The 56494-nt window shown below is 73.1% G+C and carries 50 protein-coding genes and 1 pseudogene (2 of these 51 cut by a window edge); 30 read left to right on the top strand and 21 right to left on the bottom strand.

Features of this window, described 5'->3' with window-relative positions:
* The 5 genes from OHA72_RS50525 to OHA72_RS50545 form a co-directional block, all read left to right on the top strand.
* On the top strand, positions 1-2008 hold the 3' portion of the coding sequence (locus OHA72_RS50525; RefSeq protein WP_327003239.1) for a beta-galactosidase. The gene continues 11 nt to the left of window position 1, outside the view; 2008 of the gene's 2019 nt are visible here — the last part of the coding sequence; its start codon lies off the left edge, out of view; the stop codon is at positions 2006-2008.
* Positions 2009-2012: 4 nt separating this feature from the next.
* Positions 2013-2423: a DeoR family transcriptional regulator gene (locus OHA72_RS50530; RefSeq protein WP_327003240.1), complete on the top strand. Its 411-nt coding sequence runs from the start codon at positions 2013-2015 to the stop codon at positions 2421-2423.
* A 23-nt stretch (positions 2424-2446) separates the two neighbouring features.
* The gene (locus OHA72_RS50535) at positions 2447-3157 is read left to right on the top strand and encodes a sugar phosphate isomerase/epimerase family protein (RefSeq protein ID WP_327003241.1); all 711 of its coding nucleotides are present in this window, start codon (positions 2447-2449) and stop codon (positions 3155-3157) included.
* 77 nt (positions 3158-3234) lie between these two features.
* The gene (locus tag OHA72_RS50540; protein WP_327003242.1) at positions 3235-4935 is read left to right on the top strand and encodes a heparinase II/III domain-containing protein; all 1701 of its coding nucleotides are present in this window, start codon (positions 3235-3237) and stop codon (positions 4933-4935) included.
* The gene (locus tag OHA72_RS50545) at positions 4925-6748 is read left to right on the top strand and encodes a DUF2264 domain-containing protein (protein ID WP_327003243.1); all 1824 of its coding nucleotides are present in this window, start codon (positions 4925-4927) and stop codon (positions 6746-6748) included. The genes OHA72_RS50540 and OHA72_RS50545 overlap by 11 nt, the downstream gene beginning before the upstream one ends.
* On the opposite strand, the gene OHA72_RS50550 is transcribed toward OHA72_RS50545, so the two are convergent.
* The gene (locus OHA72_RS50550) at positions 6711-7808 is read right to left on the bottom strand and encodes a substrate-binding domain-containing protein (protein ID WP_327003244.1); all 1098 of its coding nucleotides are present in this window, start codon (positions 7806-7808) and stop codon (positions 6711-6713) included. The two genes, OHA72_RS50545 and OHA72_RS50550, sit on opposite strands and share 38 nt — an antisense overlap.
* 135 nt (positions 7809-7943) lie before the next feature.
* Between OHA72_RS50550 and OHA72_RS50555 the strand changes: the two genes are divergently transcribed.
* The 6 genes from OHA72_RS50555 to OHA72_RS50580 are packed head-to-tail and all read left to right on the top strand — an operon-like array spanning position 7944 to position 13516.
* A complete protein-coding gene (locus tag OHA72_RS50555) occupies positions 7944-8954 on the top strand; it encodes a hydroxyacid dehydrogenase (RefSeq protein WP_327003245.1) in 1011 nt (336 codons plus the stop codon).
* 37 nt (positions 8955-8991) lie between these two features.
* Positions 8992-10245, top strand: a complete 1254-nt coding sequence (locus OHA72_RS50560; RefSeq protein WP_327003246.1) for an ABC transporter substrate-binding protein — start codon at positions 8992-8994, stop codon at positions 10243-10245.
* A gap of 2 nt (positions 10246-10247) precedes the next feature.
* On the top strand, positions 10248-11135 hold the full coding sequence (locus tag OHA72_RS50565) for a carbohydrate ABC transporter permease (RefSeq protein ID WP_327003247.1): 888 nt from the start codon (positions 10248-10250) through the stop codon (positions 11133-11135).
* Complete coding sequence (locus OHA72_RS50570) at positions 11132-12019, top strand: carbohydrate ABC transporter permease (protein WP_327003248.1); 888 nt, start codon at positions 11132-11134, stop codon at positions 12017-12019. Before OHA72_RS50565 ends, OHA72_RS50570 begins: the two co-directional genes overlap by 4 nt.
* Positions 12019-12633 (top strand): hypothetical protein, encoded by a 615-nt coding sequence (locus OHA72_RS50575; RefSeq protein WP_327003249.1) that lies wholly within the window; start codon positions 12019-12021, stop codon positions 12631-12633. The genes OHA72_RS50570 and OHA72_RS50575 overlap by 1 nt, the downstream gene beginning before the upstream one ends.
* A gap of 22 nt (positions 12634-12655) precedes the next feature.
* The gene (locus OHA72_RS50580; protein WP_327003250.1) at positions 12656-13516 is read left to right on the top strand and encodes a glycoside hydrolase family protein; all 861 of its coding nucleotides are present in this window, start codon (positions 12656-12658) and stop codon (positions 13514-13516) included.
* 365 nt (positions 13517-13881) lie between these two features.
* Here OHA72_RS50580 and OHA72_RS50585 read toward each other — a convergent pair whose 3' ends face one another.
* Genes OHA72_RS50585 through OHA72_RS50595 form a run of 3 tightly spaced genes read right to left on the bottom strand, consistent with a single transcriptional unit; the run spans position 13882 to position 15840 of the window.
* Positions 13882-14220, bottom strand: a complete 339-nt coding sequence (locus OHA72_RS50585; RefSeq protein ID WP_327003251.1) for a hypothetical protein — start codon at positions 14218-14220, stop codon at positions 13882-13884.
* The gene (locus OHA72_RS50590) at positions 14193-15332 is read right to left on the bottom strand and encodes a serine hydrolase domain-containing protein (RefSeq protein WP_327003252.1); all 1140 of its coding nucleotides are present in this window, start codon (positions 15330-15332) and stop codon (positions 14193-14195) included. The genes OHA72_RS50585 and OHA72_RS50590 overlap by 28 nt, the downstream gene beginning before the upstream one ends.
* A 19-nt stretch (positions 15333-15351) precedes the next feature.
* The gene (locus tag OHA72_RS50595) at positions 15352-15840 is read right to left on the bottom strand and encodes an ArsR/SmtB family transcription factor (protein ID WP_327003253.1); all 489 of its coding nucleotides are present in this window, start codon (positions 15838-15840) and stop codon (positions 15352-15354) included.
* 103 nt (positions 15841-15943) lie between these two features.
* On the opposite strand from OHA72_RS50595, the gene OHA72_RS50600 reads away from it, so the two are divergent.
* Entirely contained in the window at positions 15944-16726 is a 783-nt protein-coding gene (locus tag OHA72_RS50600; protein WP_327003254.1) for a hypothetical protein, read from the top strand.
* Here OHA72_RS50600 and OHA72_RS50605 read toward each other — a convergent pair.
* Entirely contained in the window at positions 16656-17090 is a 435-nt protein-coding gene (locus OHA72_RS50605) for a winged helix-turn-helix transcriptional regulator (protein WP_327003255.1), read from the bottom strand. The two genes, OHA72_RS50600 and OHA72_RS50605, sit on opposite strands and share 71 nt — an antisense overlap.
* Before the next feature lie 80 nt (positions 17091-17170).
* Here OHA72_RS50605 and OHA72_RS50610 point away from each other — a divergent pair, with 80 nt between their 5' ends.
* On the top strand, positions 17171-17836 hold the full coding sequence (locus OHA72_RS50610; RefSeq protein ID WP_327003256.1) for an NAD(P)-dependent oxidoreductase: 666 nt from the start codon (positions 17171-17173) through the stop codon (positions 17834-17836).
* On the opposite strand, the gene OHA72_RS50615 is transcribed toward OHA72_RS50610, so the two are convergent.
* Positions 17822-18568, bottom strand: coding sequence for a DinB family protein (locus OHA72_RS50615; RefSeq protein ID WP_327003257.1), 747 nt, complete (start codon positions 18566-18568; stop codon positions 17822-17824). The two genes, OHA72_RS50610 and OHA72_RS50615, sit on opposite strands and share 15 nt — an antisense overlap.
* 111 nt (positions 18569-18679) lie before the next feature.
* Here OHA72_RS50615 and OHA72_RS50620 point away from each other — a divergent pair, with 111 nt between their 5' ends.
* The 4 genes and pseudogenes from OHA72_RS50620 to OHA72_RS50635 all read left to right on the top strand — a co-directional run bounded on the left by OHA72_RS50620 (position 18680) and on the right by OHA72_RS50635 (position 22759).
* Positions 18680-19939, top strand: a complete 1260-nt coding sequence (locus OHA72_RS50620; protein WP_327003258.1) for a lipase/acyltransferase domain-containing protein — start codon at positions 18680-18682, stop codon at positions 19937-19939.
* A gap of 37 nt (positions 19940-19976) precedes the next feature.
* Positions 19977-20915, top strand: a pseudogene (locus OHA72_RS50625) (ADP-ribosylglycohydrolase family protein).
* A gap of 72 nt (positions 20916-20987) precedes the next feature.
* Positions 20988-21455: a DUF4303 domain-containing protein gene (locus tag OHA72_RS50630; protein WP_327003259.1), complete on the top strand. Its 468-nt coding sequence runs from the start codon at positions 20988-20990 to the stop codon at positions 21453-21455.
* Between the two features lie 122 nt (positions 21456-21577).
* Positions 21578-22759: a sensor histidine kinase gene (locus OHA72_RS50635; protein ID WP_327003260.1), complete on the top strand. Its 1182-nt coding sequence runs from the start codon at positions 21578-21580 to the stop codon at positions 22757-22759.
* Here the strand turns inward: OHA72_RS50635 and OHA72_RS50640 are convergent.
* From OHA72_RS50640 to OHA72_RS50655, 4 genes are all read right to left on the bottom strand, one after another.
* Entirely contained in the window at positions 22744-23826 is a 1083-nt protein-coding gene (locus OHA72_RS50640) for a sensor histidine kinase (protein WP_327003261.1), read from the bottom strand. The two genes, OHA72_RS50635 and OHA72_RS50640, sit on opposite strands and share 16 nt — an antisense overlap.
* Entirely contained in the window at positions 23778-25379 is a 1602-nt protein-coding gene (locus OHA72_RS50645) for a CHASE domain-containing protein (RefSeq protein WP_327003262.1), read from the bottom strand. The genes OHA72_RS50640 and OHA72_RS50645 overlap by 49 nt, the downstream gene beginning before the upstream one ends.
* 105 nt (positions 25380-25484) lie before the next feature.
* Positions 25485-26447: a TIGR03885 family FMN-dependent LLM class oxidoreductase gene (locus OHA72_RS50650; protein ID WP_327011819.1), complete on the bottom strand. Its 963-nt coding sequence runs from the start codon at positions 26445-26447 to the stop codon at positions 25485-25487.
* Between the two features lie 45 nt (positions 26448-26492).
* Positions 26493-27527, bottom strand: a complete 1035-nt coding sequence (locus tag OHA72_RS50655; protein ID WP_327003263.1) for an aldo/keto reductase — start codon at positions 27525-27527, stop codon at positions 26493-26495.
* 86 nt (positions 27528-27613) lie between these two features.
* Between OHA72_RS50655 and OHA72_RS50660 the strand changes: the two genes are divergently transcribed.
* The gene (locus OHA72_RS50660; protein WP_327003264.1) at positions 27614-28216 is read left to right on the top strand and encodes a TetR/AcrR family transcriptional regulator; all 603 of its coding nucleotides are present in this window, start codon (positions 27614-27616) and stop codon (positions 28214-28216) included.
* Positions 28217-28313: 97 nt separating this feature from the next.
* On the opposite strand, the gene OHA72_RS50665 is transcribed toward OHA72_RS50660, so the two are convergent.
* Positions 28314-29588: an NAD(P)/FAD-dependent oxidoreductase gene (locus OHA72_RS50665; protein ID WP_327003265.1), complete on the bottom strand. Its 1275-nt coding sequence runs from the start codon at positions 29586-29588 to the stop codon at positions 28314-28316.
* A gap of 126 nt (positions 29589-29714) precedes the next feature.
* On the opposite strand from OHA72_RS50665, the gene OHA72_RS50670 reads away from it, so the two are divergent.
* The 3 genes from OHA72_RS50670 to OHA72_RS50680 all read left to right on the top strand — a co-directional run bounded on the left by OHA72_RS50670 (position 29715) and on the right by OHA72_RS50680 (position 34357).
* Complete coding sequence (locus tag OHA72_RS50670; RefSeq protein WP_327003266.1) at positions 29715-31688, top strand: ATP-binding protein; 1974 nt, start codon at positions 29715-29717, stop codon at positions 31686-31688.
* 187 nt (positions 31689-31875) lie between these two features.
* A complete protein-coding gene (locus OHA72_RS50675; protein WP_327003267.1) occupies positions 31876-32067 on the top strand; it encodes a hypothetical protein in 192 nt (63 codons plus the stop codon).
* 142 nt (positions 32068-32209) lie between these two features.
* On the top strand, positions 32210-34357 hold the full coding sequence (locus tag OHA72_RS50680) for a transglycosylase domain-containing protein (protein ID WP_327003268.1): 2148 nt from the start codon (positions 32210-32212) through the stop codon (positions 34355-34357).
* A 279-nt stretch (positions 34358-34636) separates the two neighbouring features.
* On the opposite strand, the gene OHA72_RS50685 is transcribed toward OHA72_RS50680, so the two are convergent.
* Both OHA72_RS50685 and OHA72_RS50690 read right to left on the bottom strand, forming a co-directional pair.
* Positions 34637-35302: a response regulator gene (locus tag OHA72_RS50685; RefSeq protein WP_327003269.1), complete on the bottom strand. Its 666-nt coding sequence runs from the start codon at positions 35300-35302 to the stop codon at positions 34637-34639.
* Positions 35299-36438, bottom strand: coding sequence for a sensor histidine kinase (locus OHA72_RS50690; protein WP_327003270.1), 1140 nt, complete (start codon positions 36436-36438; stop codon positions 35299-35301). Before OHA72_RS50690 ends, OHA72_RS50685 begins: the two co-directional genes overlap by 4 nt.
* Positions 36439-36682: 244 nt before the next feature.
* On the opposite strand from OHA72_RS50690, the gene OHA72_RS50695 reads away from it, so the two are divergent.
* Entirely contained in the window at positions 36683-37411 is a 729-nt protein-coding gene (locus OHA72_RS50695; RefSeq protein ID WP_327003271.1) for a DUF4386 domain-containing protein, read from the top strand.
* Here the strand turns inward: OHA72_RS50695 and OHA72_RS50700 are convergent.
* From OHA72_RS50700 to OHA72_RS50720, 5 genes are all read right to left on the bottom strand, one after another.
* Complete coding sequence (locus tag OHA72_RS50700; RefSeq protein WP_327003272.1) at positions 37366-38964, bottom strand: sensor histidine kinase; 1599 nt, start codon at positions 38962-38964, stop codon at positions 37366-37368. The genes OHA72_RS50695 and OHA72_RS50700 overlap by 46 nt on opposite strands.
* Positions 38965-39014: 50 nt before the next feature.
* A complete protein-coding gene (locus OHA72_RS50705; protein ID WP_327003273.1) occupies positions 39015-39878 on the bottom strand; it encodes a DnaJ C-terminal domain-containing protein in 864 nt (287 codons plus the stop codon).
* Entirely contained in the window at positions 39871-40365 is a 495-nt protein-coding gene (locus OHA72_RS50710) for a nucleotide exchange factor GrpE (RefSeq protein ID WP_327003274.1), read from the bottom strand. Before OHA72_RS50710 ends, OHA72_RS50705 begins: the two co-directional genes overlap by 8 nt.
* Positions 40366-40369: 4 nt before the next feature.
* On the bottom strand, positions 40370-42232 hold the full coding sequence (gene dnaK / locus OHA72_RS50715; RefSeq protein ID WP_327003275.1) for a molecular chaperone DnaK: 1863 nt from the start codon (positions 42230-42232) through the stop codon (positions 40370-40372).
* 128 nt (positions 42233-42360) lie between these two features.
* Positions 42361-44178 carry a right-handed parallel beta-helix repeat-containing protein gene (locus OHA72_RS50720; RefSeq protein ID WP_327003276.1) on the bottom strand — a complete coding sequence of 606 codons (1818 nt, stop codon included), beginning with the start codon at positions 44176-44178 and terminating at the stop codon, positions 42361-42363.
* A gap of 228 nt (positions 44179-44406) precedes the next feature.
* On the opposite strand from OHA72_RS50720, the gene OHA72_RS50725 reads away from it, so the two are divergent.
* Complete coding sequence (locus OHA72_RS50725) at positions 44407-47607, top strand: BTAD domain-containing putative transcriptional regulator (protein ID WP_327003277.1); 3201 nt, start codon at positions 44407-44409, stop codon at positions 47605-47607.
* Between the two features lie 104 nt (positions 47608-47711).
* Entirely contained in the window at positions 47712-48215 is a 504-nt protein-coding gene (locus OHA72_RS50730; RefSeq protein ID WP_327003278.1) for a monooxygenase family protein, read from the top strand.
* Here OHA72_RS50730 and OHA72_RS50735 read toward each other — a convergent pair.
* Positions 48193-49134, bottom strand: a complete 942-nt coding sequence (locus OHA72_RS50735) for an acetamidase/formamidase family protein (protein WP_327003279.1) — start codon at positions 49132-49134, stop codon at positions 48193-48195. The two genes, OHA72_RS50730 and OHA72_RS50735, sit on opposite strands and share 23 nt — an antisense overlap.
* A 23-nt stretch (positions 49135-49157) precedes the next feature.
* Complete coding sequence (locus tag OHA72_RS50740; RefSeq protein WP_327003280.1) at positions 49158-50363, bottom strand: serine hydrolase domain-containing protein; 1206 nt, start codon at positions 50361-50363, stop codon at positions 49158-49160.
* Positions 50364-50497: 134 nt separating this feature from the next.
* On the opposite strand from OHA72_RS50740, the gene OHA72_RS50745 reads away from it, so the two are divergent.
* From OHA72_RS50745 to OHA72_RS50760, 4 genes are all read left to right on the top strand, one after another.
* Complete coding sequence (locus OHA72_RS50745) at positions 50498-51619, top strand: sensor histidine kinase (RefSeq protein WP_327003281.1); 1122 nt, start codon at positions 50498-50500, stop codon at positions 51617-51619.
* A 29-nt stretch (positions 51620-51648) separates the two neighbouring features.
* The gene (locus OHA72_RS50750; RefSeq protein ID WP_327003282.1) at positions 51649-52356 is read left to right on the top strand and encodes a response regulator; all 708 of its coding nucleotides are present in this window, start codon (positions 51649-51651) and stop codon (positions 52354-52356) included.
* An 83-nt stretch (positions 52357-52439) separates the two neighbouring features.
* On the top strand, positions 52440-52772 hold the full coding sequence (locus OHA72_RS50755; protein WP_327003283.1) for an STAS domain-containing protein: 333 nt from the start codon (positions 52440-52442) through the stop codon (positions 52770-52772).
* Positions 52769-53149 (top strand): ATP-binding protein, encoded by a 381-nt coding sequence (locus OHA72_RS50760; RefSeq protein ID WP_327003284.1) that lies wholly within the window; start codon positions 52769-52771, stop codon positions 53147-53149. The genes OHA72_RS50755 and OHA72_RS50760 overlap by 4 nt, the downstream gene beginning before the upstream one ends.
* A 71-nt stretch (positions 53150-53220) precedes the next feature.
* Here OHA72_RS50760 and OHA72_RS50765 read toward each other — a convergent pair whose 3' ends face one another.
* A complete protein-coding gene (locus OHA72_RS50765; protein ID WP_327003285.1) occupies positions 53221-54780 on the bottom strand; it encodes a PP2C family protein-serine/threonine phosphatase in 1560 nt (519 codons plus the stop codon).
* Between the two features lie 154 nt (positions 54781-54934).
* Here OHA72_RS50765 and OHA72_RS50770 point away from each other — a divergent pair, with 154 nt between their 5' ends.
* Both OHA72_RS50770 and OHA72_RS50775 read left to right on the top strand, forming a co-directional pair.
* Positions 54935-55879, top strand: coding sequence for a DUF1861 family protein (locus OHA72_RS50770; RefSeq protein ID WP_327003286.1), 945 nt, complete (start codon positions 54935-54937; stop codon positions 55877-55879).
* A gap of 99 nt (positions 55880-55978) precedes the next feature.
* Positions 55979-56494, top strand: partial view of a protein-tyrosine phosphatase family protein gene (locus OHA72_RS50775; protein WP_327003287.1) — the 5' portion only. Its footprint extends 18 nt past the window's final position; 516 of the gene's 534 nt are visible here — the first part of the coding sequence; it begins with the start codon at positions 55979-55981; its stop codon lies off the right edge, out of view.

Below are 56494 nucleotides of genomic sequence, written 5' to 3' on the forward strand. Positions count from 1 at the left end.
TCACGGTCACCGATGGCTGCGCTGGCCCTCGGATCCCACTCGGGCACGCCTCGGGTTCGGTGCCGACTACAACCCCGAGCAGTGGCCCCGCCACGTGTGGGACGAGGACATGCGGGCGATGCGGGCCGCCGGGGCGAACATCGTGTCCCTCGCCATCTTCTCCTGGGCGCGGATCCAGCCGAGCGAGGACGTCTGGGACTTCACCTGGCTCGACGAGGTCATGGACCTGTTGCACGGCAACGGCATCGCGGTGGACCTCGCCACGGCGACCGCGTCGCCGCCGCCGTGGCTGACCACCCTGCACCCGCAGATCCTGCCCGTGGACCACGACGGGCGCACCGTCTGGCACGGCGCACGGCAGCACTGGCGGCCGACCTCGCCGGTGTTCCGTGAGCACGCACTGCGCCTGACCCGCGCGCTCGCCGAGCGCTACGCCGGGCACCCCGCCCTCGCCGCGTGGCACGTCAACAACGAGCTCGGCTGCCACAACGTCTACGACTACTCCGACGACGCCGCGGCCGCGTTCCGGGTGTGGCTGCGCGAGCGGTACCGCACCCTGGAGGCGCTCAACGAGGCCTGGGCGACCACGTTCTGGTCCCAGGGCTACAGCGACTGGGGGCAGATCATCCCGCCGCGGATCGTGACATCGCACCCGAACCCCACCCAGCAGCTGGACTTCAAACGGTTCTCCTCCGACGCGCTCAAGGAGCACCTGCGAGCCGAACGGGACGTGCTGCGCGAGGTGACCCCGGGCATCCCGGTCACCACGAACTTCATGGTCATGGGCGAGACCAAGGGCATGAACTACGCCGACTGGGCCGCCGAGATCGACTTCGTCGCCAACGACCACTACGTCCTGCCCGGGCCGCAGTCCCGCGAGGAGCTGTCGTTCTCCGCCAACCTCACCGGCAACCTGGCCGGCGGGCGGCCGTGGTACCTCATGGAACACTCCACCAGCGCGGTCAACTGGCAACCGGTCAACGTGGCGAAGGCCTCCGGCGAGCTGGCCCGCGACTCACTCACCCACGTGGCGCACGGCGCCGACGCCGTGTGCTTCTTCCAGTGGCGGCAGTCCGCGGCCGGCGCGGAGAAGTACCACTCGGCGATGGTGCCGCACGCCGGCGAGGACAGCGCCGTCTTCCGCGCCGTCGTCGACCTCGGCGCGAGGCTGCGGGCGCTGGACGGGGTCGCCGGCACCAGCCGCACCCCGGCCCGCGCGGCCGTCGTCTTCGACTGGGAGTCCTGGTGGACGGCCGAGCTCGACTCGCACCCCACTGACCGCCTGCGGTACCGGCAGGAGGCGCTGGACTGGTACACGGCGCTGCTGAACCTGGGCATCCGCGCCGACGTGGTGCCCACGAGCGCGCCGCTGGAACGCTACGACCTGCTCGTCGCGCCGATCCTGCACGTGATGCCCGGCGCGCTCGCCGAACGGCTGCGCGGCTACGTCGCCGGCGGCGGGCACCTCGTCACCACCTACTTCTCCGGCATCGTCGACGAGCACGACCGGGTCTGGCTCGGCGGCTACCCCGGCGCGCTGCGGGACCTGCTCGGCATCCGCATCGAGGAGTTCGCGCCGCTGCTGGACGGCCAGAGCGTCGAGCTGGACAACGGCACGACGGGCACGCTGTGGACCGACCGGATCGACCTGACCGACCCCGCGACGGAGGTCCTCGCCTGGTACAAGACCGGCGAGCAGACGGGCCGCGCGGCGATCACCCGCCGGCAGGCGGGCGCGGGCTCGGCCGCCTACGTGTCCACCCGGCTCGGCGCCGCCGGCCTGACCACCGTCCTGGCCGACCTCGCCGCCCACGCGGGCGTCACCGGCGAACTGCCGGAACCGTTGCGCGGCCACGTCGAACTGGCCGTGCGCGGCGACTACTGGTTCCTCATCAACCGCACCGGCACGCCGCTGGACACCACCGCCGTCACGGGCGAGCGCGTCGGCACGGCACATCAACCGCTGGAGCCGCACGGCGTCCAGATCGTGTACAGGGGGGCGGGATGAGCACATGACCACGGCCACAGCCGGACCGGTGCTGCCTGCGGTGCGGCACCGGCAGATCCTGGCGCTGCTCGCGGAGCGGGAATTCATCGCGCTCACCGAGGTGCAGGAGGCGACCGGCACGTCGGCCGCCACCGCGCACCGGGACCTGTCGCTGCTTGCCGCCGCGGGCGCGCTGACCCGCATCCGCGGCAGGGCGACGCGGGCGGCGCCGCCACCAGCGGCGCCGCCCGGCGAGGAGGGTCCTGGCCGCCTGCCTGGCACAGGCCAGGCAGGCGGCCGACCGGCGCGACCTGACGGCGCTCGAGGGCGCCCTGGAGCAGGCGCTCACCACCTGCCGGCGGCTGCGACACCACCACCCCCACTGACCTATGGTGTCTGTGTGAGCGATCACATCGGAGAGGACCTACGGTGCTGAGACCTGGCATGTGTTCGGTAACATTGCGACAGCTGGATGCGACCGGGGTGCTCGAAGTGGCCGCGGCGGCCGGGCTGGCGTGCGTCGAGTGGGGCGCGGACCGGCACGTCCCGCCGGGCGACCCGCGGACCGCCGCCGACGTCCGGCGGCGCGGGCTCGACCTCGGTGTCGCCGTCGCGTCCTACGGCTCGTACTTCCGCGCCGGACCCGACGACCCCGCCGACTTCGGCGCGGTGCTCGCCGCCGCGGTCGCGCTCGGCGCGCCCCGGATCCGGATCTGGGCGGGCGTCACCGGATCCGCCGGCGCCACCGCCGATCAGCGCGGGTCCGTGGTCGCCGGTGCGCGGTCCGCCGTCGCGCGGGCCGCGGACGCCGGGGTCCAGGTCGCGTTCGAGTTCCACGGCGGCACGCTCACCGACGCCGTCCCCTCGACCCTCGACCTGCTCGACGAGAGCGGCGCCGCCACCTACTGGCAGCCACCCGTCGGCATGCCGGACGACCTGGCGCTCGCCGGGCTGGCGCAGATCCTGGACCGGGTCGCGGCCGTGCACGCCTTCTCCTGGTGGCCACGGCAGGAACGCCGCCCGCTGCTGGCGCGGGAGGCCCTGTGGCGTGGCGCCTTCAGCCTGCTGCGCAGCCACGACATCGACTGCCTGCTGGAGTTCGTCCCCGGCGACGACCCCGCCGCGGTCGCCGGCGAGGCCGCGGCACTGCGCCGGCTGGCCGCCGCATGAGCCTTCGCGGGCGGTGGGCGGGGTTACCGGACGACGTTCGCGCCGAGGCGGTGCACCGGGCCCGGGAGCGCGTGCCGGTGCCACACATCGACCAGCGGGAGGCGTGGGCCGGCGTGCCCGCCACGCCCGTCGACGACACGCCCTGGCCGCAGCCGCTGCTGTCGGACTACGCGCGGTACTGGCGCGACGGCAACCGCACCGCCTACGAGGACCCCGCCGCCCGCCTGCGCCACCGCACCGCCGCCGCGGTCCTTTCCGCCGCGGTCACCGGCGACGTCGACGCCGCGGCCGACGGGCTGTACCTGCTGTGCGAGCAGAGCACCTGGTGCTGGGCCGCACACGAGTCGTTCGCCACCGAACTCGGCCGGGTCGTGCCGGACCCGGACCGGCCGTACCTCGACCTGGGCGCCGCCGAGACCGCCGGCCTGCTCGCCTGGGCCGACCTGGTGCTCGCCCCGGCGCTCGACCGCCGGGTCCCCGGCCTGCGGGAACGGATCCGGCGCGAGGTGCGCCGGCGCGTCCTGGATCCGTTCCGCGGCGACCGGCGCTGGCACTGGCTCGGCCTCGACGGGCACCTGCACAACTGGAACCCGTGGATCCACGGCCACGTCCTGGCCGCGACGCTGTTCCTGGCACCCGACCCCGCCGTGGTCGACCTGGTCGTCGACGGCCTCGACCGGTACCTGGCCGCCCAACCGGCCGACGGCGGCTGCGACGAGGGGTACGCCTACTGGTGGAACGGCCCGGCCCGGCTCGCCGAGGCGTTGCAGCTGCTCGACTGGGCCACGGACGGCCGGCTGCGACCCTGGGACCTGCCGCCGCTGGCACAGCTGGCCCGGTATCCGCAGCGCGTCGACCTCGGTGGCGGCTGGGCGGTCAACGTCGGTGACTGCCCCGCCCGCCCCGACCCCGCGCAGCCGTGGGACGTGCTGCACCGGTGGGGCCGTGCCTGCGGCGCGGACGACGTGGCCGCCTACGCGGCCTCCCACGAGCGTCTCCCCGGCCCCGGGCTCGGCCGCACCCTCGTCGCGCTGCACGACCCTGAGTGGCGCAACGTCCCGCACCGGCGGGCGGATCTGCCGCAACGGTCGTGGCTGCCGGACGTGCAGCTGCTGGTCTGCCGGGAGCCGGGCGGGATGGCCGTCGCCGTCAAGGGCGGCCACAACGACGAGAACCACAACCACAACGACGTCGGCTCCTACCTCGTCGCCGTCGACGGTGTCCCCGCCGTCATCGACCTGGGCCAGCCGACGTACACCGCCATCTCCTTCACCGCCCGCCGCTACGAGCAGTGGGTGACCCGCAGCGAGTGGCACAACCTGCCGGTCATCGGCGGCCTTGGGCAGTCCCCCGGCCGCGCGTTTCGCGCCACCGCCGTCGAGGCCGACGGCGACGCGATGCGGCTCGATCTCAGCGGCGCGTACCCAGCCGAGGCCGGCTGCCGGTGGTGGCGGCGCGAGGTGCGGCTCGACCGGGACCGCGGCGCCGTCGTGGTGTCGGACCGCTGGGAACTCGACGACCCGGCGACCCAGGTGCGGCTGCACCACGTCCTGGCCGGCGAGCCCGCCGAGCACCGGCCGGGGTCGCTGGTCATGCGGTTCCACACCCCGGTGCGGCTGTCGTGGGACCCTGCCGCCGGCGCGGGCGTCCTGGAACGGCACCCGGTCGACGACCCCCTGCTGAGCCGCGTGTGGGGCGGCACCGTCCACCGGCTGGTGATCCCGGCGACCGGCACGTTCGAACTGACCGTCACCCATGGAGGCCACGATGGAGCCTGACGAGCGCTCCCCGTACACCGGATACACCCGCGAACACTGGGCGGCCGCCGCCGACCGGATGCTCGCCGCGGTGCGGCCGTTCGCATCGCCGGACCACGCCCGCATCGACCTGCCGGGCCGCGGCAGCGCCTACGGCCGCGACAGCGACGCCCTCGAAGGGTTCGCCCGCACGTTCCTGCTCGCCGCGATCCGGTTGCGGGGCGAGGACGGCGCCGACCCGCACGGCCTCGCCGGCTTCTACGCCGCCGGCCTGCGCGCCGGCCCGGATGTGTGGCCGCGCCCGGACCGGCTCGACCAGGCCAAGGTCGAGGCGAGCTCGATCGCGCTCGGCCTGCACCTGAGCCGGCCGTGGATCTGGGACCGGCTCGACGGCGCCGACCGGGACCGGCTCGCCGGCTGGCTCGGCACCGTCGTCGGGCAGCACTACCCGCCGATCAACTGGGTCTGGTTCCAGCTCACCGTCGAGGCGTTCCTGCGCGGGGTCGGCGGCGACTGGTCCGAGACGGACATCCACAGTGGGCTGGCGGTGCACGAGTCGCTGTACCGCGGCGACGGCTGGTACGCCGACGGCCCCGAGCGCTCCTACGACCACTACAACGGCTGGGCGCTGCACACCTATCCCCTGCTGTGGGCGGAGCTGGCCGGCGACCTGTGCCCCGGCGGGCTGCGCCAGGCGTGGCACGACCGGCTCCGGCGGTTCCTCGCCGACGCCGTGCACCTCGTCGGTGCCGACGGCGCGCCGCTGCTGCAGGGCCGCAGCCTGATCTACCGGTTCGGGGCCGCCGCGCCGTTCTGGATGGGAGCGGTCACCGGCGCGACGCCGCTGAGCCCCGGCACCACGCGGCGGGCGTGCAGCGGCATCCTGCGGCACTTCCACGAGCACGGCGTGCCGGACCGGCGCGGGCTGCTGACCCTCGGCTGGCACCGCGAGTGGCCGGCGATGGCGCAGTCGTATTCGGGGCCGGGTTCACCGTACTGGGCGGTCAAGGGCATGCTCGGCCTGCTGCTGCCCGCCGGGCACCCGGTGTGGACGGCCGTCGAGGAGCCGCTGCCCGTGGAGCGGTCCGACTTCACCCGCGCGATCGCAGCGCCGGGCTGGCTCGCCGCCGGCACCCGCGCCGACGGCGTCGTCCGCGTCGCCAACCACGGCACCGACCACGCCGTCGAGGGCGACGACGGCACCGACGCGCCCCTGTACGCGCAGCTGGGCTACTCGACGGCGACCTTCCCCGTCGGCCCCGGCAACGCCGTGGCGCTGCTCCGCAACGGGGAACCCAGCCACCGCAGCGGTTTCCGCACCCTGCAGTGCACTGTGGACGGTGCGGTCAGCGCCGCCCGGCTGCACTGGGTCGACGCACCCGACGACACCGCACCGGACCACGGCTCCGGCCGCACCGGCACCGTCACCCGGGGCCCGCTCGTGACGATGGCGTCGCTCGTCCGCGGCGCCGTGGAGGTGCGGGTCGCCCGCCTCGAGGAGCCCGCCGCGGACACGGTGCTGGAGTTCAGCGGCTGGCCGATCACGCCGGGGCTCACGTCGCTGCTCGTGCCGCTGCACGGGTTCGACGGCGCGGCGCTGTCCGAACGTACCGTCGCATCGCCGCTCGGCGACGACGTGCGGGTGCCGGCGTTGCGGACCGAAGCGGCACCCCGCGCCGGGCAGGTCTACGCCGTCGCCGTGCGGCTGAGCCGGGCCCCGTCGGGCGCGCTGCCCACCGTCACCGTCGCCGCGGAAACGATCGGTGTGCACTGGCCGGACGGGACCACCGCCCGGCTCAGCCTCCCGGCCTCGGCACCGACGAGTCCCGGATGACCAGCTCCGGGGTGATGAGCACGCGCTGCACCGGCCGGCGCGTGCCCTCCGTCAGCCGGGCCACCATCAGCTCGACCGCGACCCGGCCGACGTACCCCTTCGGCGGCCGCACCGCCGTCATCGCCGGCTCGGTCAGGTGCGCCACCTCATCGTCGTAGGACACCAGCGCGAGGTCGTCGGGAATGGACACCCCCAGCTCGATGCAGTACTGCGCGATCGAGATCGCGTCCGGGTCGCCGTGCACGATCAGGGCCGTCGTGCCCGACTCGCGGCAGCGGCGCATGATCCCGGCGATGATGTCGCGGTGGCCCGGCACGTCCAGGCCCACCGACTCGCGCACCACCAGGTCGTCGGGGATGCCGAGGTCCGCGCAGGCCAGTCCCCAGCCGATCGCGAGGTGCGCCGACGTCGGCGACGCCCGCGACAGCACCAGGCCGATGCGGCGGTGGCCGTGCTGATGCAGGTGCCGCACCGCCATCTCCAGGCCCAGCGAGTGGTCGCTGCGGACCCACTCCAGCTGCCGCCGGGTCGGCGTCCAGCGCGGCGCCTGCCGCTCGACCAGGATCGTCGGCACCGGCAGCCCGGTGATCCAGTCGACCAGCTCGGCGACCCCGTCGCCCTCCAGGCTCGGCGCCAGCAGCAGGCCCTGCACCTGCTCGGCCTCGATCAGCCGGCCGATCTGGCGGCGGTCCTCCTGCAGGTCGTAGCTGGAGCCGCGCAGCTGGATGTGCACGCCCAGCGCGGCCGCGGCGGCGCGGGCACCGGTGACGATCGACGGCCAGTAGTAGTCCAGCGACGGCACCACCATGCCGACCGTGAACCGGGTCTGCGGCGGGCGCGCCCGGCGCGGCGCCGCCAGCAGTTGCGTCGGCAGCGTGGCCCCGCCGTGGACCTTGGTCAGCAGGTTGCGCTCGGCGAGGGACGCGATGTCGCGGCGCACCGTGAGCTCGCTGACGCCGAGCACCGCCGCGAGGTCCTTGACCCGCACGGCTCCGAGACGCCGCAGCTCCTCCATGAGCCGCTCCTGGCGCTGGAGGTTGAACATCCGCTCCGCAGTCATCCGACCCTATCCGTGTTCGATTCTGAACGTTTCCGACCGAACGAGATCGCACTCTTCCGTACATGTTCGAGCACGGTTATCCATGTTCCTACACGAAATGCAACGGACACACCAGGTACACATCGGGGAGCTGCGTTGTCGAAGCCGAAGGCGTTGGTGGTGATGAACCCGGAGTCGTTCCGGGCCCACTTCGACGACGCGAGAACCGCCCGCCTCGCCGGGCTCGCCGACCTCGGCGACCCGGTGTGCCTGCACGAGATCGACTCGCCGAGGTCCCGCCGGCGGCTCCAGGACGTCGACGTGCTGCTGACGTCGTGGGGCGCCCCGGCGCTCACCGCCGAGCGGCTGCGGGACGCGCCGGCGCTGCGGGCGGTCTTCCACGGCGCGGGCAGCGTCCGGCCGCTCGTCACCGGCGAGGTGTGGCGGCGCGGCATCCGGATGACCAGCGCCGCGGACGCCAACGCGATCCCCGTGGCGGAGTACACCCTCGCGGCGATCATCTTCGCCGGCAAGAAGGCGCCGTTCATCGCCGCCGACCCCGAGGCGGCCTACCGCGGCTGGAGCAACCTGTCCGGCTACGGCAACCTGTCCAACTACCGGCGCACCGTCGGCGTCGTCGGGTTCTCCCGGACCGGGCGGCGGGTCGTCGGCCTGCTCGACCGGCTCGACTCCACGGTGTGCCTGGTGGCCGACCCGCACGCCGACGCCGCCGAGGTCGCCGCCGCCGGCGGTGTCCTGGTCGACCTGCCCGAGCTCCTCGCGCGCAGCGAGACCCTGACCCTGCACGCGCCGGCACTGCCCAGCACCCACCACATGATCGGCGCCGCCGAGCTCGCGCTGCTGCCGGACCACGCGACGGTCATCAACACCGCGCGGGGCAGCCTCATCGACTCCGGCGCACTCGCCGCCGAGTGCCGCTCGGGCCGGCTCTTCGCGATCCTCGACGTCACCGAGCCCGAGCCGCTCCCCCGCGACGACCCGCTCCGCTCTGCACCGAACGTCATGATCACCCCGCACCTCGCCGGCTCGCTCGGCACGGAGATCCTCCGGCTGACCGACCACGCCCTCGACGAGCTCGCCCGCTGGATCACCGGCGAGCCGCTCCGCGCCGAGATCACCCCCCAGGCGTTCGCCCTCAACGCCTGACCCACACCCCCAACAAACACCCCTGAAGGAGACCGCAATGCACCGCACCCGGCTCGTCATGGCCGCCGCGCTCGCATTCGCACTGACGCTCACCGGCTGCAGCTCCGGCGACGACCCCGGCACCAGCGGCGGCAAGACCGTGCTGACCGTGTCGCTCTGGAACTACGCCGCCACCCCGGAGTTCAAGGCCCTCATCGAAGGCTTCGAAGCCACCCACCCGGACATCGACGTGCAGCCGGTCGACATCCTCGCCGACGACTACGCCAAGAAGGTCACCACCATGCTGGCCGGCGGCGACACCACCGACGTCATCACCATGAAGAACGTCACCGACTACGCCCGCTACGGCACCCGCGGCCAGCTCGCCCCGCTCACCGACGAGGTGAACAAGCTCGACAAGAACGCCTACCTGGGCCTCGACCCGTTCAACCTGGACGGCAAGTACTTCGCGCTGCCCTATCGGTCGGACTTCTGGGTCCTCTACTACAACAAGAAGCTGGTGAAGGACGCCGACCTGAGCAACCTCACCTGGCAGGACTACGCACAGCTTGCGAAGGCGTCCACCACCGGCAGCGGCACCGACAAGGTCTACGGCACCTACCAGCACGTGTGGCGCTCGGTCGTGCAGGCGATCGCGGCCGCGCAGACCGGCGGCAACCTCCTCGGCGGCGACTACGCGTTCATGAACGCCCAGTACACGATGGCCCTCGACCTGGAGAAGGCCGGCGCGACCCTGCCGTGGGGCACCGCCTCGACGCAGAAGGTCTCCTACAACACGATGTTCTCCACCGGCAAGGCCGCCATGCTGCCGATGGGCACCTGGTACGCCGCCGCCCTGCTGCAGGCCAAGGCCGACGGCAAGACCAACGTCGACTGGGGCATCGCGCCGCTGCCGCAGGTCACCAAGGACGGCAAGGTGACCACCTTCGGCTCGCCGACGGCCTTTGCCGTCAACAAGAAGGCCAAGCACGCCGACGCGGCGAAGCAGTTCGTGCTGTGGGCGTCCGGCGAGCAGGGCGCGACCACGATCGCGAAGATCGGCGTCACCCCCGCCTACCACAGCACCGCGATCACCGACGCGTACTTCGCGGTCGCCGGCATGCCGAACGACACCCTGGCGAAGAAGACCTTCCAGCCCGACAAGGTCGTCCTGGAGATGCCGGTCAGCGAGAAGTCCTCCGACATCGACACCATCCTCACCGAGGAGCACCAGCTGATCATGACCGGCAGCAAGACGGTGACCGCCGGCATCGCCGAGATGGGCAAGCGGGTCAAGTCCGAGGTCGGCTGAGCATGGCGACGCAGGCCCTTTCCCGGCGCCGCAGGCGGACCCTGGTCGGCTGGGCGTTCATCCTGCCCAACTTCCTGGGGTTCGCCACGCTGACCCTGGTCCCGGTCGTCATCGCGCTGGCGCTGTCGTTCATGAAGTGGGACTCCTACTCCGACCCGGAATGGGTCGGGCTGGCGAACTTCCGCCGCATGGTCGGCAGCGACACGTTCTGGACCGCACTGACGAACACGACGTACTACGCGGCCGGCCACATCCCGCTCACCCTGCTCGCGTCACTGGGGTTCGCGGTCCTGCTCAACCGGAAGCTGCGCGGGGTGCGGTTCTTCCGCACCGCGCTCTTCTTCCCGTACATCACGTCGCTGGTCGCCGTGGCGGTCGTCTGGAACATGCTGTTCAGCCCCGAGTTCGGGCCGGTGAACCAGCTGCTGCGGGCGGTCGGGGTCGACAGCCCGCCCGGCTGGACGACATCCACCACCTGGGCAATGCCCGCGGTGATCCTGACCAGCGTGTGGCGGGACATGGGCTACTACATGATCATCTACCTGGCCGGCTTGCAGGGTATCCCGGCGTACCTGTACGAGGCGGCCGAGATGGACGGCGCCGGCCCGTGGCAGCGCTTCCGCCACATCACGGTGCCGGCGCTACGCCCGACCACGTTCTTCGTGGTCATCATGCTCACCATCTCCAGCTTCAAGGTCTTCGACCTGGTGCAGATCATGACCGAGGGCGGCCCCGGCCGCTCCACCCTCGTGCTGTCGCAGGTCATCTTCCGCGAGGGAATCACCGAGGGCAGGTTCGGCTACTCCTCGGCGATCGCGATGGTGCTGTTCGTCGTCGTGCTGGTCGTCACCGTCGTGCAGTTCCGGTTCCAGCGAAGGAGCGAACGATGAGCCTCACGCTGCCGGCGCCGGTGCGGTCGCCGCGGCTGTCCGCTCCCCCGCCCGCCCGGGGGCGCCGGGGCGGGCCGCTGCGGCGCGTCGCGCTGTACACGCTGCTGGTCGGGCTGGGCGCCGCCGTGCTGATCCCGTTCCTGTGGATGCTCGTGTCGTCGCTGAAGCGGGACAACGAGGTGTTCACCGTCCCCATCCAGTGGATCCCCGAGGAGTTCCAGTGGGGCAACTACAGCCGCATCTGGCAGGAGATCCCACTCGGCACCTACCTGAGCAACTCGCTGATCCTCGCGGTCAGCATCACCTTGCTGCAGGTGCTGACCGGCAGCTTCGCCGCCTACGGCTTCGCCAAGGTGCGCTTCCCCGGCCGGGACGCACTGTTCCTGGCCTACGTCGCCACCATCGCGGTGCCGTGGCAGGCATACATGGTGCCGCAGTACATCCTCATGGAGAAGGCGGGACTGGTGAACACCCGCACCTCGCTGATCCTGCTGCAGGCGTTCGGGGCGTTCGGCGTCTTCCTGATGCGCCAGTTCTACCTGAGCATCCCCGACGAGCTGATCGAGGCGGCACGGATCGACGGGCTCAACGAGTTCGGCATCTGGGCCAGGATCGCGCTACCGCTGTCCAAACCGGCCCTGGCGAGCCTCGCCCTGCTCACGTTCGTCAACACCTGGAACGACTACATGGGTCCGTTCATCTACCTGACCAGCAACGAGCTGTGGACCGTGCAGATCGGCCTGCGCTCCTTCGTCGGGGTCTACGACTCGGAGTACGCCATGATCATGACGGGATCCGTCATCTCCGTGCTGCCCATCCTCGCCGTGTTCCTGCTCGGCCAGCGGTACTTCGTGCAAGGCGTCGCCACCACCGGGATGAAGTGATGCTCACCCGGCTGACCGCACCCGCGGACACCTGGGAGCTGATCTGGACGTGGGTCGGCCGGGTCCTGGTGGTGAACCTGGGCCTGGCCGTCACCAACCTGCCGCTGCTGCTCGCACTGTCCATCGTGGACCGCCCGTGGCGCTACCCGCTCTTCTTCGGCGTCCTGTGCCTCGGGCTCGGCCCGTCCGTCGCCGCCGCGTTCGCCCACCTGCACGGCGACTCGTTCGTCCGGGCGTACCGGCGGCACTTCGGCCGGGCGGCGCTGCGCTGGTCGGTCGTCGTCGGCGGGGTCGGCGTCGTGGCCGTGGACGTCGTCGCGCTGCACGACGCCGACCCGGGCGCGCTGCTCGTGCCGATGCTGGTCGTCCTGGCCGTGCTGCTGCTCGCCGCCGGCACCCTGTGGCTGGCGATGCTGCCGCTGGAGCACGGCGGCGGCGTCCGCGAGGCGCTGTGGACCGCCCTGCGCCGGTGGCCGCTCAGCCTGCTCAGCCTGACCGTCCTCGTCGCCGCCGCGGCCGCGGTCAACCAGGCACCCGTGCTCGGCCTGGCAACGGTGCCCGGCTGCGCGCTGTTCGTCGTCTGGCACAACAGCCGGGCCGCCGTCACGGCCTGACCCCTGAGCTTTGGAGGAACCCATGAACCGTAAGCTCGCGGCACTCATTGCCACCTTCGCGGTGCTCCTCGGGGTGCTTGCCGCCCCGATGCCCGCGTCCGCCGCGACCGCCCTCATCTACGCGACGTTCAAGGGCGACGCGGTCGCCGACGAGGAGCTGTGGATCTACCAGTCCACCAACGGCGGCACCAGCTACAGCGTCCTGGCCGACACCAACTTCCGCGGTCCGAGCGGCGTGCTGCGCGACCCGGGCATCCTGAAGTACAACGGCCGCTACTACATCGCCTACACCGTGCAGTCGTGGACGACCAACTCGACCTACTTCAACATCGCCAGCAGCACCAACCTGACGAGCTGGACGAACGTCGCCAGCGTCAACTCCGGCATCGCCAACACGAAGTTCACCTGGGCACCCGAGTTCTTCGTCGACGGCAGCACCGTGAAGATCATCGCCAGTGTCGCGGCCACCACCTGTTCGGCGTGTTTCCGCCCGTACGTGTACACCGCGCAGAACACCGCGCTGACCTCCTGGAGCGGGCCGGCGCAGATGTGGGGCCTCGGCACGAACCACATCGACACGTTCGTCGTGAAGTCGGGCAGCACCTGGCACGCGTTCACGAAGAACGAGACGACGAAGTACATCGAACACTGGACCACCACGGCGAACCTCACCGAGGGCTGGGTCAACCGGGGCACCCTGTGGAGCTCCGGCTACGAGGGCCCGTCGCTGGTCCGGCTCGACAACGGCAGCTGGCGCATCTACGTCGACAAGTACACCAACGGCGGGCTGTGGACGGCGACGAGCTCCGACCTGAACACCTGGACCGGCCTGAGCGCCGTCGGCTGCTCCGGCTGCCGCCACGGCACGGCGATCCCCAGGTGACCGCGGACCGGCCGGCCGCCGGCCGGCAGTGGACCCGTCGCGTGGCGGCGTAAGGGTTCACCGGGGCCTGGCCATGCCGTCGTGTGGCGCGGCGGCACGGCCACGGCCGGGTCGCCACCAGCACCGCCGCGCGCGCCGGGCACCCGGAACGGCGGCGCGCGGCGGTGCCCGGCACCGCACCGACGCCCGCCCGGTCAGCTCACCAGCGGCACGTCCGCGGGCACCGCGACAGCACCGTCAGACCACCGGCAGCCCCGCCACACGCGCCGCCGCGGCATCGTCAGACCACCAGCGGCATCACTGCGGGCACCGCGACGGCACCGTCAGACCACCGGCAGCACCGCCACACGCGCCGCGCGGCATCGTCAGGTCACCAGCAGCACCGCTGCGAGCGCCGCGGCTGCGGAGAATGCGGCAGCGGTCCAGCGCCACCACCGGCGGCCGGCGGTCAGGGGCAGGTCGCGCCAGTGCGGCGCGGCGAGGCAGAGCGCCGCGGCGGTCGCGGCCACGCCGAGCGCCCAGACGGCGCCGGGGACCGCGAGCCAGTCGCCGGCCCGGTAGGCGAGCAGCAGCATCACCACCGACCACAGCGCCGAGGACGCCAGCCGGACCCGGTCCGTGCGGCCACGGGCGGCCAGCCACACCGTCGTGAACAGCCCGGCCGCGCCCAGGAGGCTCAGCCCCACCGCCAGCAGCACCGCCACGGCCGGCGCGGCGGCGCCGACGGACCGGCCGGGGTGACGCCCAGCAGCCGCCGGCCGATGGCGTCGACGTCGCGGTCCGTGTTGCCCAGCACCACGACACCGCGGCCGGTGGCCCGGTCCACGGCCAGGTAGGAGCGGAACCCACCCGTGCCCCCGTTGTGCCAGGTGAGCGTGGCGTTGTCGAAGCGGGTCGTGAACCAGCCGTAGCCGACCCGCTCCGTGCCGCCCGCGTCGAAGCGCGGCTCCAGCGCGTCCAGGCCCGGCGCCGTGCCTGCGTGCACGGCGCTCACCAGGCGGGCCAGGTCGGCGGCGGTGGACCACATGCCGATGCCGGCGGGCATCCAGCCCGCGCCCCGCCACGGCGAGACCCGGCGGCCGGCCGCGGTCGACCCGGTGGCGTGGCCCGCCGGCAGCGCGCCGCCGTCGGGGCTGACCGAGGTGGCCGCCATCCCGACCGGGTCGAGCAGCCGGCGGTGCAGCAGCTCCTGATAGGGGACGCCGGCCCGCTCCGCCAGGGCCTGACCGAGCACGGCGGCGCCGAAGTTCGAGTAGTGCACGGTGCCACGGCCACCGCCGGGTCGTTGCGTGGCGGCCGTGCGCAGCAACCAGTCGCGGTCCTGCCCGGTGTACGGGTCGGCGCCACGCAGCGTGGCGAAGTACAGCCGCAGCGCCTGACCGGCCGACACGACCGGGACGCTGCGCAGCCCCGAACGGTGGCTGGCCAGCTCCGCGACCGTGACGTCGCCGGACGGCCCGCCGATCGACGGCACCAGCGTCCGCAGCGGCGTGTCCGGCGCGACGGCGAGATCGGCCAGGAGCATGCCGGTGAACGCCTTGCCGATCGAGCCGATCTCGAACGGGGTGTCCGCGGTCACCGGGCGGCCGTCCCCGCGGTCGCCGACGCCGGCGGTCCGCACCCCGCCGGGACCGACGAGCGCGACGGCCAGGCCGCGGTAGCCGTCGGCGTCCCCGGCGGCCGACCGCAGCGCGGCGGCGAGTGCAGCATCCCCGGTGACGGGGCCGGCCAGGCGTGGTGGTCCCGGTGCGGTCAGGAGTGCCGCGACCCCGGCGAGCAGGACGATCACGGCGGTCACGACGATGCGGTTGCGCATGGTGGGACTCCTTCCGGACTCAGCGGCGGGCGGCCGCCAGGATCACCAGGAGCGGCACGACCCGCTCCGGGGGCACGCCGTACTGCCCGCGGGCGCCCGTGCGCAGCCAGCCGGCGGCGGTCAGCTGGCGCAGGTGGTGGTAGAGCTGGCCGCTGGTGCCGAGCCCCTCGACGCCGGCGAGGTCGTTGGCCGCGTGCCGGCCGCCGAGGATCTCCCGCAGCAGCCGCAGGCGCATGGGGTGGGCGAGCGCGGCGAGGGTCGCACCGAGGTCCGACCAGTCCTCGTCGAGCAGCCGCTCGACCGGCGTGCCGAGCTGCCACTCGTAGTGCTCGGCGGTCGGCAGGTCGACGGTGCCGGTGAAGAGCACCGCGCCGGGGCTCGGCGCCAGCTCCCGCAGCCGCTCCAGCGCCCAGAACACCGACGCCGGCCCGGCCGCCGACCGCTCCGGCGCCGCCTCCGCGAACACCCGGGCCTCCAGGGCCGCCAGCCGCTCCTCGACACTCGCCATGACTACGATAGTACGTAATTACGTATCAGCGTTCAACCGGTGATCCTTTTCTGCCCGAACGGGCCGATGTGGCGCCGGGTGGCCGGCCGTAGCGTGGCGTGCCATGACCGTGGATGTCGTACGTCCCCCGCGCCCGGCTCAGGTGACCGTGGCGTTCTGGCTGCAGCTCGCCGCAGTCGCGCTGCTGGTGGCGATCCTCGGCGTGGCCGTCGCGCACGCCGTGTATTACGACGGGGAGATCTCACGGGTTGCCGCGCTGGTGGGCGGCGTTGACCCCGGCGAGGTGCGGGACGAGCGCGCGAGCAACATCATGGCGACGCTGTTCATCGGCGTGCCGGCGCTGGTGCTGGCCGTCTGGTTCGGCGTGACCGCGCGGCCGGTGCTGCGCGGCAGCAACCTCGCGCGGATCTTCGTCTTCGTCGCCGGGGGCGGGCAGCTGCTGCTGGCCACCGGGCAGACCTGCGGCGGGTTCCTGCTGGCGCCACTGGCGTTCAGCGCGATGGACGCCGGCGCCGACGACGTCATGGATGACGGCGTGTCGTGGGAGAACTCGGAGTTCACCGACACCCTGTACTCCAGCACCGAGGTCTTCTCCGGGGTCCTCTTCCTCGGCGCGCTGCTGGTCGCGGTCCTCGTGCTGGCCATCACGGTGGCGGTCGTGCTGCTGCTGGCGCTGCCGCCCGCGCACCACTACTTCACCCCGAGGGCCCCGAAGCCCCCGGCGGTCTGGCCGCCGCACCCCGCCCTCGGGCCCATGCCCTACTACATCTGCCCGGACCCGTCGGCCCACCTCCCGGCCGCGCCACCGGCCACCGTCACCGCCGGACCGCCGGCCGCGGCACAGCCGGCCGCACCGGCGCAGGCACCGGACCAGCCGCAGGAGTGACCCCCGCGGCGGCGTCGTGGGCCTGCCGGGCGGCGAGCAGCCTCGGAAGGTGCTCGCCGCTCCAGGCCCGCACCGCCGCGATCAGGGTCAGCAGGCTGCGGCCCAGCTCCGTCAGCTCGTACTCGACGCGCGGCGGATGCTCCGGGTACACCGTGCGCACCACCAGGCCGTCGCGCTCCATCGCGCGCAGCGTCTCGGTCAGCACCTTCGGCGTGACGGCGCGCAGCGGCACCCGCAGCTCGGTGAACCTCCGCGGGCCGTCCTGCAGGCACAGCACGACCATCGCCGTCCACTTGTCGCCGATCTGGAACGGCAGGGCGCCCGACGGGCACACCGGGTCGAACATCTCCGGGTCGAGGTCCATCCCAGTACCCTTGCAGTAACCGGCACCGCAGTGGTTACCGTCCCCCCAGTCAGTGCGGCGACGGGCGGAGGAGCGGGATCATGGGCGGCATCGTCATCTTCGGGGCGGGCGGCAGGGCCGGGCGGGCGGTCACGGCCGAGGCGCTGCACCGCGGGCATCAGGTCACCGCCGTCGTGCGGGATCCGGCGCGGCACGCCGGTCTCGCCGGCGACGGGATCCGCGTCGTGCAGGGCGACGTCAGGGACCCCGCCGCGACGTCGACGATCCCGCACGGCCACAAGGCCGTGGTCAGCGCGGTCACCCCGTTCTCCGGTCCGGAGGCATTGGCCCGGTCGAGGCCGGACGAGCGGTTCTTCGTCGACGGGGTCGAGGCGCTCCTCGACGGCCTGCCGAAGGCCGGGGTGCGCCGGCTGGTGCTCATCGGGCTGTTCGCGAACCTGCTCGGCGCCGACGGCCGCCCGGTGCTGGACGACCCGGCGGCGTTCCCGGCCCAGCTGCGGCCCTTCGCGCTGTCGCACACCGCCGGCCTGGACCGGCTCAGGGCGGCCGGTGAGACCGAGGTCGACTGGCTCATGCTCACCCCACCGGCGGGGCTCGACCCGGACGGTCCGCGGCTCGGGCGGTACCGGACCGGAGGCGACGCCGCCCCGGCGACCGGACTGTCCTACGCGGACCTCGCGGTCGCCGCGCTCGACGAGATCGAGACCCCAGGGCACCACCGCACCCGGATCTCAGTCTTTCAGTGAGAGCACGGCCAGGTCCCGCTCGGCGTACAGGCGGTGCTCCCATTCCTCGTTGAGCACGACCGACACGCACTCGCGCACGGGGAAGCTGCGCGGCGGTGGCCATCCCGGCCCCTCGACCGGCACGGTGCGCACGTCCAGCGACGCGTCGGTGAGGCCGTCGACGACGGTGCGCACCGTCGCCCACCGGTCCCGCCGCAGCTCGAGCACCTCGTCCAGCGACGGCCGGACCGTGCGGTCGCGGGGCACGCCCGGGGTGTCCGGCATCCCGTCCCACGGCAGCGACAGCGGATGCCACGGCGCCGGGTCGCCGAGCACCGCGCGGAGCACCCACGCCTCGGTGGCGAACACCAGGTGCCGCAGCGTCTCCACGAACGACCACTCGCCGTCGACGGACTCGTGCAGCAGCGCGGGATCCAGCCGGCGGGCCCGCTGGACGGTGCCGTCCCAGAGTCCTTCCAGGATGTCCCACGCCTCGCGGAAGCCGGCCGCGTCCGCCGGTCGCATCCTGGCCCGCTGCGGGTGCCGCCGGTCGAGTTCGGCCTCGATCAGCGGCCCCACCTCGACGCCGTTGATCGTCAGGTTGCCGATCTCGCCGTGGATGTCGGCGTCGACCAGCTCGACGCCGCGCATCACCACGCCGGTGAGGTCCACGTCCTGGAACCGGGCGCGGGCCAGGCGGACCACCCGGAACTGCGCCTCCGACAGGTCCTTGTCCTCGAAGCGTTCGGCCATGCCGCGACGATATCGCCGGATCGCCGGCGCGTCTCGACAGGCCGCCCGCCGGAATAGATACTGCACTGGCAGTGCATAATCATGCCCGCCTATTCCAAGGGGACACTCAGCATGATTCGCCGAACTCTCGGGCTCCTGCTCGTCGCCGCGCTGCTGGCGACGCCGGACCCCGCCGCCGCACACCCCGCCCAGCAGCAGCACCGCCCGATCGTCTTCGTGCACGGCTCGGCCGGCTCCGCCCAGCAGTACCAGACGCAGGCCAAACGCTTCGCGAGCAACGGCTACCCGGCCGCGCTGGTGGAGGCGCACGAGTACGACTCCACCTTCACGCTCAACACCCTCGACCAGGTCTGGGCCGGCCTCGACGCCCGCATCGACCGGCTGCTGCGCGAGGCCGGCACCGGACAGGTCGACCTGGTCGCGCACTCGCTGGGCACGTTCGTCGTGCAGGGATACCTCAACAGCAGCCCGGCTCGCGCCGCCCGCGTCGCGCACTACGTCAACCTCGACGGGCGCACCGCCACCGCCCAGCCCGGCGGCGTGCCCACCCTCGCGATCTGGGGCGAGGGTGACCCGGCCCGTACCATCGCCGGCGCCACCAACGTGTCCCTGCCCGACCAGTCCCACACCCAGACGGTCACGTCCGTGGAGAGCTTCGTCCACGTGCACCGGTTCCTCACCGGCAAGGACCCCAGGACCACCCGGGTCGCACCGCAGCGGCGGATCGCGCTGTCCGGACGGGCCGTGCTGTTCCCCGTCAACGCCGGTGTACCGGCGGGCACGCTGCAGGTGTACGCGCTCAACGGTCTCGGCACCCGCACGCGGCTCGCCGCGACCGCTCCCCTGTCCGGCGACGGCGCCTTCGGCCCGATCCAGGCCGACGGCGGCACCCGGTACGAGTTCGCGGTGGTGCGCGCGGGCGCGGCGACCCACCACTTCTACTTCACGCCGTTCCAGCGCACCGACCGGCTGATCCGCCTGCTCACCAGCACCCCCGGCGAGGGCCTCGGCGCCCTGGTCGAGGTCGGTGACCGGCACGCCGCGATCGTGGTCAACCGCAACAAGGAGTGGTGGGCCGGCAGCGACCGCCTGCGCATCAACGGCCAGGACGTCCTCAACGAGGCGAACAGCCCCCGGGTCAAGCGGGTCATCGGCATCTTCGCGTTCGACAAGCACAGCGACGGCGTGACCGACCTGTCGGCGCCGCTGCCGGAGTTCTACGCGCAGACCTTCATCACCGGCATGGACGTCTACATCCCGGCCCGCGGCCGCACCGTGGTCACCGCCGTCGAACGCGGCACCGGCACGCTCACCGTCCTGCCGATCCCCGCATGGCCGTCGACCGGCCACCGCAGCACCGTCAACCTCTGATCGACCCGCCCGCCCCGACAGGGCAGAATCGGGTTCGATGAGCCCGGTGGTGTACGAACAGGCCCGGCTGGACCTGTGCTACGACAGCTTGCACGGCCTGTCGGTCGGCGACGCGCTCGGCGCCCAGTTCTTCATGGTCGGCCGGTCCGTCGCCGACCTCGCCGCGGGCCGGCCACCGGCGGGGCCGTGGAGTGGACCGACGACACCGAGATGGCCTGCTCCGTGGTGGCGCACCTGCGCGACCATGGGCAGGTCGACACCGCCGCCCTCGCCGGCGACTTCGCGCGGCGCTGCACGCCGCACCGGGGCTACGGCGTCGGCGCGGCGAGCATCCTGTCCGAGATCCGCGAAGGCCGGCCGTGGCAGGAGGCCGCCGCGGCCGCGTTCGGCGGCGGGGCTCCTGCGGCAACGGCGCCGCGATGCGGGTCGCTCCCCTGGGCGCCTACCACGTCGGCGCCGCACGGCGGGCGGCCGAGCAGGCGACCCGGTCCGCCGCCACGATCCACGCGCACCCCGATGGCGTCGCGGGTGTGCGGTGGCCGTCGCCGTCGCCGCCTGCCGGGCCGCCGACGGCAGGCTCGCCGGCCTGCGCCCGCCGCCGCGGCAGTTCCTCGACGCGGTCGTCCCGCACCTGCCCGACGGCCAGGTCCGGCGCGGCGTCACGCGGGCCGGCCGGCTGATCGGCCGCACCGTCACCGAGGCCGCCCACGACCTGGGCAACGGCTCGCGCGTCACGGCCCAGGACACGGTGCCGTTCGCGCTGTGGGCCGCCGCGACGTTCCTCGACGACTATCCCGCCGCGGTCGGGGCGTGCGTGGAGGCCGGCGGCGACATCGACACGACTGCCGCGATCGTGGGTGGCGTGGTCGCTGCGTACACCGGCATCGGCGACCGGCCGGGCAGTCGCGGCGTGCCGGCCGGGTGGATCGCCCGCCGGGAACCCCTCCCGCCCTGGTCCGAGCGCGCGCAGCAATGACGGGCGGTCCCGGCATGCCGACCGGCGCGCTGACGACCCGGCTGGTGGCCGCGGCGCGCCGCCTTCAGTGAGGTGCGGGAGCTGCACCCGGGCGAGTCGTTCTACTGCTACGCGCTGTACACCGACGCGTGCGCCACCTACATCCTGCCGACCTGCTGCTCGGAAGAAGGGCTGCGGAGGACGGCGGGCGCCGCGCCGGCTGCCGAGGTGCGCTGGAGCCCGCCGGACTGGCCGTGCCATCTGCTCGGCGAGGAGCATTTCCACGACGTTCTCGAACTGCTCGACAGCCGAGGCGACCCGTGGCAACGCGATGAGGATGCATTCGACGCCGAGGTCGGCGCCCGGTTCGAGGCGTGCTTCCGCGCGCTCGCCGTGCTGGACGCCGAGGGGGTCTTCGGCCGGGGCGCCGCCCGCGAGCAGGTGATCGTCACCGTGCTGCAAGGCGACCAGAGCAACCGGAGCCGGCTGGACAACGCCCGGCGGCTCAACCCACCGCCGGCGTTCGCGCGTCTGGAGCGCGACCTGCGACCACGAACGTGAGCTGCGGGCACGAACTCCGAACGGTGGTGTGTTGAACTCGCCCAGATCGCGGGATGCGTCGGCGCGGGCCCGGACCTCTTCGAGCGCTGGGAGGTCCCGGTGGGCCATACAATCGGTCCGTAATGTGGCGAAGAATCGGTTTTGATGGGAATGTCGGGGCGGCCCGTGCCGCGGCTGCCCTGTTCCTGCTCGCCGGGGTCCTCGCCGTGCTGGGGATGGCCCAGCCGCACAGCCGGCCGCGGGACCTGCTGGTGGTCGCGGTCGCCGACTTCGGCATCGCGGCGGCCGCCTGGTGGGTGCCGTGGCAGGGGCTGCACCCGCGGGCCACCGTGGCGCTGGCGGTCGCCGGACTGGCGGTGCTGGCGTTCTCGACGTGGGCGTTCGGCGGGACCGCCTCCGGGACCGGGCCGTTCTTCGTGCTGCTGTTCGCCTGGGTGGGGCTGCACCATCCGCCGTGGATCGCGTACGCGCTGACGCCGCTGACCGCCACCGCGTACGTCGCGCCGCTGGTCGCCACCCATCAGGCGCCAGAGGTCGTCGGCAGCGCGGTCGTCTTCGTGCCGGTGGTGACCGCCGTCGCGGTCCTGATCGCCGGGCGGGTGCGGCAGTGGCGGGAGGCGCGGGCCGAGGTCGCCGCGGCCGAGCGGTGGCGGGCGTCGCTGATGCTGACCCTCGCCCACGACGTACGCTCGCCGCTGACCGCCGTGCAGGGCGCCCTGGAGCTGCTCGACGAGGACGCCGGCCTGCCGCCGGAGCGCCGGGCCCGGCTGACCGCCGCCGCGCTGCGGCAGGTGGCCCGGATCGCGCGCCTGGCCAGCGGGCTGCTCGACGTCGGCAGGGTCGAGGACGGCGTGCTCCGGCTGGACCTGCGGCCGGTGCCGGTGCGGGCGGCGGCCCAGGACGCCGTCAGCCTCACCCCGCAGGCCGACGCCGTCATCGACGTCGATCCTGACCTGACCGTGACCGCGGACCCGGACCGTCTGGAGCAGATGCTGGTCAACCTCATCGGCAACGCCGTGCGGCACGGTGCGGCCCCGATCTGCGTGAGCTCCGCCGCGACGGACGGCTCGACGCTGTCGATCACGGTCCGCGACCACGGCCGTGGTGTGCCGGAGGCCTCGGTCGGCGGGCTGTTCTCGCGGTACGGCGGCAACGGCACCGCCAATTCCGTGGGCCTCGGGCTGTGGATCGTGCGGGAACTGGCCCGCGCGCACGGCGGAGACCTCACCTACGAACCGGCCGACCCCGGCGCCTGCTTCGTCATCACGCTGCCCCGGCAGGCCACGGCTCAGCCGAAGGGCTGATCCGACGACATGCGTGAGCGGGCGTGGAACCTTGTGGACTGCGCCGTCGGCAGGGTGAAGGACAGCCTGGCACCGCCGCCGGGGTTGTCGTTGGCGGCGATCGTGCCGCCGTGCCGCTCCACGACCCGCTGGCAGATGGCCAGGCCCAGGCCGGTGCCGGCGTAGTCGGCGGTGCGGTGCGCCCGGTGGAAGCCGGTGAAGATCGCGTCGTGCTCGCCCTCGGGGATGCCGATGCCGCGGTCGGCGACGTCGACGCGGACCCAGCCGGCGCCGTGCGGGGTCGCGCACACGTCGACGCGGGCCGGCTGCCCCGGCGGGGTGTACTTCAACGCGTTGCCGATCAGGTTGTCCAGCAGCTGTCGCAGCAGCGCCGGGTCGGCGTGGACCGACGGCATCGCGCCGACGAAGATCTGCGCGGGCGGGCTGGTCGGGTCGACGGCCTGCGCGGCGAGCCGCTCGGTGACCACGTCGTCGACGACGGCGCGCAGGTCGAGGTCGCGGGCGTCCAGCACGGCGTCGCGGGCCGCGGCGTAGCCGAGCAGGTCGTCGATGAGTCGCCGCATCCGTGCCGTCGTGGCCAGCGTGCGGTCCAGCACGGCACGCTCCTCGCGGTGCTCGTGGCCGGGACCGCCGTCGGCGAGCGAGTCGCGGACGAACTCGGTGAACCCGCCGATCGCCGTCAGCGGGCTGCGCAGGTCGTGGGCGACGATGCCGGCGAACGCGGTCAGCTCGGCCTCCCGCTGCCGCAGCGCGGTGATGGTGTACGACGATGCGACGGCGCCCATGATCCGGCCGTCCCGGCCACGCAACGGCCGGGCGTGCATCATCACCACCTGGTGGTGCCCGTCGGCGTTGGTCACGTGCGCCTCGACGCCGTCGACCCGCTGGCCGCGCAGCGCCACCAGCAGCGGCAGGTCGTGCTCGGCGAACGGCGTGCCGTCGGGCTGGGTCATCCGCAGCCGGCGGCCGCTCTCGACCACCGGCAGCGGCACGCCGGCGTCGGCGTCAGCGCCCGGACTCACGCCCGGGATCGCGGCCCGCGCCGCGCGGTTGGTGTGCACCAGCATGCCGTCGGCGTCGCAGGTGATGACGGAGACGTCGAGCGCGTCCAGGACCTGCCGCAGGTACGCCCGCTCCGCGGCGAGGTCGTCCCGCGCGGCCCGCAGCTCCGCCTCGGCCGCCTCCCGCAGCCGCAGCTCGTCGTCCGCAGCGCGGTGTTGGCCTCGGCGATCGCCCGGTCCGCGGCGGCGCGCGCCGTGATGTCGTGGAACACCGCCACCGCGCCCGGCCGCCCGGCGCTGCCGTGCAGCGGCCGCGCCGACACGGTGATGACGATCCCGTCCGGGTTGCCGGCGTTGCGGATCACCATCGGTACCTGGTCGCTGGCCTCACCGCCCAGCGCCCGGGCCAGCGGCAGCTCGCCGGTGGGGAACGGGGTGGTGCCGTCGGGGTGGAAGATGCCGTAGTGCTCCTGCCAGGAGGCTGCGCCGTCCTGGCTGTCCTCCACTCCCAGCAGGGCCTTGGCCGCCGGGTTGTGCAGCAGGAACCGGCCCTGCTCGTCGACGACCCCGACCCCGTCGCTGACGCTGTTCACCACGGCGGAGAGCAGGTCGGCGTGCTCGCGCGCCTCGGCCTCCGTGCGCCGCAGCCGCGCGGTCGCGGCCGCGACCCGGACGTCGGCCCTGGCCCGCCCGGTGCCCAGCACGAACGTCAGCGCGGCCAGCAGCCCGCCGAGGCCGAACCCCGCGGTCGTCATCGCCGCCGGGAACGGCCCGGCGCCGGGCAGGTCCGCGGCGACGACGCTGATCCGCAGCCGCCACTGCGCCTGCGCCACGTGGACGTCGACGGCGACGTCGTCCGTGCGGTGCCGGTCGGAGTCCGCGCGCACCGACGCGACGGTGCCGAGCGTGCCGTCGGCGTCGCGGGCCGTCAGCGTCACGTCCGCGGTGTTCTGGGTGCTGCGCCGCACGGCGGCGGCCATGAAGTCCTGTCCCCGCAGCCCCATCAGCACCCAGCCGAGAAACGGCCGCGCCCCGTCCGGGTCGGATGCGCGCGGTGTACCGGGCGTGCCGTACACCGGGGCGGTCAGCACGAACGACTTCTGCCGCTTGCTCTCGGGCAGGTTCTGGTCGCGGATGAGCAGGTAGGTGTCGGACCCGGCGGTCGTGCCGTCGAACGGCTCGCTGAACACCGAGAAGATGTGGGCGGGTCCGGGGCCTTTCGGCTTGAACGTCAGGTCCGGCGCGCCCCGCTGCCGCCACAGCTCCTGCACCCGGTCGATCTCGCCGTCCTGGGCGGGGACCATGAACGCGATCGACGTCGCGCCCGCGAGCCCCATGTGCCGCAGCGGGTCGATCGCCTGGGCGAACTTCGCGGCGGTCAGCGGCTCGAAGGCGCCGACGGACGCCGCGATGGTGCGCAGGGTGTCGACGTACCGGCCCGTCTCGTTGGTGACGACCGCGGCGACCGCGCCGACCTTGCGGTCCCGGGCCTGCGTCATCTCCCGCTGCTGGGCGCGGTCCAGCACCACCCCGGCCCCGGCGGACACCGCCGCGGCGAGGACCGCGACGAGTGTGGCGAGGACCCCGGCGCGTGACACGACGCGCCCGACCCGCCGCACGACGGACCACATACCGGGTTATCGGTCTGCGGCCGCCGTTCCTTCGGACTTTGCTGTTTCCAGCTCCCCCGGCTGACGCCCCCCATGCGACGCTCCGCACCGCGCTCAAGCCGAACGAATCTGCGGCAGGACCTTCGCGCCGAACGCGTCGATGAACTCGTCCTGGTGCTGCCCGACGTGATGCAGGTAGATCTGGTCGAAGCCGAGCTCCGTGTACTGGTGCAGGATCTCCGCGTGCCGGCCGAGGTCGGCGCTCACGTGCACGGTCTTGGCGACCTGCTCGGGTGTGACGTCGGCGGACACCACGTCGAAGTGCTCGGCCATCTCAAGATCCCAGCACACCGGCGGCGCGAAGATGTTGCTGCGCCACTGCTCGTGCGCGACGGCCAGGGCCTCCTCCTGCGTCGGTGCCCAGCTGACGTGCACCTGCAGGCACAGGTCGCCGCGGCCGCCGGCTTCCCGGTATGCGTCGATCATCCGGCGGAGGTGCTCGACCGGCTGGTTCACGGTGATCAGCCCGTCGGCCCACTGCCCGACCCAGCCGGCGGTCTGCACGCTGACGGCGGCGCCGATCAGCTTCACCGGCTCCTCCGGCCGGGTCCACAGCCGGGCCCGGTCGACGGTGACCAGGCCGTCGTGGCTGACCTCCTCACCCGCGAGGAGCGCCCGGATGACGTCGACGCACTCGCGGAGCCGGGCGTTGCGGACGTCCTTGCGGGGCCAGCCGCCGCCGGTGATGTGCTCGTTGCTGGCCTCGCCGGTGCCGAGCGCCGCCCAGAACCGCCCCGGGTACATGGCGGCCAAGGTCCCGATCGCCTGCGCGATGATCGCCGGGTGGTAGCGCTGCCCGGGCGCGTTCACGATCCCGAACGGCAGCTGCGTGGCCTGCAGCGCCGCGCCGAGCCACGACCACGCGAACGCCGACTGCCCCTGCCGCTCGCTCCACGGCGAGAAGTGATCGGAGCACATGGCGGCGGTGAACCCGGCCGCCTCGGCCCGCCGCACCGCCGCCAGCAGCGCGGACGGATGGATCTGCTCGTGGGAGTTGTGGAACCCGAAGACCGTCATGCGCAGCCTGTTACCCATCCGCCCCGCCTTGCCATGCACGCGCCGTCAGACGGGCGCCGGGTTGAGCCGTGCGAAGCCCTCCTGGCGCTGGTACGGGAAGTGCGGGTACGGCGCGGTCCTGGCGCTGGCCGCGTCGAGGCGGGCGACCTGCTCGGGCGTCAGCGACCAGCCGACGGCGCCGAGGTTCTGGCGCAGCTGGGTCTCGTCGCGGGCGCCGATGACGACGGTGGCCACGGTCGGGCGGTGCAGCAGCCAGTTGATGGCGATCTGCGGCACTGCCCGGCCGGTCTCGGCGGCGACCTCGTCGAGGGCGTCGACGACGGTGTAGAGGTGCTCGTCGTCCACCGGCGGGCCGAACGCGGCGGTCTCGTGCAGGCGGCTGCCGGCCGGCGGCGGGGTACCGCGACGGATCCGGCCGGTGAGCCGGCCCCAGCCGAGCGGGCTCCACACGACGGCGCCGAGGCCCTGGTCCAGGGCGAGCGGCAGCAGGTCCCACTCGTAGTCGCGCCCGACGAGGGAGTAGTACACCTGGTGGGCGACGTAGCGCGGGTGGCCGTGCCGGTCGGCGGCGGCCAGGGACTTCATGATCTGCCAGCCGGCGAAGTTGGACACGCCGAGGTAGCGGACCTTGCCCGCGCTGACGAGACCGTCCAGCGTCGACAGGACCTCCTCGACGGGCGTGCCGGCGTCGAACGCGTGCAGCTGGAACAGGTCGATGTGATCGGTGCCGAGCCGGCGCAGCGCGGCGTCGCAGGCGCGGATCAGCCGGGACCGGGACGAGCCGGCGTCCTCTGGGCCGTCGCCGGTCGGCAGGCTGGTCTTCGTGGACAGCAGGACCCGGTCGCGGCGGCCCTTGACCGCCTGCCCGAGGACCTCCTCGGAGGCGCCGCCGGAGTACACGTCGGCGGTGTCGAACATCGTCACCCCGGCGTCGAGGCAGATGTCGACGAGCCGGCGTGCCTCGCGGGCGTCGGTGGTGCCCCAGGCGCCGAACAGCGGCCCGCTGCCGCCGAACGTCCCGGCGCCGAAGCTCAGCGCCGGCACCTTGAGCCCGGACGCGCCCAGTCTCCTGTACTCCATGACCGTCCCCTTAATGGTGCTGTGGTTCCGTTAGTGCTTCCGCTACGCTAGCACCGGCGGCATGCAAACGGAACTGGAGCACCGTTATGACGGGGAACGCGCGGCCCGGGGGGCGCACCGCGCGGGTGCGGGGCGCGGTGCTGCGGGCGGCCGGCGACGCGCTCGCCGAGCACGGCCTGGCCAACCTGGACCTCGCCGACGTGGCGCGGCGGGCGGTGGTGGGCAAGACGACCGTGTACCGGCGCTGGGGCACCGTCACCGGGCTGGTCGCGGACCTGCTGCTGGACATGGCGGAGCAGTCGCTGCCGCGCGCCGACACCGGCTCGCTCGCCGGGGACCTGCGCGCGAACGCCCGTCTGGTCCAGCGGACGCTGACCGACCCGCGGCAGGGCCCGCTGTTCAAGGCGGTCATCGCCGCGGCCACCTCGGACCCGCGGACCGCCGAGGCGCTGCACGGCTTCTACCGCACGCGGATCCGGGAGTGGGCGCCGTGCGTGGACCTCGCCGTGCGGCGCGGCGAGGTCCCGGCGGGCACCGACCCGGACGAGGTGATCCTCGCCGTGTCGGCGCCGCTGTACTACCGACTCCTCGCCAGCGGCGACCCGCTCGACGAGTCCGCCGCCGACACGGCCGCGGCGGCGGCCACCGCGGCCGCCCGGGCCGGCGCCTTCGTCCGCAGCCCCGGCTGAGACGCACCGCCCCGGCTGAGACGCGGCGGCCCGGCTGAGACGCGGCGGCCCGGCCGGAATGCGGCGTTGCTGAAGTGCGGCCCGGCCCGGCCGGTGGTTACGCCGCGGTCGACGCCGAGGCGGACAGGCGCTGCCCGATCCGCGGCGCGAACAGCGCCGACGGCGGGTCGACCAGCGCGGTGACCCGGATGAACGCCTCCGCCAGTTCGGCGTCGTGCACCGCGGCCAGCTGCAGCAGCCGCATCGGCTCCGACGGGCCCTCCACGTCGGCGCGGACCGCGAGGGTCCACGGCGCGTCCAGCACCGCTGCCTGCGCGGCGAAGAACGCGGCCGGCTCGACCGACGCGCGCAGGGTCTCGGCGCACATCGCGGCGACCGACATGCCCTGGCCGTACACCGGGTTGAACGCGCAGGCGGCGTCGCCCAGGACCAGCAGACCGTCCGGGACCGTCTCCAGCTGCTCGTAGCGGCGCCGGACATACGTCGGGTAGCGGAACGCGACGGCGTCTGCGGCGGGAGTCGCTGCCCGTACCACATCCGCCGTGGCTGACACGGGCAACGACTCGGCATAGGCGGTGAACCCCGCGAGGTCGGCCGGTGCCCGCTCGCCGTGCACGCCGGCGAGCGTGACGAGGGCGCGGCCACCTTCCAGGCGCTGCATCACCGAACTGCGGTGCTGACCCGGGAAGCGGGCCGTGACCACCACGACGTCGCCGTCGAACAGCTCGTCGGGCACGTCGAAAACCCGGGAGGTGTACGCGAGGTCGATGCGCACCGACTCCTCCGGCGGGACGGGCAGGCCCAGGTCGGCGAGCCAGTGCGGGGCGCGGGACCCCCGGCCGGTGGCGTCGACGACGAGGTCCGCGGGCATGACCCGGGAGCCGCCGCCGTGCAGGCTGGTGACCCGCGCGCCGGTGATCCGGCCTTCCTTCGTGCACACGCCGACGACGTCGTGGCCGTCCAGCAGCGTCACGTTGGGCAGGGCCAGGGTGAGGTCGCGGATGGACCCCTCCAGGAGCGGCCGGCTCGCCGACAGCGCGGCCAGCCCGGTGTGCGCCTGCCGCAGCGGCAGGCCGTTGAGATACCAGCGGCAGTTGCCGAGGATGTCGCCCTGGTGGCCGCCGGCGGTGAGGACCCGCTCGGTGAACCCGGGCAGCAGCTCCTCCACGATCTGCCGCCCCCGGGGCAGCAGCCCGTGCACGTGCCGGCCCTGCGGCACGCCGCGGCGGTGCTCACGGTCGCCGCCCTGCGGCAGGATGTCGCGCTCGACGACGGTGACGCTGGTGAAGCGCTGTGCGAGTGCGGCGGCCGCCATCATCCCGGCGACGCTGCCGCCGAGGACCACCGCGCGGTCCGAATGGTGATTCGACATGTGGTGTGTACCTCCTTGACCGCAGACGATCCGCCGGTCACGGGGCGGCGTCTGTGTCGAAGGGCGCACCTGGAAGGACGGTAAACCGACGTATCAGTTGCTCAACTGTTCGGCGTAACGTCCGATATGACGAGTATGCCGGACCAGCTCTACCTGCTCGGCAACATCGTCATCATGGCTGCCTACGCGGCGATCATGGTGGCGATCGTCGTGCCGGTGACGCGGGCCGGTCAGCTGCGCACGAACAAGCTCGCCGTGGCCACCGCGCTGATCTTCTTCAGCTGCGCCGTCGGGCACGGGATCCACGCGCTGCTGTCCTACCGCAGCATCCTGCATGCCGGACACGGCTCGGCGGCGGGCTGGTCGTGGTCGGCGGCACTGTGGGACGCATTCACCGCCGTCGTCGGCGTCTACTACTGGACGCTGCGCCGCGGGTACGGCGTCCTGCTCGACAAGGGTGCCATGTACGTCGATCCGTGGCGCCAGCACCGCCTGGAGGTCGCCGGCGAGCGGGAACGGGCCGCCCGTGCCGCCGCGGAGAACCACCGGGCCACCCTCGCCGCGGTCGTCGAACACACCGCCGACGCCATCATCGGCTCGACCCCGGACGGCGTCATCACCGCCTGGAACGCCGGCGCCGAGCGGCTGTTCGGCTGGACCGCCGACGAGGCGATCGGCCGGCACGCGTTCATCGTGACCGAAGGCAACGGCACCGACGAGCAGGCCCGGCTCCTCTCCCGGATCCGCGCCGGTGAGCGGGGTCTTTCCTACGAGGCGCAACGGGTCCACAAGGACGGCTCGCCCCTGGAGGTCGCGTTCACCGTCGCCCCGATCGAGGACAGCGCCGGCACCGTCATCGGCATCTCCGTCGTCGCCCGCGACATCGCCGCGGCCAAGGAGGCCGCGGAGCGGCAGCGGGCCATGCAGGAACGCACCCACCAGGCGCAGCGGATGGAGAGCCTCGGCAAGCTCGCCGGCGGCGTCGCGCACGACTTCAACAACCTCCTCGCGATCATCGTCAACTACACCGACTTCGCCGTCGACCAGAGCGAGGGCGACGCCGCCGTGCGGGCCGACCTCGCCCACGTCCGCACCGCCGCCGACCGCGCGATCAACCTGACCCGGCAGCTGCTCACGTTCACCCGCGGCGACGCCATCCAGCTCCAGGACGTCGACCTCAACGCCGCCGTCGCCGAGGTCCAGACCATGCTGGAGCGCACCATCGGCGAGCACATCACGCTCATCACCGTGCCGTCGGCCCAGCCGCTGACGGTCCGCGCCGACCCCGGCCAGGTCCAGCAGGTGCTGCTGAACCTGGCGCTCAACGCGCGCGACGCCATGCCCGACGGCGGCACCCTGGTCATCGAGGCAAACACCACCGACCTGACCGGCAGCGAGCTGGACCTGCAACCCCAGCCGGCCGCCGGCCGCTACGCCCGCCTGCTCGTCAGCGACACCGGCGAGGGCATGCCTCCGGACGTCGCCGCGCACGTCTTCGAGCCCTTCTACACGACCAAACCGCGCGGCCAGGGCACCGGCCTGGGCCTGTCGACGGTCTACGGCATCCTCGCCGAGGCGGGCGGCAGCATCACCCTGTACACCGAGGCGGGCGTCGGCACCACGTTCCGGGTCTACCTCCCGCTCGTCACCCCGACCGGCACCACACCCAGCGCGGCCCCGCGCCACGACAAGCCGCCCCGCGGCGACGGCCGCACCGTCCTGGTCGTCGAGGACGAGCCGGCCCTGGCCCGGGTCATCACGCGCATCCTCGGCAACGCCGGCTACCACGTCGTGACGGCCGCGAACGGCGACGAGGCCCTGACCGCCGACCAGCAGCGCCCCTGCGACGTCCTGCTCACCGACGTCATCATGCCCGGCATGTCCGGTCGCCGGCTCGCCGAGTGCCTGCACGACCGCCGCCCCGGCCTGCCGGTGCTCTACATGTCGGGGTACAGCAACGGTCTGCTGGGCACGACCCACATCCTGGACGAGGACATCGCCTTCCTGGAGAAGCCGTTCACCGCCGACCAGCTGCTGTGCAAACTCCACGACGTGCTGGCCGCCAGCACCGACCTCGACGGCGCGCCGGTCGCCGGTTGACCAAGTGGAGCTTCGACGTCATGGACTTCGTCGACGACGTCAGGACACGGAGCAAGGTCACCACCGCGTGGTACCTGACCAGCATCCAGGCCGGCTTTCGAGCCCTGGGTCGGCGCACCGGCCTGGCGGTCACGACGTTCAGCGCCGCGGTGCGGTCACGACGTTCAGCGCCGCGGTCACTGCGGGCGTGCGGACACCGTACGGCTCCTCCCGCACCGTCGCGTTCGCACGCACCGTCGCGCTCCGCGGTGCCCGCACCCACCAGCGCCGCACCGTCCGTAAGCCCGAGTTCCGCCGGACCGGCACGGTTGTCGTGGTGCTGCTCCTGGCCGGCGGCTGGCTGTGGACCCGACGGCGACGCGGTCCCCAGCCCCGCTGACGCGCCTGCCGCAACCGAGATGGTCCACAATGGACAGTTACTGCCGATCCATGTGCAAAGCGTCACGTGTCGCAAAGCGTCAGGTTGGGTAGGACTTGGAGCGATTGCGACTGCGTAGCCGGCGAAACCCTGGGGTATCTGTATGCGTTTGCGTGGCCATAGTGCGCTGTCCGCCGTTTCGTCCCTGCTGCTGTGTGGACTGCTCGCCGGCGTGGTGGTGGCCGCTGCGACGTTCCCGGCGCTGGCCGTGTCGGGCCTGGCCGCCAAGACCGGCGCCGACCACTTCGAGAGTCTGCCGACCACGTTCGACGTGCTGCCGGCGCCGCAGATCTCGTACGTCTACGCCAGCGACGGCAGGACACTGCTGGCGATGATGTACGACGAGAACCGGCGGGACGTGCCGATCACCGACGTCGCGCCGGTCATGACACAGGCGATCGTGGCCGCCGAGGACACCCGGTTCTACCAGCACCACGGCGTGGACCTGAAGGGTGCGGCCCGCGCGTTCGTGAACAACCAGAACGGCGGCGATCAGCAGGGCGCCTCGACGCTGACGATGCAGTACGTGCGGCAGGTCTCCGCCTACACCGCGCGGGTGCCGCAGGAGGTCGTGGAGGCCACCGACAAGACGCCGGCCCGCAAGGTGCGCGAGATGAAGCTCGCGGTCGCGCTGGAGAAGAAGCTCTCCAAGGAGCAGATCCTGGAGCGGTACCTGAACATCTCGTCCTACGGCCACGGCGCGTACGGCATCTTCGCCGCGTCGCACGTCTACTTCGACAAGGACCCGAAGGACCTCACGCTGCCGGAGGCCGCGCTGATCGCCGGTCTGGTGAAGGCCCCGACGACCAACGACCCGGCCACGGACGACGGTCTGCCACGCGCGCTGGACCGGCAGAAGTACGTGCTCGGCCAGATGGTGACGATGGGCTACATCACCAGGCAGCAGGCCGACGAGGCGGCGGCCACCGAGCTCACGATCGTCGGCAGGCGGGCTCCCGAGGGCTGCGAGGCCGTCCAGCGCCCCGACCTCGGCGCCGGCTTCATGTGCGACTACCTGCGCCGGTGGTGGCTCGAGCAGCCGGCGTTCGGCGCCGACGCGTACGAGCGGCAGAACAAGCTGCGCTCCGGCGGCTACACCATCGTCAGCTCGATGAGCGTGCAGGCCCAGGCTGCCGCGTTCCAGTACGCCCAGAACCAGCCGGGCGTCGGCGACTCCGTCAAGATCGGCGACTCCGACGCGGTCATGCTCGCCGCGATCGAACCGGGCACCGGGCGGGTGCAGGCCCTCGCGACGAACCGCAACTTCAGCAACGACCAGACCCACAACGGGCCCAGCACCAACCCAGCGAAGAAGGGACAGAAGGGCAACTATCCCAACACGACGGTCCCGCTCATCACCGGCAGCCCGCAGCTCCCCGGCTATCAGGCCGGATCGTCGTTCAAGATCTTCTCCGCGGTCGCCGCGCTGGAGGCAGGTCTGCCGCTGTCGCACACCGAAAACGTCCAGAAACAGTTCGTGTCCGACTATCCGGTCGGCCCCGGCAGCCCCACCGCCTGCAACGGGTCGCACTACTGCCCGAAGAACTCCGGTGACCAGGCCGGCGACTTCAACATGTGGCAGAGCTTCGGCATGTCACTGAACACGTACTTCGTGCCGCTGCAGCAGAAGGTCGGCGCCGAGAAGGTGGTCGACGTGGCGCAGCGGCTGGGCATCCAGTTCCGGTCCTCGAACGACGCCAAGCTGGCCGCTGACGCCCACCAGTGGGGCGCGTTCACGCTGGGCGTGTCGGACACGACCCCACTGGACCTCGCCAACGCCTACGCCACCCTGGCCGCAGACGGCAAATTCTGCGCCCCGACCCCGATCGTCGAGATCCGGGACCTCAACGGCAACAAGATCGACGCCGGGAGCCCGCAGTGCAAGCAGGTCGTCGACCCGGACGTGGCCCGCGCCGCCGTGGACATGGCCCGCTGCCCGGTCGGCGACCAGTCCGCGTTCAACGCCTGCCCCGACGGTGGTACGGCCGCCGGCGTCCACGGCCAGGTCGACCGGCCCGTCGCCGGCAAGACCGGCACCACCGACAGCGAGAAGAGCGCGACGTTCGTCGTGATGGCCAAACAGCTCGCGGTCGCCGGCATCGTCACCGACCCCGACAACCCGCAGACCAACAAGACGATGTCGCACCCGGTCATCAACAACGCGGTCGCATACACGCTCAAGGGCGCCCTCGCCGGCGTGCCCGCGGTGAACTTCACCGCGCCGAGCCACGCCAAGGCGTTCGGCGGCTAACCATCCGTGCAGCTCAGGAAGCGAGGTCAGATCTGCGGAATGGCCAGCCAGGCAGACGGCAATTCACGTTGGGTAATGGTGCGTGTTAGACCGGCGGCACAGCCCGTCGAAAACGCGCCGGCCTGCTAGCAGCAGACGTGACCACCGGAAGCCCGCCAACGCCGCGGTGAACGCCTCCGGCATCCGGTCAAGGTCGAAGGCCTCCCTGTGGGCAGACCGCACGTTCCTCGCGGATAAACCGCAGCCATCATGCATCCGTCACGCTGCCGGACTGCTCGGTCAGGAGAGCCAGCCGGGGCGTACCAGGCCGGCCTCGTAGGCGAACACGACCAACTGCGCGCGGTCGCGGGCGCCGAGTTTGACCATGGCGCGTGACACGTGGGTCTTGGCCGTGGCGGGGCTGAGGGTCAGGCGGGCGGCGATCTCCTCGTTGCTCAGGCCGGTGCCGGCGAGGGCGACCACCTCACGCTCCCGGTTGGTGAGCTCGGCCAGCTTCCGCGACGGCGCCGGGCTCGCGGTCCGGGCCGCGAACTGCTCGATCACGCGCCGGGTGACGCTCGGCGACAGCAGCCCGTCGCCGGCGGCCACGACCCGGACGCCGTGGATGAGCTCGGCCGGCATGGTGTGCTTGACCAGGAACCCGGCGGCGCCGGCGCGCAGTGCCTCGGCGACGTATTCGTCCAGCTCGAACGTGGTGAGCACGACGATGCGCACCGCCGCCAGTGAAGGGTCGGCGGCGATCTGGCGGGTGGCGGCCAGGCCGTCGACGCCCGGCATGCGGATGTCCATGAGGATCAGGTCAGGGCGGGCCTCGCGGGCAAGGCGGACCGCGTGCGCGCCGTCGCTGGCCTCCCCGACCACCTCGATGTCCGGTTCGGCGTCCAGCAGCGCCCGGAAGCCGGCGCGGACCAGCGCCTGGTCGTCGGCGAGCACCACCCGGATCACTGGACGGCCCCCGGCGCCGCGGGCAGGCTGGCCTGGACCTGCCAGCCGCCGCCGGGCGCGGGGCCGGCGGTCAGCGAACCGCCCAGGGCGGCGGCGCGCTCGCGCATGCCGGTGATCCCGTTGCCCGGCGGCGCGTGCGGCACCGTGTCGGCCTGTGCCTGCGTCCCGCCGTCGTCGCCGACCCGGATCACCAGGGACTGCGGCAGGTATTCGATCGCGATGCCGGCGGTGGCGCCGGGGCCCGCGTGGCGGCGCACGTTGGTCAGTGCCTCCTGGACGATGCGGTACGCGGCCCGGTCGATCTCGGCGGGCAGCCGCCGGGGTTCGCCGGCGATCACCGTGCGGACCGTGAGACCGGCGTCGGCGGTCAGGCCGTCGAGCCGGTCCAGCCCGGGCGCCGGTTCGCGGGGCGCGGCCTCACCGGTCGGGTACAGCGTGTTGAGGACCGACTGGACCTCGCGCAGCGCCTCGGCGCTCGTCTCCTGGATCGTGTCGAGCGCGATCCTGGCCTGCTCGGGGTCGCGGTCCATCAGGTGCCGCCCCACCCCGGCCCGGATGTTGATCAATGAGAGGTGGTGGCCGACGACGTCGTGCAGCTCGGCAGCGATGCGCAGCCGTTCCTCGCTGGCCTGGCGCCGTTGCCGCTCCTCGGTCAGCCGCTGCTGCTCCTGCGCCGCGCGCTGGATCGCCCGGGCGGCCGGGGTGGCGAGCTCGGTGAGCACATAGCCGCCGACCACGAACGCCGCCGCGGTCAGGGCCCGGTTGAGGGTGGGGGTGGTGAGCGCCAGCCACAGCCCGTACCCGCCGGAGGTGACCGCGCAGACCAGCCAGCGGTGGCCGGCGGTGATCGCGGCCGACGCGCCGATCATCGGAGCGAGGAACGTGAGGGCGGGCAGGTGGCCGAGGATGTGGTACGCCGTGATCGCCCCCGCCACGATGATGAAGTTGCGGCGGGGGAAGCGGTGCCGGTCGGCCAGTGCCAGTCCGCTGAGGACCAGCAGCACGTAGCCCACGACGCCGACGTCGGCGGGATGGCCCCGGGTCGCGATCGCGGTGCCGGCGCCCTGCACCAGTGCGGTCAGCAGCGCCAGACCCGGGTGTGAGATCGACCCCGGGCGCTGACTGGATGCGGTCATGCGTCCTCACTCCGTTCCGGGCGCGTGACCTGAGCCTGCGCCGACGATGACCGGCCCGAGCCGCTTCGCTGGCCGGTCATGACAGCACTGTAGGCGTGCGGGACCCCGTTCGGCGCTTCCCGGTGGAGGCCGTCGGACTACTCCCTGCGGAGTAGTTCACGCCGGTTCTACCACCGTGGGAGCAGCCCGGGTGCCTCCGTCGGCCTGACGTGACGGGGGCGCCGGCGCCGACATGCTGCACGGCATGACAATCAACACGATCGACGCCTCCCAGCGCCGCGCCGCACGGGTGGTCGGATTCATGTACCTGCTGCTCATGGCGACCGGGGTGTTCGCGCAGATCTACGCGCCGGGCAGCCTGCCGGGCAGCGAGGCGGCCGCCGGCAGTGTCCGGGACGTCGCGGACCACGCCCGGTTGCTGCGGCTGGGTGCCGCGGTGGAGACCTTGACGTTCGCCGGCGACGCGGTCCTGGCCGTGGCGTACTACGTGCTGCTGCGCCCGGTGAGCCAGGGACTGGCCATGCTGGGCGCGTTCTGGCGGCTGGCCCAGGTCGCGATCCTCACCGCGTACACCCTGTGCACGGTCGTCGTGGTGCAGGTGGCGACGAGCCGGCGCCTCGACACCGAGCAGGCCGAGGCGCTGGTGTGGCTGGTGGCCGACGCGCACAACGTGGGCTACGCGATCGGTTTCGTGTTCATGGGACTCGGTTCGGCGGTCTTCGCCTACCTGCTGCTGCGGTCGCGGTACGTGCCGCGGTGGCTGGCGGGCCTGGGCGTGGTCGCCTCGACGCTGCTGGCGGCGGGCGGCGTGATCACGGTCGCCTTCCCGGAGGCGACCTCGGCCGTCAACCCAGCCATGTTCGCGCCGATGTTCGTCTTCGAGGTGACCACGGGACTGTTGCTGCTGATCCGTGGCGCCCGGGCGCCTCAGCCGGCGGCGACGGCGTCCTTGGTGAGCTCGGCGGCGGCCTGAGGTTCGGCCGCGGCGCGGGGCAGGGTGAACACGAAACGGGCGCCGTCACGGTACGTGTCGTCGAGCCGGATCGTGCCACCGTGGAACTCCACGACCTTCTTGCACACCGCCAGCCCGATCCCGGTGCCGGTGTAGGTCTCCCGGGAATGCAGGCGCTGGAAGATGACGAAGATCTTGTCGGCGAACTTGGGGTCGATGCCGATGCCGTTGTCCTCGACGCCGAACTGCCAGAGGCCGCCGGCCTCGTCGACCGTGACCCGCACGACCGGGTCACGGTCGGGGTGGCGGAACTTGATCGCGTTGCTGATCAGGTTCTGCCACAGCATCGTCAGCAGGGTCACGTCGCCGGGGATCGTCGGCAGGGTTGGGCGCTCGATGCGGGCCCGGCGCTCGGTGATCGCGCCGCCGAGGTTCGCCTCGGCCTGGGCGGCCACCTCGTCGAGGTCGACGGAGCGGCTGTCGTCGTACACCCGGCCGATGCGGGAGAACGTCAGCAGGTCGGTGATCAGTCGTTGCATGCGGGTGGCGCCGTCGACCGCGAAGGCGATGTACTGCCGGGCCTTGTCGTCGAGCTGGTCGCTGTAGCGGCGCTGCAGCATCTGGCAGAACGAGGCGACCTTGCGCAGCGGCTCCTGCAGGTCGTGCGAGGCGACGTAGGCGAACTGCTCCAGGTCGGCGTTGGAGCGGTGCAGCTCCAGCTGCTGCTGTTCGAGGGCTGCCCGCGCCTGCTGGCTGGCGGTGAACGCGTCCACGATCCGCTGGCGCATCGTCTCCACGTCGCCGGTCAGCTCGGCCAGGTCGGCGGGGCCCTGCACGGCGAGCCGGTGGTCGAAGTCGCCGCCCGCGACCCGGCGCACGCCCGCGCTGAGCCGGTCGAGGGGCTCCAGCACCACCAGGCGCAGCAGCACCGCGATCGCGGTGATGAACAGCAGCAGGAACCCGGCCATGCCGAGGAACACGCCGTCGCGCAGCCGGCGGGCCGTGTCGAGGTCCGCGCGGGCCCGCTCACGCACGCCGTCGAGGTGACCGTCCAGGGTCGCGATCCGGGTGCGGACCGCGTCGAACGCCGCCTTGCCGGTCAGCACCGCTTCGACCCCGGCCGCCGGGTCGCCGCCGTTGCGCCGGGTCACGATCGACGGGTCCGCCACGGTGGTCCGCCAGTCGCGGGCCTGCGCCTCGACCCGGTCGAGGTCCGCGAGGGCGACCGCCTCGTCGGCGAGCAGCTGCCGGATGCGGGCCAGCAGCGTCCGCTCGTCCGCGACGCCCTCCGCGTAGGGCTCCAGGAACCGCTCGTCGCCGCTGAGCAGGTAACCCCGCACACCGGTCTCCTGGTCGACGAGCGCGGCGGTGAGCTCCACCACGGCGGTGCGCGCCGGGGAGATCCGGTCGCTGAGCCGGTTGGACACCTCGGCGGTGTGCCCCAGGATCGCCGCGCCGACCGCGGTGCCGGCCAGGACCAGGACCACCATCGCGATCAGGACCGAGGCGAACCACCGTTGCGTGCTCCACCGGTGCCACAGCCGGGCGGGCGGGTATCCATCCGTGCCGATCACAGCAGCACGGTACGCGATCCGCGGCGGCCCCGCCCGCTCGACGCGGCCGGTCAGCCGTCCCGGGGTTCGTGCTGCGACGCGTCACGCAGCTCCTGGAACAGCCGCCGCTCCGGTTCGGTCAGCTTCGACGGGACCATGATCTTCACCTCGGCGTACAGGTCACCGGGGATGCCGCGCGGGTTGGGCAGGCCCCGCCCGCGCAGCCGCAGCCTGCGCCCCGACGACGTGCCGGGCGGCACGTCGACGCGGACCGGCCCGCCGGGCGTCTCGAGGGGCACCGGCCCGCCGAGGGCCGCCTGCCAGGCCTCGACCGGCAGGTCGAGCACGACGTCGCGGCCCTCGACCCGGAACCGCGGGTGCGGCGCGAGGTGCACGACCAGGTACAGGTCGCCCGGCGGGCCGCCCAGGACGCCGGGGTTGCCCTGGCCGGCGAGGCGGATCCGCTGGCCGTCCACGACACCGGCGGGGATGTTCACGTCGTAGCGGCGGGGGTGGCCGTCGGGGCCGGGCAGGGTCACCTGGCGCCGGCCGCCGCGGAACGCGTCCTCGACGCCGATCGTGATCCCGGCCTGGGTGTCCGCGCCGGGGACGGGGCCCGCGCCGCCGGTGCCGTACCGGCCGCCGAACATGCTGCCGAGCAGGTCCTCGAGGTCCACGTTCTGGCCGCGCCATCCGGCACCGGCGCCCGCGCCGGTCCGCACGACGTCGCGCTGGTCGTACCTGGCCCGGCGCTGCGGGTCCGACAGCACGTGGTACGCCTCGTTGATCTCCTTGAAGCGCTCCTCCGCGCCGGGTTCCTTGTTGATGTCGGGGTGCTGGCGGCGTGCCAGGGTCCGGTAGGCGCGCTGGATCTCCTCCGGTTTCGCGTCCCTGGCCACGCCGAGCACCTGGTACGGGTCGCGGATCTCAGCCACCGTCCCGACCCGCTTCCTGCCCGGTCAGGTCGGACGGCGCGCTCACCGCGACGACGGCCGGGCGCAGCAGCCGCTCGCCGTCGCCGTACCCGGGGCGCAGCACGCGCACCACGGTGCCTGGCGGAGCGTCGCTGTCGCGGACGACCTCGGCCGCCTCGTGCCGCACCGGGTCGAACGGCTCGCCGACCTCACCGACGGGCTGGAACCCGAGCCGGGCCAGCACACCCAGCGCCTGGTCCCGCACGCCCGCGACGCCGTCGAGGATGGTGCTCGGGTCGGCGTCGCCGTGTTGCAGCGCCAGGTCCAGGTTGTCCAGCACCGGCAGCCACGCGGCGGACACGGCGAGCCGCTCCTCCTCGCGTTGCCGGATCGCCTGCCGGTCGGCCCACTTGCGGGTGTTCTCCACGTCGGCCGCGGCCCGGCGCCACCGCTCGGTCAGCTCCGCGACGTCGACGGCCTCCTCGGGGGGCGCGTGATCCTGTGCCATGGCGTCACCCCGTGTTGAAGTCGGCATCGATGACGTCGTCAGCGCCCTGCGACTGCGCGGCCCCGGGTTGCGCGGCCTCGCGTCCGCTGCTCAGCGCCAGCGTCATCTGCCGCACGTCCTCCGTCAGCTGCCGCAGCCGCGGCGTCGGCGCCTGCTCCCGCACCGCCTCCCGGGCCTGCTCGATGAGCATCGTGGCACGGGCCCGCTCGTGCTCCGGCACGTCGCCGCGCTCCTGCAGGCCGCGTTCCAGCTGGTACGCGGCGCTGTCGAGCTCGTTGCTGGCGTCGACCCGCTGGCGGATCTGCTGGTCCTCGGCCCGGTGCTGTTCGGCCTCGCGGACCATCCGCTCCACCTCGGCGGCATCGAGGGTGCCGCTCTCGGTGATGGTGATCTTCTGCTCAGCGCCGGTGTCCTTGTCCTTCGCGGACACGTTGAGGATGCCGTTGGCGTCGACGTCGAAGGTCACCTCGACCTGCGGGGTGCCGCGCGGGGCGGGCCTGATGTTCTCCAGCCGCATGCGGCCCAGGACCCGGTTGTCGGCGGCGCGTTCCCGTTCGCCCTGCAGCGCGACGACGTCGACTGCGGGCTGGTTGTCATCGGCGGTGGAGAACGTCTCGGCCCGCCGGGTCGGGATCGTCGTGTTCCGGTCGATGATCTTGGTCATCAGCCCGCCGAGGGTCTCCACGCCCAGCGACAGCGGCGTGACGTCGAGCAGGACGACGTCCTGCACGTCGCCCTTGAGGACCCCGGCCTGGATGGCGGCGCCGAGCGCGACGACCTCGTCGGGGTTGACGCTCATGTTCGGTTCCTTGCCGCCGGTGAGGCGGCGCACCAGGGTCTGCACGGCCGGCATGCGGGTCGCCCCGCCCACGAGGATCACCTCGTCGAGGTCGCCGGCGGCGACCTTCGCGTCCTGCATCGCCTGCTTGACCGGCCCCATCGTCCGCTCCAGGAGGTCGTGGGTCAGCTCCTCGAACGTCGAGCGGGTCAGCGTCATCGTGAGGTGCTTCGGCCCGGTCGCGTCGGCGGTGATGAACGGCAGGTTCACCTGCGTCTGCGTCACCGACGACAGCTCGACCTTGGCGCGTTCGGCGGCCTCGGTGAGCCGCTGCAGCGCCTGCGGGTCGGTGCGCACGTCGATGCCCGTCTCCCGCTGGAACTGATCGGCGATGTGCTCGACGAGGCGGTGGTCGAAGTTGTCTCCGCCGAGGTGCGTGTCGCCGGAGGTCGCCCGGACCTCGACGACGCCGTCGCCGACGTCGAGGATGCTCACGTCGAAGGTGCCGCCGCCGAGGTCGAACACGAGGACCGTCTCGTGGCCCTTCTTGTCCAGCCCGTACGCGAGTGCCGCCGCGGTCGGCTCGTTGATGATCCGCAGCACGTTCAGCCCGGCGATCTTCCCCGCGTCCTTGGTCGCCTGGCGCTGCGCGTCGTTGAAGTACGCCGGCACCGTGACGACGGCCTCGGTCACCTTCTCGCCCAGGTGCTTCGCCGCGTCGTCGGCGAGCTTGCGCAGGATCTGCGCGGACACCTCCTCCGGCGACAGCAGCTTGCCGCGCACGTCGAAGCGCACCATGCCGTCGGGCCCGGAGACGACGTCGTACGTGACCCCCTGGGTCTCCTCGCCCACCTCGTCGAACCTGCGGCCGATGAAGCGTTTCGCGGAGGTGATCGTGCCCTTGGGGTTGAGCACCGCCTGCCTGCGGGCGAGCTGCCCGACGAGCCGTTCGCCGCCGTCGGTGTACGCGACCACGGACGGCGTGGTCCTGCTGCCCTCGGCGTTGGGCAGGACGGTCGGCCGGCCCCCCTCGAACGCGGCGATCACGGAGTTGGTCGTGCCGAGGTCGATTCCCACAGCGCGTGCCATGCGCGTCTCCTCTCGAGCCTTCAGCTGACATGCCGTATCCAACGCTCACCGCGCCGCCGCGGCCGTGTCTCACCCGATCGGAGTGACCGTGCCGGGCGGCGGTCCGGCCGCCGCCCGGCACGCCGGGGTCAGATCCTGGCGCCGACGTCCGCGCCGCTGGCGGGGCGCAGGAACGACGACGACGCGATCGCCCCCGACGACGTCCGCGGGCCGGTGATGACCGTGGCGTCGGTGCTCTGCAGCGCCCAGGTGCCGCCGAGGTCCCAGGAGTTGCCGCTGCCGGTGGAGGTGCCCATCGACACCTGGACCCGGTTGGCGACGGCGAGGTTCGCGGTCACCGTCGCGGCCGCGTCGGCGACGTCGAAGCCGGTGCCGCCGTTGCGCCACGCCGTGTTGTGCTCCAGTCGCAGCGCGCCGGGGTTGGCGTTGTCGATGAAGCCGCCCTGCGCGTTGTCGAAGGCGATGCTGTTGCGCACGACGTGCCCGGCGGGCAGGTCCTCGTCGCCGCCGCCGAGCTTGAAGCCGTTGCCGTCGCCGGCGAAGTCGGGGAAGTTCCACCGGTTGACGCCGTTGCCCCACGCGACCGACGACTCGATCGTGATCGGCGACAGGAACTCCCAGGCGTCGAAGCCGTCGTCGACGTTGTTCCACAGCCGGGCGCCGCGGACCACGTTGCCGGTGCCGGAGCCCTCCTTGATGGCCAGGCCGTCGGCGCTCTCGCCGTTCTTGCGCGGGTCGTGGTTGCCGTAGCTGTCCAGGTCGAGGATCTGGTTGTTGCTGGAGGCACCCTGGATGTGCAGGCCGCTCTCGTAGTTGTCGCGGGTGGTCAGCCGGGCGAAGACGTTGTTGCCGCAGTCGCGGCAGAAGATGCCGTAGGGGCCGTGGGCAATCTCGATGCCGGTGATACGCCAGTAGGACGCCTCGATGTGGATCGCGCCGCGCTCCGCGTTGGGGATGCTGGCGTCCAGTGGTGCCGGCGTGTGTGGCATCTGCTCCGCGTCCAGCAGCACGTGCTCGCCGGCGTGGTTGGTGATGGTGTACGGCGCGGCCGCGGTGCCGCTCTTCGTCAGCTGGATGTTGCTCGCCGGCGTGTACGTTCCACCGCGCAGCGCGATGGTCGTGCCCGGCCGGGCGAGGTCGACGGCGCGCTGGATGGTGCGCAGCGGCGCGGCGAGGGTCCCTGCGGCGGCGTCGTCACCGGTCGGCGCCACGTACAGGGTGCCGGCCGTCGGCGCGCTGGGGCTCGCGGAGGCACTGGGGCTCGCGGAGGCGCTGGGGCTGCGGCTGGCGCTGGCCGACGCGCTCGGCGGCGTGCTCGTCCCGCTCTGCGCGGTGACGTCGTCGAAGTCGGCCGACGCACGGAACGTCTGCACGCCGATCCGCCCGGTCGCCGACTGGCTCGGGCCGCTGCCGACGAGCGCGCCGTCGACGTAGCCGCGCACGGTCGGGCCGGACTCCTCCAGCCGCAGCGTGTACCAGCGGCCGGTGCTCACCGGCAGGCTCACCGAGCCCAGCACGGTGACCGCCCCGGAGCGCACCGCCTGCAGTTCGGCGCGGTTGCCGCTGAGCAGCACCACCCGGTCGTAGCTGGTGGAGCCGCCGGAGCGGGCGGCGAGGCCGGCGAACCGGTCGGCGGCGGTGCCGTCGAACGCGAGAGGCCGGACCCTGGCCTCGACGGTGTAGTCGCTCCAGCCGGTCTGCCCGGCGAACGCGCGGGCCAGGTCGCTGGCGGCCTTGGACTGCCGGTACACGCCGGAGCCGTCGGTGACGACGGACCACGTGCCGCCGGACTTCGACCAGCCGTTGGCGTTGCCGTCGTTGAAGTCGTCGGTGAACAGGGTGGCCGCGAACGCGAGCGGCCCGAACACGACCGCGGCGGTGGTGCACAGGGCTGCCGCGGCGGCCAGGAGGGGCCATCGGCGGCGGGTGGGGTGCGGGGTTCTCACGAGGGATCTCCACGGGTGGCGGCGGGCGCGCGCCCGGGGTGGACGGCCGGAGACTGGGCGGGTCTGCCGTCGACACGCGAGGAAAGCGTATTCCTGCCGCACACCGTAGCCACCGCCCCGCGAGGGGTCAACCTCGGTCGATACCCTCGGCCGGCCGCCCCCCTCCGGCGCGACCGCCGACGGGCCGGCGCGTAGCCTTGCCTGAGCAGCTACCCGAGGAAGGGCTCGATGGCCGGCGCCGCTGCACTGACCTTCCAGGTCCTCGGTCCCTTGCGGGTATGGCGTGACGGCGTCGAGGTCGACACCGGACCGCGGCAGCAGACCTACCTGCTGGCACTGCTGCTGCTGCAGGCGGGCCGGCCGGTCAGCATCGCCGAACTCATCGACCTCGTCTGGGACGACGGCATGCCGACCTCGGCACCGAACATCGTCCAGAAATACGTCGGGGCGCTGCGACGGCTGCTCGAACCGGACCTGTCCGCCCGGGCGCCCGGCTCCTACCTCCACCGCCGCAGCAGCGGCTACCAGTTCGACGTCGGCCGGGTGGCACTCGACCTGACCGGGTTCCGCCGGCACCTCGGCCTCGCCCGCGCCGCGCTGGACGCCCACCGGATCGAGGACGGCGTCGACGCGTACGAGGAGGCCTTGTCGTGGTGGCGGGGACCCGCGGGCGACGGGCTGACCCTCAGCGCCACCGCCGGCCCGCTGTTCGCCTCCGTCAACCGCGAGCTGCTCGACGCCTGCGTCGAGGCCGCCGGTGTCGCCGTGCCCCACGGCCACGCCAAACGCATCCTGCAGCCCCTGCGCCTGGCCGCATGGATCGCACCCCTCGACGAGACGATGCAGGCCACGCTCGTGACCACGCTGATGGCGGCGGGGCAGCGGGCGGAGGCCCTGTCCGTGTTCGACACGGTGCGGGCACGCCTGGCCGACGAACTGGGCATCGACCCCGGTCCGGCGCTTCGCGAGGCGCACCGGCAGGTGCTCCGGCAGGCCGGGGCCGCGACCCCACCACGCCTCGCCGGCCTCCTGCCGCAAGCCGCACCCGCACCCGGATCCGGGGCGCGATCACCGCTGGAACCTTCCGGCGGCCGGTCCGATCGTCTCGTGGGCCGGCACGAGGAGCTTGCGGTCCTCCGCCAGGCCGTCGGCTCGGCCACGTTCGCCGGAGCGCAGGTCGTGCTCGTCGAAGGTCCGCCGGGAGTGGGCAAGACCCGGCTGCTCGCCGAAGTCACCGGCGAGGCCGCCGCGGACGGTGCGCCCGCCTACTGGGGCCGGTGCCAGGACGGTGAAGGCACCCCGTCGATGTGGCCCTGGGTCCAGATCGTCGAGGCCCTGATTCCGGCGCTGCCGCAGGACGAGCGGGCGCGCTGGACGGCCGGCCTCGGCGACCTGCTGCAGCACCCCGCACGCGGCGCCGAGGTCCCGGTGCGGCCGGATGCCGGTGCGCAGTTCCGCCTGTACAGCCAGGTCGTCGCGTTGTGCGGCGCGGCCGCCGCACGGCAGCCCCTGATCGTGGTCGTGGACGACCTGCACTGGGCGGACCAGGCCTCGCTGCAGCTGTTCGCGCACCTGGCCGGGTCGCTCCCGGTCGGGAGCGTGCTGCTGGGCGCCCTGCGCGGCCATGCACCGACGCCGAGCCGGCACGTGGGCAGCATGCTGGCGGCCGTCGCGCGGCTGGAGCACCACCGGCGCATCGTTCTCGGCCCGCTCGACCCGGCCGACGTCGCCGAGCTGGTCCGCCAGGAGACCGGGCAGGCTCCCAGTCCCGGCGTCGCCCGGAGCATCCAGGCCCGCACCGAAGGCAACCCCCTGTTCGTGCGCGAGCTCGCGAGATTCCTGGCCGAGGAGGATCACCTGGCCGACCAGGCGGCGGCCCAGGCCGCCGTCCCGTCCACGGTGCGCGACATCGTCCGGGACCGCACGAACATGCTCGACGACAGCGACCGCCGCCTCATCGAGATCGCGGCCCTGATGGGCCGCACCATCGACATCCGCCTGCTGGCCGGCGCGTCCGGCCTCGACGTGTCGCAATGCCTCACCCGCCTGGAGGCGCTCGAAGCCATCGGCCTGATCGAGGCGGCATCCGGCGCTCCGGGGACCTGGCGGTTCGTGCACGATCTCGTCCGCGAGTCGGTCGCCCGCTCGACGGTCCGGTCGGCGGCGGGCCGGTTCCACCTGCACATCGCGGCCGCGCTCGCGCAGACCCGGGAGTCGGCCGAGCGTCACGGTGAGGCGCTCGCCCACCACCTGTACGCGGCGGGCCCGCTCGCCGAGCCGGAGCAGACGGCGCAGGCACTCCTGGTCGCGGGACGCATCGCGGCGAGACGATCCGCCTACGAGACCGCGGAGCAGCACCTCGGCACCGCGAGCCGGGTCGCACGCGGCGCCGGGCTCCTCGACCTGGAGCTCACCGCGCTCACCGAGCTGACCGCCGTCGCGGGCATCCACGCCGGCTTCGTCGGAACCACCATGGACCATCTGGACCGCGCCGAGGAGGTCGCGCGGTCGCTCGGCCGCGACCGGGAGGCCACCGGCTTCCTCTTCACCCGGTTCCTGGCCCACGCCCAGGGCATCCAGCTCGAGGCCGCCGGGCGCCTCGCGCTCCGGCTGCTGGAACACGGCCGGCACTCCTCGGACCCCGTGGTCGAGGCGTCCGGCCACCACGCGTGGGGAGTCCACCAGTGGAGCTCGGGCAACATCGGGGAGGCCTACCGGAACCTGAGCCGGTCCGACGCGCTCATCCAGGCCCAGCGGGACGCCGATCCGCTGCGACACCGGCTGCAGATGATGACGCCGGTCATGCTGGCGCTGAACACCGCGCTGCACGGCGACCCGGTCGCGGCGCGCCGGCTGTTCGACAAGGTTGAGCTCGACGCCGGCGACGACCCGTACGCCATCAGCATCTGGGGCTCGTTCGCCGTCACCGCGGCGGCCGCCGCGGGCGACTTCGCGTGGGCGCTGCGGGCCGCCGAGACGGCCGTCAACGCCGATCCGGACTTCTCCTTCACCTTCTCCGGCAGCTACCCGCGGCTCGCACGGCACTGGGCGAAGGCCATGTCCGGCGACGATCCAGGCACGGCGGCCGCGGCCATGGAGCGCATCATCGAGACCGCACTGGTCGACCCGCCTCGATCGAACCTGGCCACCTGGTATGCACTGCTCGCCGAGATCCGGCTCTGCGGTGACGATCCCTCCTCCGCCATGACCGCACTGGACAAGGCCGAGACGTTCATCGACCGGCACGGCGAACGGTACGCGGAGGGCCTGGTGCTCCTCATCCGCGCGAAGGCACTCCTTGCCGGCGGCGACGTCGGGTCCGCCGCAAGCGCCGCCCGTCGGGCGCTCACCCTTTCGCAGGAGCGCGGGGCCCTGCTGTTCGCGACGCGCGCCGCCGACCTGCTCGCCGAGCTCCCCCGGCTGGGGTGACGGCCGGCCCTTGCCGCCGTGTGCATTCAGTCGACGTCAAGTGCCTATTCAGTCCTGCTGTATACCGTCGGTCTCCTCGCACATCGAGCCAAGGAGCGCCCGCGATGCCTACCCGCGTCAATCGGCAGACCGTCGACCTGTCATCCTATCCGGACCTCGTGGTCGTCTATCTGGGCATGCGCGTCAACCGGCTCTACGGCCTGCGGACACTCATGGGCTACGGCCCGCAGATCGGCCGGTCCGCGACCGGCAGGCCCGAAGGCCTGCTCGCGCACGAGTCGCTGTTGTGGTCGCTGTTCCCCATGCACGTCGGCATCCGCCAGTACTGGCAGGACCTGCCCGCGCTCCTGTCATGGGCGCGCTCCGAACCGCACCGGCGCTGGTGGCGCGACTTCCTGCGGGACAGCGGCGGCACCGGCTTCTGGCATGAGACCTACCTGATCCGCGGCGGGATGGAGGCGGTGTACGACGACATCCCGAGACACCGCGGCTTCGCCGCCTTCGCCCCCGTGCATCCGGCGCGCGGGCCCATGTTCGGCTCGGCCGCGCGGGTCGGGCGCCCCGAGGACACCGTCGCACCGGTCGTCAGCGAGGAGGAGCTGTACTGATGGCTCCGTCGCGCAGGACGGCGTGCACCCCGACCACCTGGTTGACGATCTGGGTGACCCGCAGGTCGACCGCCACACTGCTGAGCGCGACCGCGTCCGCCCGCGCCACCCCGTGCAACCGCTCCAGCAGCGCGAACATCGACTCCAGCGCGGCATAGGCGGCGTCGTCGAGGGTCTCGCCGAGACCCATCGTGATCCAGGCGTCGGCGGTGCGGGCGACCGGTCCCGGCACCGGGAAGTCCTCGCGCACCCCGAACGTCAGCGTCACCCGGTCCATCGGGCACTCGATCGCGGTGCCGCTGACCTCGCCGTCGCCCTGGGCCGCGTGCCCGTCGCCGACGGAGAACAGGGCGCCGTCGACGGGGATCGGCAGCAGCAGCGTGGTCCCGGCGACCAGTTCCTTGCAGTCGATGTTGCCGCCGTGCACCCGCGGCGGGATCGTCGAGTGCTCCCCCGGCCCGGCGGGCGGCATGCCCATCACGCCCATGAACGGGCGCAGCGGCACCGTGTGGCCGTGCTGGTTGCGGCCGGTCATCGCGGCCGGGTCGAGCTCCCACGCGTGCACGACACCCTCGGTCTCCAGGTGGTACCGCCGGTTCGGGCCGCTCGGCCAGCCGCCGGCGACCGTGGTCCCCCACGTCGCCGGGACGACCGCGTCGACGCGGACCTCGAGGGTCTGCCCGGCCTTCGCCCCTTCGACGGCGACCGGCCCGACCAGCGCGTGGCCGTACTCGGGGCGGTGCTGCGGGACGCGCGGGCGGTCCGGCGGGTGCTCACCGGCGTAGGGGCCGGCGGACCACCAGCAGTCGAGGGTCCGGAAGGTGACGCTGTCGCCGGGCCGCACGGTCAGCACCGGTGGGTAATCCGCCGAGAAGTGACCGTGCAGCGTCCGGTCGTCGGGTTCCAGCACATGCTCCACGATGTCGCAGTAAACCAGGCGGGTCAGCGCACGCCGCACAGGGCGTGGTCGATGAGGTCGACCGTGATGTCCTTGGTCGGCGCGGGGACGCCCGGCGCGCGCTGGAACGAGTCGGTGTTCATCGACACTACGACGCTGCGCGTGCCGTCACCCGTGACACCGTTGCGGGTGCGGTACCCGTGGATGTCGCCGCCGTGGGACCAGGACCCGCCGCACGAGTTGGGGATCCACATGAGGCCGAGCCCGTAGCGGGCGCCGGGCCAGTTCTCGCGGAACTCGTCGTTCGTCGGCACGGTGCGGCGCATCTCGGCGAGCTCGGCCGGCCGCAGCACCCGTCCGCCGAGCAGGGCCTGCAGGAACCGGTTGGCGTCGCCGGTGGTGCTGATGATCGCCCCTGCGGCGCCGCCCCACGACGGGTTGAGCCTGGTCGCGTCGATCGGCTCGCCGTACTTCGGGTCGTCCTGCGTGCCGCCCGGCCCGGCGAAGCGCTCGTAGCCGATCGCGTGCGGGCTCGGGACGTCCGGGTCGGTGTCCGGGGCCGTGGTGTGGCGCAGCCCGAGCGGCTCGATGATGCGCCGGCGGACCTCGTGCTGCCAGGTGTGCCCGGTGACCCGCTGGATGATCAGCCCGGCCAGGGCGTAGTTGGTGTTCGAGTAGCTCCACTGCGTGCCCGGGGCGAACTCCGGCTGGAACGTCATGGCCGTGGCGACCGCCTGCTCCGGGGTGACGGTGTCGTACCGGTGCTGCTCGAAGCCCTGCTGGTCGAAGAGGTACGTCATCCCGGCCAGGTACTCCGGCAGGCCGCTGGTGTGCTGCAGCAGCTGCCGGACGGTCACGGTGCGCCCGTCGTTGCCGTTGCCCTGCACGACCCCCGGCAGCCACCGCTCGACGGTGTCGTCCAGCGACAGCCTGCCCTCGCCGACGAGCTGCAGCAGCGTCGCGGCCACGAACGTCTTGGTGTAGCTGCCGACGCGGAACCTGCCGTCCCACGGCACCGGGGTCCGCGCGGCGACGTCGCCGAAGCCGCTGCGGACCCGCACGTCGCCGCGGGCGGTGTCCAGCTCGACCTGTACCCCGGGCGCGCCCTGTGCCAGCAGCGCGTCACTGTCACGCTGCAGCACGGCGCGCACGTCCGGGCGGTGCTGCCGGGCCGCCTCGGCGACCCCGGCGGTGCCGAGCGTCGCGGTCACGGCGGTCACTGCGGTCACGGTCATCCATACGGTTCTCATGCCCTCGACGCTATGCAGCGCATCGACGTCCGTCGTCACTCTCAGACGGCAACCGCGGCTACCCTCCTGGGGGTAGGCGCGGATACCACCGCTGGTGGTCGATCCCGCGCCCGGCGGCGGATAGCGTTGCATGGATGCGGGTGCCCCTGAACACCGTCCTGGTCGACGTGCTGCTCGCGGTGGTCCTCGCGGGACTGAGCGTGGCGACCCTCGCCGGCCAGGCCGACGGCCGGCCCGACTGGCGGGCCGCGGTGCTCGGCGTGCTGACGGTCGCGCCGCTCGCGCTGCGGCAGCGGGCGCCGGTGCTGACGACGCTGGTCATCGTGGCCGCGCTCGCCGCGTACAGCCTGCTCGGCTACGGCGAGTTCCCCAACGGCGGCGTCGGCATGGTCGTGGCCATGTTCACCGTGGCGACGCTGCGCTCCCGGCCCGTCGCCGCCGCCGTGTTCGCCACGACGATCGCGGCGACGGCGATCGCGTACGCCACCGCGACCTCGGCCGTGGTGTGGTCGCAGATCGCCCAGTCGGTGCTGGTGATGCTCGGCGCGTGGGTCCTCGGCGAGGGCACCCGGCGGTGGGGGCGGCGCGCCGAGCGGCTCGCGGCGGAGGCGGCGCAGCTCGTCGCCGGGGAACGGGTCCGCATCGCGCGGGAGCTGCACGACATCGTCGCCCACCACATGTCGGTCATCTCGCTGCAGGCGGGCGTCGCGGAGTACGTGCTGGACACGGACCTTCCCACGGCCAGGACCGCGATCGCCACGGTCGGCGGCGCGAGCCGGGAGGCGCTGCTGGACCTGCGCCGCCTGCTGGACGTGCTGCGGGTCGACGACGTGGAGGGCTCGCAGCTGCAGCCGCAGCCGGGCCTGGCGCAGCTTCCCGACCTGGTGGAGCGCATCCGCGGCGCCGGCCTGCCGGTCGAGGTCGCGGTGACCGGCGAGGCGCGCCCGCTGCCGCCCGGGCCGGACCTGTGCGCGTACCGGGTCGTGCAGGAGTCGCTGACCAACGTGCTCAAGCACGCCGGCCCGGCCACCGCCCGGGTGCACGTCGAGCACGGCGAACGGACACTGACGGTGCGGGTCACCGACGACGGCGCGGTCCGCCCGCACCAGCGCGCGCAGCACCGCCCAGCGACGTCGCACGGCATCCGGGGCATGCGGGAACGCGCCGAACTGTACGGTGGCGTCCTCACCGCGGGACCTGCCGACGGCGGCGGGTTCGCGGTCGTGCTGCGCCTGCCGACTGAGGTGTCCCTGTGAGCGGTCCGGAGCGCAGCGGAGGTGACGGCATGACCGTCCGGGTCCTGGTCGCCGACGACCAGGCACTGATCCGGGCCGGGCTGGTGGCGTTGCTGCGGGCCGCGCCCGGGCTCGAGGTCGCCGGCGAGGCCGCCGACGGCGCCGAGGCGGTGGCGCTCGCGGCCTCCACCGCGCCCAACATCGTCCTGATGGACATCAGGATGCCGGTCCTGGACGGCATCGGCGCCACCCGCCGGATCCTGGCCGCCCCCGGGGAACACCGCCCGCGGGTCGTCGTGCTGACCACCTTCGACCTCGACGAGTACGTGTACGCCGCCCTCGCCGAGGGCGCCTCCGGGTTCTTGCTCAAGGACACCCCGCCGCAGCGGATCGTGTCGGCGATCCACACCGTCGCCGGCGGTGACATCCTGATCGCGCCGCGGATCACCCACCGGCTGATCGAGACGTACGCGATGCATCACCGCCGCGCCCCGGCCGGTACCCGCCTGGACGAGCTGACCGCCCGGGAGACCGAGGTGCTGCGGTTCGTCGGCAACGGCCTGAGCAACACCGACATCGCCGAGCGGCTGGTGCTCAGCGAGGCGACCGTGAAGACCCACGTGAAGCGGCTGATGTCCAAGCTGCGGCTGAGCAGCCGGGCGCAGGCGGTGGTCGTGGCGTACGAGAGCGGCCTCGTCGTGCCCGCACTTCGGGACGACAGGGAAGCCCCGGACACCGGAGGGCACCTGAGCGGGTGATGCGCGACGCACTGCGGCGGGTCCCGGATGCCATGATGGTGACCAGGACAGCTCCGGGGCGACGTGAGGGGTGGTGCGGCACGATGGCGATGTTCGAGGCGCGGACGTCGGCCGAGGACGGCCGGGCCGTCGTGTCCCTGGTCGGCGAGTGCGACCTGACCACGCGCGAGGAGCTCACGACCGTGCTGCTGGCGGCCGTCGACAGCGCGCCCGTCATCGTCGTGGACCTGACCGCGCTGCGGTTCATCGACTCCAGCGGCGTGCACGGCCTGGTCACCGGCCACCACGCCGCCCAGCGGCAGGGCCGCCGGCTGCACGTGGTCAACGCGGGAGGGGCCGTCGCCGACGTCCTGGAGATGACCGGGGTCGGCGAGCTGCTGGCGCTGCCGCCCCACGGCGCCGGGCAGGCTTCATGAGCACCGACGCGCCCGGCACGCTGTTCTACAGCGATGCCGAGGACCTCGGCGCGGTCCGGGCGTTCGTGCGGGACCAGGCCCTGGCGCTGGGCATGTCCGAGGCCCGGACCGAGATGCTGATGCTGGCGGTCAACGAGCTGGCCACGAACACGGTGCAGCACACCACCGGCGGCGGCCGGGTCCGGGTGTGGACCGACGCCGGGCAGATCGTCTGCGACGTCGTCGACCAGGGACCGCCGCGCACGTTCCAGCGGCCGATGCCGGCGCCGGACGCGGTGCGCGGGCGGGGGCTGCCGATCGTCGAGCGGATCTGCGACCAGGTCGACACGGTCAGCGGCCCGGACGGGACCACGGTGCGGCTGCGGCTGCACCTCTGACCTGCCGGCTTTCCGGCTTCCGGCCTTGCGGCTTCCCGGCCTCCCCGGCTTCCGGCCTGTCAGGTCTGTTGTCAGGGCAGGACGCGGACCGCCAGGGTGCAGGTGTCGTCGTCGGGGCTAGCGTAGTGCAGCAGGCCACGCAGGCGGGTCAGTGGCTGCGAGCCGGTGTCGGCGGAGACGTCGGCAAGGGTCTGCTTCACCCGGTCGAGCATCACGTCGATGCCGGACCCGCGGCGCTCGACCAGCCCGTCGGTGTAGAACAGGACCAGGTCGTCGTCGCGCAGGGTCGAGGCGAGGACCGGATAGGTGGCGTCGTCGCCCGCGCCGAGCAGCAGCCCGGCGGGCCGCTCGAGCTCGCTGACCGCGCCGGCACGGGCCAGCAGCGGCGGCATGTGCCCGGCCCGCGCCCACGACAGCGTCCTCGCGCCCGGGTCGTAGACGCCGATCGCGGCGGTGCCGGTGATGCCCAGCTGCAGGCACAACCGGTTCATGTGGGCGAGCAGCGTGCCCGGGTCGCGGATGCCGATCGACAGCCACGCCACCAGCGAGAAGCGCAGGTGCGCCATGCCGTTCGCGGCGTCCAGGCCGTGTCCGGCGACGTCGCCGACGGCCAGGGCCACCAGCCCGTCGGGCAGGGTCTGCGCGTGATACCAGTCGCCGCCGACCTGCACGGCGCTCTCCGCGGGCAGGTAGCTGACCACCGCCTGGAGCCCCGCGAGCGGGAACGGCTCCCGCGGCACCGGCTGGATCATGTTCTGCAGCTGCGCGGCCAGGCGGTGCTCGGCGAGCGCCGTCATCTCGCGGGTGCGCAGCTGGTCGCTGAGCCGCTCCATCGCCGAGCGGGCGTCCTCGCGGGTCGTGACGTCCTGCACGACGGCGTAGATCTTCAACGGCTTGCCGTCGGCGTCGCGGGCGACGTCGGACAGGATCCGCAGGTACTTCACCGTCTCCCCGGTCCGGAACCGCACGGTCACGTCGGACGCGGCGCCGCTGTCCAGGGTCTGCCACGCGGTCTCGCTCACGCCCCGGTCGTCGGCGAGCAGCGCCGCGGCCTGCTCCGAGCGCGACATCGCCCCCAGCGCCGGGTCCCGCTCGAAGATCCGGAACATGCCGGGCGACCACTCGCTGCGCCCGGTGATCAGGTCATACTCCGCCCAGCCGAGGCTGCCGAGCAGCTCCGTGTGCTCCATGCGGCGACGTGCCTCGTCGACGCGCTGCCACCACACCAGCAGCCCGCCGAGGACGGGATGCACGCTCACCGCGAACTGCGAGTCCGCCACGACCCCGGCCCGCTGCTCCACATACCGGAAGTCGGCCAGCTCGGCGGCCACCCCGTCGGCCTGGACCCGCAGATACAGCTGCCACAGCGGCCCGCCGACCATGCTCGGATACAGGTCGCTGACCCGCTCGCCGATCCGGTTGGCACCGCGGCGGTAGAGGTCCTCGCCGCGCCCGCTCACCGCCGCGACGAGGAAGTCGGCGACCCGGCCGTCCTCGTCGGTCAGCGGCAGCAGCCAGGTGCACCCCGCCGGCACCGCCGACAGCAGCGAGCGCACCACCGCCGCGACGGCGTCACCGTCGCCGCCCGCGGTGGCCGGCACGGCCCCACGCCGCGCACCGTCGTGTGCCATCACCGCAGTTTAGTGCCGAAACCACCGCACGGCCGCCCGGGCGCGTCGGGTGTCGGTGCTTCCGACATTCACCCTGCTATCCCGCCAACCCGCCCGATGGCGGCGTTACGGTGCTTGTGTCCCCCGCCCGTCCAGGACCGCTGAGGAATCCCCCATGACGCTGCCCGCCGTCGGGTACCGCAACCTCGTCGCCGACCACCTGCGCCGCTCCGACCGCCCATCCGGCGTGGCCGAGGTCATCCCCGGCGTCGGTGACCGGCTCGCCTACAACCCGTGCGTCGTGCGGCAGGGCACCCGCACCCTGCTCGCGGTGCGGATCGAGTCGCCGGACAGCTACTGGCGCGACGCGTCCTCGTGGGACCCGGAGATCTGCTTCTACGAGCGCGACGGCGACGGCTGGCGGCCCGCGCCGGACACCCCGGTCTTCACCGCGGCGGAGGATCCGTTCGCCGCGTGGGTGCTGGCCCCCGACGGCACGCCGGTGCTGGTGTTCGGGGTGGTCTCGCTGGACTTCCGGCACGACCCGCCGATGGTCGTCACCCGCTTCCACGCCGCGCCGGACGTGCAGCGGCTCGACCCGGCCACGCCGTTCCTCGAGGTGCCGCACATGAAGGACATCCGGCTGCTGCAACGCGCCGACGGCCTCGCGGTGTGCGGCCGCCCGCAGGGTGGCACCGCCGGCCGCGGCCGGGTGAGCCTGATCATGGCGGAGGACTACACCGAGCTGTCCGCGGAGCTGATCGGCAAGGCCCACGTCTTCCACGACCAGATCGCCGAGGACACCAAACTCGGCGTCAACGAGCTGTACGACCTCGGCGACCGCATCGGCGTCCTCGGCCACGTCGCCGTCGGCGAGGAGGGCGGCCCGCAGGAGTACGCCGGGGCCTGGTGGACCATCGACCCGGCCGCCTGCACCGCCACCACGCCACGGATCATCGCGATGCGCTCGGACTTCCCGCCGGCCACGCCGAAGCGCCCGGACCTCACCGACGTGGTCTTCCCCGGTTCGATGGAGGTCCTCGACGACGGCCGGGTCCGCGTCCACTGCGGCCTGAGCGACGCCACGGTCGGCTCGATCGTCCTGCCGTCGCCGTTCTGAGCGCGCTGCCGTTTCCCCGCGGCGTCGGTACAGTCGGCGCCGGCGTTCTCGGACCGGGCTGACGCGGGGAGGGCTGGGCGGATGGGGTGGCGGCACCGTGTGCACGCGCTGAGCACCCGCTTCTACGCCCCGGCCCGGCGCTACGAGCCGCAGTGGATCGCCGGCACCCGGGTCGCGATCGGCGCGCTGCCGACCCCGGCGACCCTCGCCGCGCTGCCCGGCTGCGGCGTCACGCACATCGTCAACTGCCGGGCCACCCACCAGACGTGGCTGTCACAGGACCTGGCGGTCGAACGGGCGCTGCTCGGCCCCGCGAACGTCGTGCACGCCCCGATGTGGGACGTACACCTGCCGCAGCCGCCGAGGCGCTGGTCCCGCGCGGCCCTGTTCGCCGCCGACGTCCTCACCCGCGACCCGGACGCCCGCGTCCTCGTACACTGCCAGCACGGCCGGCACCGCTCCGCCATGGTCGCCTACGCCATCCTGCGGCTGCTGGGGCACGCACCAGCGGACGCCGCGGCACTCATCCGCGAGTATCACCCGGAGGCCCAGCCGCTGCCCCGGTACACCCGCAGCATCGAGGCCTGGCTCGCCGCCGGCGCCCGCCCGCGCGGC

The organism is Dactylosporangium sp. NBC_01737 (assembly GCF_035963215.1).
In the GTDB taxonomy this organism is placed as follows: Bacteria; Actinomycetota; Actinomycetes; order Mycobacteriales; family Micromonosporaceae; genus Dactylosporangium.

Coding starts and splice junctions, on each gene's coding strand:
- OHA72_RS50740 (WP_327003280.1), bottom strand. CDS start 50,363: ATGAGAACCGTATGGATGACCGTGACCGCAGTGACCGCCGTGACCGCG.
- OHA72_RS50545 (WP_327003243.1), top strand. CDS start 4,925: ATGGAGCCTGACGAGCGCTCCCCGTACACCGGATACACCCGCGAACAC.
- OHA72_RS50640 (WP_327003261.1), bottom strand. CDS start 23,826: ATGCTGGTGCACACCAACCGCGCGGCGCGGGCCGCGATCCCGGGCGTG.
- OHA72_RS50590 (WP_327003252.1), bottom strand. CDS start 15,332: ATGCGCAACCGCATCGTCGTGACCGCCGTGATCGTCCTGCTCGCCGGG.
- OHA72_RS50695 (WP_327003271.1), top strand. CDS start 36,683: ATGACAATCAACACGATCGACGCCTCCCAGCGCCGCGCCGCACGGGTG.
- OHA72_RS50595 (WP_327003253.1), bottom strand. CDS start 15,840: ATGGCGAGTGTCGAGGAGCGGCTGGCGGCCCTGGAGGCCCGGGTGTTC.
- OHA72_RS50690 (WP_327003270.1), bottom strand. CDS start 36,438: ATGACCGCATCCAGTCAGCGCCCGGGGTCGATCTCACACCCGGGTCTG.
- OHA72_RS50650 (WP_327011819.1), bottom strand. CDS start 26,447: ATGACGGTCTTCGGGTTCCACAACTCCCACGAGCAGATCCATCCGTCC.
- OHA72_RS50635 (WP_327003260.1), top strand. CDS start 21,578: ATGTGGCGAAGAATCGGTTTTGATGGGAATGTCGGGGCGGCCCGTGCC.
- OHA72_RS50600 (WP_327003254.1), top strand. CDS start 15,944: ATGACCGTGGATGTCGTACGTCCCCCGCGCCCGGCTCAGGTGACCGTG.
- OHA72_RS50725 (WP_327003277.1), top strand. CDS start 44,407: ATGGCCGGCGCCGCTGCACTGACCTTCCAGGTCCTCGGTCCCTTGCGG.
- OHA72_RS50770 (WP_327003286.1), top strand. CDS start 54,935: ATGACGCTGCCCGCCGTCGGGTACCGCAACCTCGTCGCCGACCACCTG.
- OHA72_RS50560 (WP_327003246.1), top strand. CDS start 8,992: ATGCACCGCACCCGGCTCGTCATGGCCGCCGCGCTCGCATTCGCACTG.
- OHA72_RS50710 (WP_327003274.1), bottom strand. CDS start 40,365: ATGGCACAGGATCACGCGCCCCCCGAGGAGGCCGTCGACGTCGCGGAG.
- dnaK (WP_327003275.1), bottom strand. CDS start 42,232: ATGGCACGCGCTGTGGGAATCGACCTCGGCACGACCAACTCCGTGATC.
- OHA72_RS50660 (WP_327003264.1), top strand. CDS start 27,614: ATGACGGGGAACGCGCGGCCCGGGGGGCGCACCGCGCGGGTGCGGGGC.
- OHA72_RS50655 (WP_327003263.1), bottom strand. CDS start 27,527: ATGGAGTACAGGAGACTGGGCGCGTCCGGGCTCAAGGTGCCGGCGCTG.
- OHA72_RS50760 (WP_327003284.1), top strand. CDS start 52,769: ATGAGCACCGACGCGCCCGGCACGCTGTTCTACAGCGATGCCGAGGAC.
- OHA72_RS50745 (WP_327003281.1), top strand. CDS start 50,498: ATGCGGGTGCCCCTGAACACCGTCCTGGTCGACGTGCTGCTCGCGGTG.
- OHA72_RS50575 (WP_327003249.1), top strand. CDS start 12,019: ATGCTCACCCGGCTGACCGCACCCGCGGACACCTGGGAGCTGATCTGG.
- OHA72_RS50610 (WP_327003256.1), top strand. CDS start 17,171: ATGGGCGGCATCGTCATCTTCGGGGCGGGCGGCAGGGCCGGGCGGGCG.
- OHA72_RS50530 (WP_327003240.1), top strand. CDS start 2,013: ATGACCACGGCCACAGCCGGACCGGTGCTGCCTGCGGTGCGGCACCGG.
- OHA72_RS50730 (WP_327003278.1), top strand. CDS start 47,712: ATGCCTACCCGCGTCAATCGGCAGACCGTCGACCTGTCATCCTATCCG.
- OHA72_RS50755 (WP_327003283.1), top strand. CDS start 52,440: ATGGCGATGTTCGAGGCGCGGACGTCGGCCGAGGACGGCCGGGCCGTC.
- OHA72_RS50570 (WP_327003248.1), top strand. CDS start 11,132: ATGAGCCTCACGCTGCCGGCGCCGGTGCGGTCGCCGCGGCTGTCCGCT.
- OHA72_RS50580 (WP_327003250.1), top strand. CDS start 12,656: ATGAACCGTAAGCTCGCGGCACTCATTGCCACCTTCGCGGTGCTCCTC.
- OHA72_RS50670 (WP_327003266.1), top strand. CDS start 29,715: ATGACGAGTATGCCGGACCAGCTCTACCTGCTCGGCAACATCGTCATC.
- OHA72_RS50615 (WP_327003257.1), bottom strand. CDS start 18,568: ATGGCCGAACGCTTCGAGGACAAGGACCTGTCGGAGGCGCAGTTCCGG.
- OHA72_RS50765 (WP_327003285.1), bottom strand. CDS start 54,780: ATGGCACACGACGGTGCGCGGCGTGGGGCCGTGCCGGCCACCGCGGGC.
- OHA72_RS50620 (WP_327003258.1), top strand. CDS start 18,680: ATGATTCGCCGAACTCTCGGGCTCCTGCTCGTCGCCGCGCTGCTGGCG.
- OHA72_RS50605 (WP_327003255.1), bottom strand. CDS start 17,090: ATGGACCTCGACCCGGAGATGTTCGACCCGGTGTGCCCGTCGGGCGCC.
- OHA72_RS50750 (WP_327003282.1), top strand. CDS start 51,649: ATGACCGTCCGGGTCCTGGTCGCCGACGACCAGGCACTGATCCGGGCC.
- OHA72_RS50680 (WP_327003268.1), top strand. CDS start 32,210: ATGCGTTTGCGTGGCCATAGTGCGCTGTCCGCCGTTTCGTCCCTGCTG.
- OHA72_RS50665 (WP_327003265.1), bottom strand. CDS start 29,588: ATGTCGAATCACCATTCGGACCGCGCGGTGGTCCTCGGCGGCAGCGTC.
- OHA72_RS50550 (WP_327003244.1), bottom strand. CDS start 7,808: ATGACTGCGGAGCGGATGTTCAACCTCCAGCGCCAGGAGCGGCTCATG.
- OHA72_RS50565 (WP_327003247.1), top strand. CDS start 10,248: ATGGCGACGCAGGCCCTTTCCCGGCGCCGCAGGCGGACCCTGGTCGGC.